We start from the raw sequence: 56,312 nt of genomic DNA, 5'->3' as shown, positions 1-56,312 counted from the left end.
ATCTGGCGGTCAGCAGCAGCGCCTTTGCATAGCACGCTGCTTGGCGATTGAACCGGATGTCATCTTAATGGATGAGCCAACATCTGCCCTTGACCCGATTTCGACGTTAAAGGTAGAAGAGCTTGTGCAGGAACTAAAAGAAGAATTCAGCATCATCATCGTTACACACAATATGCAGCAGGCTGCCCGTATCTCTGACAAGACAGCATTCTTCTTAAACGGTGAAGTGATCGAGTTTGCCGAAACAGACAAGATCTTCTCAACCCCTTCAGACAAACGAACTGAAGATTATATTACAGGACGATTCGGCTAATTTCTTAAGCGTAAAATCATTGAAAATTAATTCATATCGAATAGGATGAAGGGGGATAAAAATGATGGCAGTACGCGAAAGATTTGAATATGATTTACAGGAGCTGCAAAAGAAACTTCTTGAAATTGGGAACTTTGCGGAAGAGGCCCTGCACAAAGCGATTGAAGCACTTGAAACTCAAAATATTGAATTGGCTCTTCAAATAATGGATGACGATTCCCACGCAGATCTGCTGTACGAGGAAATTAATGATTTGGCTATTCTTCTAATTGCTAAACAGCAGCCTGTTGCGATCGACCTCCGCCGCATCATCGTGGCCATTAAAATTGCAACAGATATAGAGAGAATTGCCGATTTTGCAGTTAATATTGCGAAATCTACCATTAGAATTGGTTCTGAACCTCTAATTAAGCCGATTGAGCATATTAAGCAAATGCATCAGATTTCAACAGAAATGCTTCGTTTATCTTTAGAAGCCTTCAATGATGATGATATAGCCAAAGCAAAAAAGGTAGCAGATATGGATGATCAGGTAGATGATTTATATGGTGAAACAATCAAGGAATTGCTGCAGATAAACCTTCAAAAGCCTGAATTTTTGCCGCAGATAACCCAGCTTTCCTTTGTTTGCCGCTATTTGGAAAGAGCTGCTGACCATGTAACAAATATCTCAGAACATATTTTCTATATGGTTAAAGGACGTCAGTATGATTTGAATAACTAATCACTAAAAAAGCTAAAAGGTATTGTCCTTTTAGCTTTTTGTTATTTTTTTGGCGATATCTTTGTAGCTCATCTGATTATTCAATTCAAACGTGCCCAGCTGTACTTTTTTGCTGTATCCGTATTCATCCAGATAATTGCTAAACTCGGCAGCATCATCCACGATGTTTTCCTTTTCAAGCTGTTCCGCTATTTCTCTGGGGGTCATGCCGCTTGCAATTTTAAGATGATAGGCTGTGGGAGATTCTGGCGGATGCTTTTCAGTTTGTTCCTCACTATTGGCCGCGGTTTCCTTGGAATCCTCGTGCAGTGGCTCCAGCAAACTTGCATGCTCCTCTTCTGTTAATACAATATAACCCTCACGTATTAAAAATTCCTTTGCAGATGATTCATCCAATTTTGCATCTGCTGGCAGATCATCCGTATTGAAAAAATAAGCAGAGCCCATAATCAAAACCGAAATCAATACTCCAAAAGCAAATGCCCGGGTGTTCCTCTTATTCATAGCCCTGGCCTCTATACTTCATTTCAGTTTGAATTGCTTTAACTTCTTGAGTGGAAAGTGAGGATTGTCTCGCGATTTGGTCAACGGATAACCCTTGCTGGGTAAGCAGTACTACCTGGTTCTTTATTATTTCATGCACTTCCCTTTTCTCAATGGGCGGAGGAGTGCTATTAACAGAGAATGGCGGCTGGAAACTATCGTCAGCTACCAGCAGCTCCTCCTCCAAAACCTTTAGCTTCTGCTTGATCTGGTACAATTCCTGAATCTGCTGAATGGATATTTGGTCTATTTCTTCCCGTATTTCTTTATAGGGATCTTTTAAAAATATCGAAATAAAGAATAAAGCAATAGATATACCCAACAGTGCCAACATGATGTATTCCAAAAAAGTCACCTCATATTCTTTTGAACAGAAATATTTTACCACCATTGGCGACAAATTTCGATAATCAATCCAAAATCTTGGAAAAATTAAGTTTTTTTGTCGCTGGTTCCCGGAAAAAATGTCGAAACGCAGCCTTAAAAAACTCGTAAAATTTTTTTCCGCTCCGATACTCCTGCTATATAGGCTCTCGCAATAAGCGACAATTTCCGTTCATTGTAGCAAGCCTGTTTCAATGCTAACATTAAGTTAGAAAAAAAGTCATAAAATTTCGCCTTTGTTCATATATTCGTGGTTTTCTAAAATGAATGCTTAATGATATAGAAAATTGAAAACAAGAGGTGCCGGTATGATAGATGAAATTATTAAGCTACGCAGGAGGGGCCTTTCTTTCCGAAAAATTGCCCGAGAGCTTGATACGACGGTGGGCAAGGTGCAATACCAATGGGTGAAGCTGGTTCAAAACAAAGCTAAACGCAGCAGGGAAGAGCCATTTCAAACCAAATCGCCTTATCAGGGTACGGATAAAAAGAATGCTTCTATAATTGAAGATAAGATTAACTTAACTCGCATATCAGATGAAAAGATTAAGGTGGATTGGGAGCTTTCTATTTATAAAGAAAATATGGTTGCACAGTATTTTAATAGGCCCATCTCCTCTTGGAGAAAGGCATTGCGAATCTATGATGTAACAGGAGTTATTTTTGACGGTGGAAATGCCCAGAGCGACCATGAAGTGGTTCTCCCAGACCATCATACGGAATGGATCTTCAAAGGATTAAAACCCAACAGGGTCTACTGTATAGAAATGGGAATGAAGCTTACAGAAAATAACTTCTTCCCTTTGCTCCGTTCAGACGCTTTGTATACAACGGAAACAGGATTTGAAAATATCTCCAGGCCCCAAGAGAAAATCCAGAAGCCAGCCGAATGGTCAGATAGCGTGAGTACATACACATATTATGAAACTGTAAGTGAAGGAGAAGGATAAATCATGAATGAACCAATTACTGCCGAACCTAAAGAATATGTGCAGAATGATGGGATGCCAAAAATCCTTCTCCTTACGTGGGAATATCCGCCTAATGTGGTGGGCGGCTTATCAAGACATGTACACGGACTGGCTGGAGGGTTGAACCAAAAGGGTTACGAAGTCCATGTGCTGACTGCAAATCCAGGAAACCTTCCAAGCTACGAAAATAATGAGAGAATTCAGGTTCATCGTGTCAGCCCGCTTAAAGAAAAGGACCATAACTTTCTGCACTGGATATTGGGTTTGAATCTGGCAATGGAACAAAAAGCCAGAGAGCTGTCATCCTATCATGATTTCGAGCTAATCCATGCCCATGACTGGCTTGTAGGAGCCTGCGGACTATCATTAAGAGAGAGCCTTAAACTGCCTTTAATCACAACCATTCATGCCACAGAGCATGGAAGGAATAATGGAATTTACACAGAGCTTCAAAAATTTATACACGAAAAAGAAGAGCAGCTGGTGAACGGCTCAGATCGAGTGATTGTTTGCAGTGAATATATGAAGGAAGAATTGATTCAGCAATTTAGTATAAGCAGTGAAAAAATGGCAGTTATAGCTAATGGGATTAACAAAGAAGTTCAATTGGAGAATCCTCAAAGCATACTTGCAGGCCTTCCAGTAAGGGATAGCGGCAGGCTGATTTTCTCTATTGGCCGAATGGTAAAAGAAAAAGGCTTTGATACCTTGATTGAGTCTGCAGACAGGATGAAAGAAAGATTTCCGGATGTTTATTTTATCATAGCGGGAAAAGGGCCAATGCTTGAGACATATAGGAAAAGAACCAAAGAATTGCAATTGGAGAATCTCATTCATTTCCCGGGTTTTATAAATGACATGCAGCGTTCGGCTTTATTCCGTAAGTGTTCTCTTGCAGTTTTCCCAAGCTATTATGAGCCTTTTGGGATTGTTGCACTTGAAGCAATGATATCGGGCAGACCTGCAGTAGTCTCCAACACCGGTGGCTTGAAAGGGATTGTGAAGCATGGTTATTCAGGACTGCTCATGACTCCAGGTGATCCATCCAGTTTTGCCGAGCAGGCTGCTCATCTGTTGGAAAATGATGATATAGCCAATACGATTGGGGCCAATGGAAAAAAGGTAGCTGAAAGTCTGTTCAGCTGGGGCCGCATTGCGGAAGAAACCAAAAGAGTATTTGAAGAGACACTAATCAGCCAGAAACTTGAAGATTTGGTATGAATTTTATCAGTTTGCAATACCAGTTTTAATTTAATGCTGCCAAGCCATTTGGATACCTGCTGGACTTCAAAATACGATAGAAAAAGGTGCATGGAGATGAACACATTAAACTGGATCAGATCTGATGTTTATGAAGAAATGGAGCAAGCGGCAAAAGGGAAGCTGAGAATGATTCCAGGATTATGGATAGATGGGAAAACATATTGGATGGAGAATGGGTTTAAAGAATTATTTCCGGAAGAAAATATTTCTGTCCATGTAAAGCGGGATAATATCCATTCCAAAATTTCTTATTTCAAAAGTTATATTACCAATCATGAGGATAAGCCACGTAATGTGAAGCTTTTAATACAGCATAAACATGAATATTCTTCTCGTGAACATTTCTCATTTATTTCTCCTGCAGAAAATGTCATTTTCCATATGGCTGATTCAAAAGTATTTTTGGTTAACGGCCAATTGAGCGGAAAGAAAATGGCAGAATGCTCGATTCAGCCTTATTGGAATTTATATAGTGATCAAATTTGGAAGTGCAGGAACAAAGGAATTCTAGAGTACCACCCCATGGCCAAGGGAAATGCCATAAGCATATTTGTCTTCAACGTTGGGTTTGAAGGCAAAGGAACAGTTGAAGCAGACTCGTGGATCGTGAGCGGTGACAGTAAATCAGAGCTTCTGCGGTATAACCAGTTACTTTTAAAAAAACGTACTAGCATTTCGATTTAAAAAATGATATTATAGAAAAGTCGTATGAACGAACTAGTTTGAACATAGTTTGGAGGGAAATTACATGCGTGTGAACATTACGTTAGCTTGCACAGAATGTGGAGATCGTAACTATATTTCTAAAAAAAATAAACGAAATAATCCAGATCGTCTTGAGCTTAAAAAATATTGCCCAAGAGATAAGCGTTCGACTACACATCGCGAAACAAAATAAGCGGTAGGATGATTCCTACTGCTTTTTTTGTTGATTTTTTTATTGGGTATACTTACCTTTATTGGCTAAATTGTACTGGATGGTTGTCATTTATATCTTTCTGTTGGAGGACTGCAAAATGGAAACAAAAAAGAAGTTTCTTCGAAAAGAAATGCTGGGAAGGCTAAAAGAATTGAATAAGCCGGAGCATGAACAGCGTTCATATGAAATAGCCCGCAAGCTATATCAAAGCCCTCTATGGCTACAGGCTAAGACGATAGGGATTACAGTTTCAAACCCGCCCGAGGCTGATACCTGGCAAATCATAAGAAAAGCTTGGGAGGAAGGGAAGAGGGTGGCTGTCCCTAAGTGCAATCCAAAAACAAAGGAAATGGTATTCCGGGATTTGGACCGCTTCAGTGATCTGGAGTCAGTATACTATGGCTTATGGGAGCCGATTGAAGCAAAAACTGAGGAAGTTTCAGGAGAAAAAATCGATACTTTGATTGTTCCGGGAGTGGCCTATATGAAAAATGGTTATCGCCTTGGATTCGGGGGAGGCTATTATGATCGTTTCCTCGAGAGCTATAAAGGCAATACAATTTCATTGGCATTTGCCTTCCAGGTGATTAAGAGCCTTCCCGTTGAAGAACATGACCGGCCGGTGGAAATGATTATTACCGATGAGCAGATATGGAAGACAAACGATGCTTGAGTATGCTTTTATTTTAACTTTTATATTTGTAACAGCGCTGGCCGGCTTTTATTTTAAATTATTATCTATGTCAGGGAGCTTAGCAGCATTTACCATTGGCATGGCTGTTGGCTGGGGCTTCGGGCTGCGTGGGCTTTTGGTGCTGGGTTTCTTTTTTGCCAGTTCAAGCTTCTGGTCAAAATTTAAAAGCAAACAAAAAATAAAAGTCGAAGACAAGCATGAAAAAGGCTCACGCAGAGATTGGCATCAGGTAGCTGCGAATGGGGGGATTGCTGGCATTGCAAGTATACTTTATCTAGTTTACCCTTCCCCTGTTTGGCTAATAGGCTTTCTGATCAGTATAGCCTCAGCCAATTCGGATACATGGGCATCAGAGATCGGTTCATTAAGTAAAAAACCGCCGTTGGCAATCCGTACCTTGAAGCCTGCCGAAACCGGTACTTCAGGTGCTGTCAGTCTTCTAGGGACATTTGCCGCCATGGCAGGTGCCTCGGCCATTGCATTAATATCATTCTTTTTGTTCGACCTTACGCCTTTTGAAGCTTTGTTTATATTGGCTTTCGGCTTTGCGGGAAATGTAATTGATTCCTTTACGGGGGCTTACTTGCAAGCAATATACAAGTGCAATGTTTGCGGAGCAGAAGTGGAGAAATTGAATCACTGCGGTAAGAAGACGTCCTTAATAGGAGGCAAACGGTTTGCCGATAATGACTTTGTCAATTTTTTTGCAGGTTTAGCTTCAACAGCACTGGGAATGCTTCTATATATATTAATGACATAAGGGAAACAGCAGCTGCATCGGGATAAAAGTTTTCGTATTCATTTAATAACATGATAGGTAAAGGGGCGGTTTTGATGAGGAATCGGGTAAACAGAGTCGTATTAATTGGAACAGGGTTTGTGGGATCCAGTTATGCTTTTGCATTGTTAAATCAGGGTGTTACAGAGGAATTGGTTTTGGTTGATTTAAATAAAGAGAAATCTGAAGGAGATGCAATGGATTTAAACCACGGGATGCCATTCGCTCCATCTCCTACCTCTATATGGTTTGGTGATTATTCTGACTGCAAAGATGCCGATTTGGTTGTGATCACCGCGGGCGCAAATCAAAAGCCTGGTGAGACACGACTTGATCTTGTGGAAAAGAATACAAAGATTTTTAAAAGTATTGTTGGCCAAGTAATGGCAAGCGGCTTTGATGGAATCTTTCTTGTCGCTACCAACCCTGTTGATATTTTGACATATGCTGTTTGGAAGTTCTCAGGGCTTCCCAAGGAGAGGGTCATTGGTTCAGGCACAATATTGGACACTGCCCGTTTCAGATATCTTCTAGGTGAGTATTTTAAAGTGGATACACGGAATGTCCACGCCTATATAATTGGTGAACATGGAGATACGGAGCTGCCGGTTTGGAGCCATGCAGACATTGCCGGAAAAAATATAGATGACTGGATAAGTAAAGAGGCGGCCTATAAGCAGGAGGATCTGGACTCATTATTTTTAAATGTGCGTGATGCAGCTTATCAGATTATTGAACGGAAGGGCGCTACTTATTATGGAATTGCGATGGGATTGGTTCGGCTTACAAAGGCGATCCTGCAAAATGAAAATTCGGTGCTGACTGTTTCAGCTTATTTGGATGGACAATATGGACATAATGATGTTTATATTGGCGTTCCGGCTATTGTTAACAGAAATGGAATACGTGACATCGTAGAGCTTAATTTAAGCAAAGATGAACAGGATAAATTTACCCAATCAGTAAAGGTACTTAAAAAGACAATGGAACCTGTTATTAAGAATTAAGAATATCTATTGAAGCATTCAAGATATTGCATTTGTTATTTTTTGCTTGTGTTGAAATATGGATAAAAGCTTCGTCCTCTTCTCAAAATAATAAAGAGGAGGGATTTCGAATGTCTCGATTATTTTCCATATTCATGATTGGGCTGGGCGGTTATTTTGCCTACCAGAACCGCTATCGATTAATAAATGTCCTTTTTGGCAATGCCTTTCTCCGCAGGTTCCTTGTCAGCTCAGTTATGAGCTTTCCAGGTGTCCGTGACCGGATGATGAGCTCCGTTTTTTCATCGGGAGCTTCGGAAGGACGGCAGTAGATGAGTAAAAAGACCGTAATAGGTCTTTTTATTTTGCTGTTATTCATAAAGTGCTTATTCTTTTACAAAATGAAGCCTTTTTGCCTATAGTTAAATAAAAGCAGTAAGAGAGTGGGGGAAGAATTGGGCTTTCGAGAGGATTATATATTTTGGGCCTTGGCGCATTATTTTATATCTGACCAAGAGTATAGGATGATTCAACTATCAAAAGGCCAGGACGAACTGTGGCTTGAAAAGCTGGAACATAAAGAGGCAAAGGTAATACGGCTGCTAAAATATAATCTTGATTGGAGCAATTGGATGCAGCGGGACATTGAAAACACCGCCCAAAAAGCTGAATCAATCAGAAGGCAGCTTGGCAGAAAGGAACTGCCAATTTTAAATATATATGTTACCGCCTACCCGCCTGTTGATGATTATGAATTCCGTATATTAGCGCCATTTATGGATGAAAAAGGAAAGGCTTCTGTTCAAACGTTGATTATTGATTCCAGTCATCCTGAGAGCATAAACAAGATTGAGGCCATCTTTCATGATCCATTATCCCTGCCTGGCGGGGAGTTTACTGAAACTGACGCCGATGGGGTAAAGCATGCAACCCTTTCAAAAGCTGTAAGTAAAGCGAAAAAAGAAAAGGCGTTATTCAATTTTGGAAAACCTCTTTTTACGTATATCTTCGTTTTTATTCAAATAGCTGTTTTTATGTTATTGGAATGGAAGGGCGGGAGCACAGACACTTCCACATTGATCAAGTATGGAGCTAAATTTAATCCTCTTATTTTGGAAGGGGAATGGTGGCGGTTCTTTACTCCAATTGTTCTGCATATCGGGCTGCTTCATTTATTAATGAACACCCTTGCATTGTATTACCTTGGATCAGCGGTGGAACGGGTATACGGAAATTTAAGGTTCTTGTTCATCTATATCCTTGCGGGGTTTGGCGGGACTTTAGCCAGTTTTATTTTCAGTCCCACCCTTTCAGCGGGTGCGAGTGGAGCAATTTTCGGCTGTTTTGGCGCACTGTTGTATTTCGGGCTCATCTATCCCAAACTCTTTTTTAGAACGATGGGATTCAATATACTTGTTGTGCTGGGAATAAACCTGGCCTTCGGGTTTACGATTCCTGGAATTGACAATGCGGGCCATATAGGCGGGCTAATAGGAGGTTTTCTTGCCACTGGCATCGTTCATTTTCCAAAAAAGAAAAAACCATGGCTGCAGTTTTTATTTTTAGCCGTCACGGCAAGCTTAGTTGCCGGTTTATTAAAATATGGATTCAATGAGCCGGGAAATTTGATGAATGAACAGACAGCCATGGTTATGGCTCAGGAGTATATTAAGACGGAGGAATATGAAAAAGCGCGCTCTTTGCTTGCTAATTTTATTAAAGAAGAAGAGGCTTCTCCTGAAGTCTATTTTCTTTTATCCTATGCAGAAATTAAAGGGGGAGATCTTCAGAAAGCGAAGGAGCATCTCGACCGCGTAATTGATGAAAAAGCGGCTTTCCATGAGGCGCACTATAACCTGGCGCTCATCTATTTAGAAGAAGAAAATACTGCAAAAGCAAAGCAGCATGCCCAAAAAGCAGCTGATTTGAATCCGGGCCAGGAGGAGTATCAGCAGCTCTTAGAGCAAATTGCAGACTGGGAAACATCCGGGCAGCAATAAAGTTTAATTTACTAGAGGGCACAGGCGGCAGTTTTGTTTTCCTCTCTTAATTCCTAGCAATTTTCCGTGCTATTCAGGCATTTTTTTAGAATCATACCATTCACTGGTATGATTTTTTTTTCGCATGTCTATCCTGTTGAATAGTATGCAAGGAAAAGAATGGAATAGATTGCTGAGGTGGGGATGATGGAGCAGGTTAAACGTGAGCCTGTAAAGGTGTCGCTGAAAGAAAATATTGCCTACCTAAGAGAGGCTCTTGGAGTAGAAAAAAGCTTTGATGTTATTCAGCTTGATGTCGAATACGCAGAGAGGGAAATGGCCCTCTATCTTGTAGATGGTTTTGTAAAAGACGATATTTTGCACTACTTGATGAAAATGCTGGCAGGCCTGGACAAAGATCAGCTGGAAGGGGACACCCTCTCAAGGCTGATTAAAACATATATTCCGTATGTTGAGGTTGAAACAAGCGATGATTTAAATAAAGTGGTGGATATGGTGCTGGCTGGCCCAACTGCTCTGGTGGTGGATGGAGTAGATCAGGTCATTCTAATTGATGCACGGACCTATCCTGTAAGAGGCCCTCAAGAACCGGATATTGAAAGAGTTGTCCGCGGATCAAGGGATGGTTTTGTAGAGACACTTGTTTTTAATACAGCTCTTACACGAAGAAGGATCAGGGATCGGACACTACGAATGGAATATATGCAAGTCGGGAGACGTTCCAAAACAGACATTGTAGTCAGCTATATAGAAGACATAGCTGATCCGACAATGGTGGGAAAAATTAAAGAGTCTCTTTCGAAAATTGACACGGATGGGCTTCCCATGGCTGAAAAATCCATCGAAGAATTTATATCGGGACGGCATTGGAACCCATATCCAATGGTCAGGTATACCGAGAGGCCCGATACAGCAGCTACTCATCTTTATGAGGGGCATGTTTGTATTATTGTAGATGGGTCACCAAGTGTTATCATAACGCCAACTACTTTTTGGCACCATCTGCAGCATGCAGAGGAATACAGGAATAAACCCCTTGTTGGTGCTTATTTACGGTTTGTGCGTTTTTTGGCGGTTTGGGCATCCATCTTTCTTTTGCCGTTATGGTATTTATTTGCTGTTGAACCGCAATTGCTGCCTGAGGCTTTATCATATGTTGGTCCAAATGAAACAGGGCAGCTTCCTTTAGTAGTCCAATTTCTCATAATTGAACTGGGACTGGATATGCTGAGGATGGCTGCCATTCATACACCGACCTCACTTGCCACAGCCCTTGGACTGGTGGCGGCCCTGATGATCGGGCAGGTTGCTGTTGAGGTTGGTTTGTTCATTAATGAAGTCATTCTCTATTTGGCGATTGCAGCAATTGGAACTTTTTCAACGCCAAGCTATGAAATGAGCCTGGCAAATCGGTTAATCAGAATAGGATTGCTGATTGCAACAAGCTTATTCCATACATACGGATATGTAATTGGAATTGTGCTGCTGATTATTATGCTTGCAAGATTGAAGTCTTTCGGAGTACCGTACCTATGGCCGTTTATCCCTTTCAACTTAAGGGCATTCAGAGATGTTTTGATCAGGTCGCCAATCCCGTTGAAAAACAGGCGCCCGCGGTTTCTTCATCCGAAGGATCCCGACCGCTAGATTTCTTCATAATCCCTCCCTGGCAGAATCAGGGAGGGATTCTTTTTGGCATGAGCAGCAATAGCTATCATAACGGTGCAGCTTGCTCCTTCCCTCTTGAGGAGGGGGATAATTTAGATTATACTTTAATGTGGCAAAAACTTATTGATAAAGGTCGAGGTAAAGGATGAAAACCATTTATGATATACAGCAATTCTTGAAGAAATATGGGACGATTATATACATAGGAGACAGAGAAGCTGACTTGGAGCTTATGGCATCCGAATTAAAGGATCTTTTTGACTCACAGCTTATTGACGTGAAAGACTATCAAAGTGCAACTTTGCTTATACGGACTGAAATTCAGCGTCTAAGAGAGAAAAAATAGACAGAAAAGGTGATTAATTTGGCAGAGAAGTGGCTAATTGGTGTAGATTTAGGCGGGACAACTACGAAACTTGCTTTTATCAATTACTATGGGGAAATTCTTCACAAATGGGAAATCCCAACTGATAATAGTGGAGAAGGTAAAAATATAACGATTAATATTGCAAAAGCGATAGACCGCAAACTTGAAGAGCTTGATCTGACGAAGGACAAAATAATAGGGCTTGGCATGGGGGCACCTGGACCGGTCAATCTGGCCACTGGTGTCGTTTATAATACGGTTAATCTCGGCTGGAAAGATAATTATCCGCTGAAGGATCTGCTGGAAGTGGAAACGTCTCTTCCAGTCATTATTGATAATGATGCAAACTGCGCTGCCCTTGGCGAAATGTGGAAGGGTGCCGGCAATGGGGCTAAAGATCTTGTTTGCGTCACTCTGGGAACAGGTGTAGGAGGAGGCGTGATTGCCAACGGGGATATCGTTCAGGGTGTGAGCGGTGCCGCAGGCGAGATTGGACACATTACCTCGGTCCCTTTAGGAGGGGCCCAGTGCAATTGCGGCAAGACGGGCTGCCTTGAAACGATCGCGTCTGCTACAGGGATTGTACGGCAGGCTATTGAAAAGCTGCAATTGAGTGAAGCCGGCGAGCTTGCTAAATTGTACAAAGAGAACGGGCATATTACTGCAAAAGATGTTTTCGATACAGCAAGGCTTGGAGATGCAACTTCTCTTTCAGTTGTAAGCGATACAGCCTTACATCTCGGATTGGCTTTGGCCAATATTGCAAATACGCTTAATCCGGAAAAAATCGTACTAGGAGGAGGCGTATCAAAAGCAGGGGATATATTGTTAAAACCTGTTGTCGGAAATTTTGCCAAATTTGCATTCCCGAGAGTCAGGGAATCAACAGAAATCGATATTGCCACTTTGGAGAATGATGCTGGTGTGATCGGAGCAGCCTGGCTGGCAAAAAATAAATAAAACATTAAAAGTACCTGTTTTATGCGGGTACTCTTTTATTGTTTGATCCGATAATTCTGAATTATAAGAATACCGAAACTAAATAAGGTTTCAAACGTCTAATAAATTGGGTAAACACAGTAGCAGCCATTCTATAATTTTACAAGTTGAGTGTAAATTCTGAATTGATTTTGTGTAAAAAAAGTATTAAGATTTGATTTGCCAAAATATAATATTCCTTATCATGCAAAGAGCTTGTTGCTTCCAAAACTTCTAGGAGGTAGAAGAAGATCATGAAAAAAATACAATGGTCAAAGTTCTCGCTGATTGCCCTTGCGACTGTCTTGCTTTGGCTTAAGACATATATAGTCTATAAAACCAGCTTTGAAATTAAGATAGAAAACTGGAAACAGGAGTTCATATTGTTTCTCAATCCATTAAGCTTTCTTCTGTTTGTATTTGGATTCGGGTTATTTATGAAGGAAAAAAAACAAAAACGCTATATTTTGATTTCCAGCTTCGCCATTTCGTCTGTATTATTCGCTAATGTTGTTTTCTACAGGTTTTTTAACGATTTTTTAACAATTCCTGTGCTTTTCCAAACGAGTAATATGAGCGATCTTGGAAGCAGCGTAAATGAACTTTTAAATGTAAGTGACTTGCTGTATTTTACTGACTTTGCAATCCTTGCCCTTATTGTTTCCATGAAACCTGGCCTAGCAGCCTATCGTCCCGCCTCAAAAATGTATCGCAGGGCATATTTTTTGGGTGCGGTTGCTGTTGCATTTTTTAATCTTGCATTGGCGGAAACAGAACGCCCGCAGCTTTTGACCCGTACCTTTGACAGGGAGATGCTTGTTAAAAACATCGGAACCTACAATTATCATATCTATGATATTTTTCTCCAATCTAAATCTTCTGCCCAAAGGGCACTTGCCGATGGAAGTGAACTGGCAGATATAAAAAACTACGTATCAGCGAATTATAAAAAGCCGGATGAAGAGATGTTTGGAATTGCAAAAGAAAAGAACGTTATTCTTATTTCTATGGAATCTACCCAGAATTTTGTAATCAATGAAAAAGTAAATGGACAGGAGATAACGCCATTTCTGAATGATTTTATTAAGGAAAGCTATTATTTTGAAAATTTTTATCATCAGACAGCTCAAGGTAAAACATCAGATTCTGAATTCCTGGTGGATAACTCGCTGTATCCGCTCAGCCGTGGAGCAGTATTCTTCACTCACTCCGGAAACGAGTATAATGCAACTCCAACTATCTTAAAAGATAAAGGATACTTTACAGCAGCCCTGCATGCGAATAACAAAAGCTTTTGGAACAGAGATATCATGTACCAGTCCTTTGGTTATGACCGTTTTTATTCCTTGCCGGATTATCAGGTTAGCAACGAGAATTCAGTCGGCTGGGGTTTAAAGGACATTGATTTCTTTGAGCAATCTGTACAGCATTTAAAAGAAATGCCAAAACCTTTTTATGCAAAATTTATTACACTTACGAATCACTTCCCATTTGATCTCGAGGAAGAAGACCAATTCATCCAGCCCTATAATTCTGCAGATAAAACAGTAAATAATTACTTCCCGACTGTCCGTTATCAGGATGAGGCACTAAAAAATTTCATCCAGCGATTAAAGGAAGAAGGCTTATATGAAGATTCAATCATTATTCTCTACGGTGATCATTATGGAATTTCCGAAAACCACAATGAAGCAATGGGCCAATTCCTTGGAAAAGAAGTTACACCTTTTGTCAGCACACAGCTGCAAAAAGTTCCGTTAATCATTCATATACCGGGACAAGAAGGAAAGACGATTTCCAAGGTTTCCGGTCAGATTGATCTTAAACCAACTATTCTTCATATGCTTGGCATTGATACGAAAGGGTCGATTGAATTTGGTGCTGATTTATTTGCAAAAGATAAAATGGATTTTGCTGTATTGCGGGACGGCAGCTTTGTAACTAAGAAGTATGTATATACCCGGGATATCTGCTATGATAAGGAAACGGAACAGCCAATCGACAAAACCGCTTGCGAGCCATATATGGCTAAAGCAAAAAATGAACTCCAATATTCGGATAAGATCATCTATGGAGACTTGCTGCGTTTCTATGAAGATGCAGACCAAGAATAAATATGAAGGGTAATGAATAGCCTAAAGCCTGCGGTTTCGCAGGCTTTTTTCTGCGGAAAAACAGTCATCTTTTTTCTTTTTCATTCATAAGATTGAAACGATGGAAAGGGGGAGAAAGATGAAAGTTAAAGTCCGGTCCGGAGATTCATTATGGTATTACAGCCAGCTCTTCATGATGCCAATAAATCTTATTATTGATTCAAATCCAAGCGTAAATCCGGCTTCTCTAAAGATTGGACAGGAGATAAACATTCCCGGTTTTACCTTACAAAACTATGCTGTAAAAAAGGGTGATACCTTTTGGAAGTTAGGTACCTCCAGAAATCTGTCCGTAGATGCCCTTCTGTTGATTAATCAAACCCTTAATCCAAATAGCCTGACTGTCGGAGCAGTCATTAAACTGCCTAAACGCGTCATTTCGCCGATTGTGGCAGGCAGGAGACAATATGATTTTAAAGCTTTAACGGCTGATATATCCACATTGGCGGCCATTTATCCATTTATTAAGATAAATACAATTGGAAATAGTATTCTTGGGAAGCCTATTCAGGAGATTCGTCTTGGGAAGGGAAATAAAAAAGTTCAAATAAATGCTTCATTCCATGCGAACGAATGGATTACAACACCGATTTTAATGGCATTACTAAACAATTTCCTTTTATCTTTAACCAATGTTAGGCCTATAAGGGGCTTGTCAACAATGCCTTTATATAATTCCGTGGATCTTTCCATAGTGCCTATGGTTAACCCAGATGGGGTTGATCTTGTTTTAAACGGTCCACCGCCTGAAGTAAGGGAACAAGTTATTGAGATAAACAGAGGTAGTACTGATTTTTCCGGCTGGAAGGCGAATATTAGAGGGGTGGATTTAAATAATCAATTTCCTGCCAAATGGGATTTTGAAAAAGAAAGATCAGAACAAGATGCCCCTGCGCCAAGAGACTACCTTGGGGAAGCGCCTTTAACAGAACCGGAAGCAATAGCCATGGCTGACCTGGCAAGGAACAGCCAATTTGAAAGAATGCTTGCTTTCCATACCCAGGGATCAGAGTTTTATTGGGGATATGAGGGAATGGAGCCTCCGGAGTCACAGGTGATCGCTGCTGAATTTGAACGTGTCAGCGGCTATAGAGCAGTCCAATTTATTGACAGTTTTGCCGGCTATAAGGATTGGTTTATTCAGGAGTTTCGCAAGCCAGGATTCACAATCGAACTTGGAAGTGGAATCAATCCTTTGCCTTTATCGCAGTATGATGAAATATATGAAGAAGTTCTAGGTATTTTCCTCGCATCGCTTTACATGTGAAAAATATATTTTTTACCCAGTCTGTTTCTGTATTGTTTTTTAATTCAGCAGAGATTAAAATAAACTATCATTACTATTATTTCAGCAATCAGCAGCATGAGATTTAGCCGCTTTTCCAATTAAAAGCCGGAAAATCGGCTTTTTCCTATTTTTGAAATTATTTCTACTATAATTGAAACATTTTCACGCCATTTACGTACTCATATATAGGGAGAAAAGGAGGTGCGGATTTTGAATATTAGACAAATTACATATAGATGCAGGTTTCTTTTTTTATTTCTTTTTCTCCTTATTTTCATTATTTTGATGGCGGGCTGTGAACAAGCAGAAAAGACTGAGATTCAGCCGGAATCAAAGCAAGAAGATCAAACTTCTGAAGAGTCCGTATCTCCAGTTGAAGATAAGAAAGATAGCATAGTACCTATCAAACCTATAGCAGGGGAGTTCCAGGGAGCAAATGGCTGGCTCAGCGATGAAATAATAGTTTACACTGTAAATGCAGGAACCAAATCAAATGTGTATGTTTATAACTTATTTACCGGAGAGCAAAACCTTCTTTTCGAAAGTTCGGCGCCTATTGCCACGGTTACGATTAGCCCATCCGGAAAATACGTGCTGATTCGGTCATCTCCAGGCACATATGAAAATATCTTGACGGTTGTAAAAGGAAATGGAGAAGTTCTAATGAATGAAAGTCTTTCATCATTTGATCTTGCTGTTGAATGGAATCCCTATAATGAAGAGTCCCTTTTAGTTTCCTCATTTACAGAGGATTGGGATTTTACTTCCTACCATATGGATATCGAGGCAGGCAGCCTACAAGAAATCAAAATTAGGGAACCCTTTGCCCAATGGGCTAAGAATGGCCAATTATTATTTCTTGGCTGGGACAGTGAAAACCCGTCTCTTTTTGCTCCTTTAATAATGCAATCTATTAATAGGGATAATGAAAAAGAGGTTATGGATAACATTTTTCAATTTGATGCAGCAAAAAACAGGGTTATGACGATTACGGTGCAGTCTGATAAATCGGAACAAGCAGTTTATACATTTATGGATAATAATTTCCGTAAATTGTCGTCATTTACAGTCCCGCATTTAACAAGATTTTCTGACTGGCTGGTGCCTTATTATGACTGGGCAGAAGGGAATTTCATAACCTTCCAGCCTCTCTATAGTGCTGAAAGTGATATGTATGCTGGCGATTTTCAGCTTATTGTCTTTGAAAGTGAAACGGGGATTAAAGAGGTTTTGATGGAAGGAATGGAAAATACGCCAATTAGCTGCTCTCCTAATGGCAAAGCCTGCTTAGCCGGTTTTTATCTTGAAGAGTTAATCATGCTCAATAGCAAGGAAAAGGTTCCGCTCTTGGAAAATAAAGAATTATAAATTAATGCTAAAGGAGTCAGGTTATGGCAATCGCAGATGTTACAGTAATTCCTATTGGAACAGAGACACCAAGTGTCAGCAGTTATGTAGCTGATATACAGCGTGTATTGAAAAAATACGAAGAAAGCGGAAAAATACGTTTTCAATTAACACCCATGAACACCATCATAGAAGGCGAGCTTCCCGTATTGTTCGAGGTAATTCAAGCGATGCATGAAGTCCCTTTCGAAAAAGGGCTAATGAGAGTGGCCACGAACATCCGCATTGATGACAGGCGGGATGTTAAAAGAAAAATGGAAGAAAAGGTCCAAAGAGTAGAAAGCCAATTGGACAGCTAAAATAAAAGGGCCGCCCGTATAGGGCAGCCCTTTTATTTTAGTGAACCGCTGGGTATCCGCTGTTTATTAATGTCATTACAGCAAACCATCCGAAAACGGCAAAGGTTCCGGCAGCAAAAAACAACCCAAGGAAATTCTTGTTTTTAAGTGCGCTAATGGCACCAAAAGCTGCAAGAACTGCAACTAATGCAAAGATAATAGGTAGTCCCATTAAGATAGCCCCCTTTATTTCGTGATCAGCAGGCGAAAGCCATGTTAAAATTCTTTTCAGGTAATATACCCTGTATGTAATGCCTAAGTATACATTCGTAATTTATTTTATATTTTTTTTCTCTATTTGTCGAGGTCTAAAAATGACACTTGTATGTCATATGCTTTAGCAATACCCTTTATTAAATCCTGTAAGTGCAGCTCAGAAAAATAAATCTGGCCAACATTAACATCCTTCGCAGTAAAAACCAAATGTTCCTGAAACTGATATTCAGCCATTCGAATGGCTTCAGCACTGCCTCCTGTTATGAAGAAAGCGCAAAGCAGCTCTGAGTATAAATAATATCCTTTGGCAGATTCTAACCCAAAGTCATCAAAAGTTTCTCCTTTTTCGCCATTAATTATGTAATACAGCAGTGAAGTTCCCTCAAAAAGGTCTGACTCTACCAGCAGGCTTTTTGCAAGTTCTACTTGATCTTTGTTTTTATATAAAAAAATGCCTCTCTGAAAATCAAAGAATTCGGTTTCCTTTTTAATGAAATCCATAAATTCGGGCACTTCTTCAACAATATAGTTCGCTTCAACTCCATAAAGAACTTTCATCTTATTCTCCTTTATCCAAGGTTTATACATTCCATTTAATTATGCAGCTATTATAGTGTAGAATAAAAGGTAACTTATACATCAATCGGAGGTGTCAGCGATGGAATGGAATCAGATTCCGCTTGGCCCATTGCAAACAAACTGTTATGTACTATCGAATGAAAACAAAGCATGTTTAATTTTTGATCCGGGTGAAGAAAGCGCGAAGCTCAGCAGCTTCCTTAAGCAAAAAGGGCTAAAACCTTTAGCCATTGTTCTTACTCATGCCCATTTTGATCATATTGGGGCAGTAGACGATATTAGAGAAGAATTCGGCATTCCTGTATACATACATGAAAAAGAGGCAGAATGGCTTCCTGATCCAGCCTTGAACGGGTCGCACCTTTTCAAAGTTGGCAAGCTTATCAAAGCCAAGCCCGCAGATCATATTATAACGGGTGAAAAAGAATTAAGCATTGGGGAATTTACATTTACAATTTTTGAAACACCAGGTCATTCCCCTGGCAGCATTTCTTTATATTTTAAGGATGCAGAGCTCGTAGTTGCAGGAGATGCTTTATTCAATGGCAGTATTGGCCGCACAGACCTGCCGGGCGGCAATCATCAGCAGCTGCTGGACAGTATCCATGCCAAACTCTTGACCTTGCCTGAAGAAACCGAAGTACTTCCAGGACATGGGCCCGCTACGACGGTTGGACAGGAAATGGATTCAAATCCGTTTTTGAATGGATTCTAAAAAATGGCTCTGTTAAAGCTTATTGTTATTTTTGAGCACCCTGTTGATTGGAGCGGAAGGCACTAATCAAGCGAAAATGCATTCGCATTTCCTTCGTGCGGTGTTATTTCAGGGAAGCTTATTCAAAGTCCTGCGGAAGTGCGGATCAAAGGGAGACCCCGCAGGAGCAAAGCGACGGGGAGCGTCGGACCGCCCGCGGACAAGGAGTGCCTGCAGAGGAAATCAACAGGCAAATTTAACAGAGCCAAAAAAATAGAAAAGCCCTTCTCCAAATGAGAAGGGCTTTTCTGGGGGATGTTTTATTCATATAATGGGAGGGGATATAGTTAAGCTACTACTTTAACAATATAACACAGAAAACACTATGTCAATAGTGAAAATAGATAAATAAAACAATAAAATTGGCTGTTATCAACAACGTTTTTTATACAGATTCCACTAAGAAAAAAGGAGGAAATATGCTGAATTATTTTAAGAATTATATAGAGAATTCCACTTTAAGAATGATTAGCTATGCCGAATATATCCAGCAGGCTCTTTATCATCCTGAATACGGATACTATATGAAAAGTAAACCCAAAATCGGTCCTGAAGGCGATTTTATAACATCCAGCAATATATCTGATATTTATGGAAGGACCGTCGCAAAGTGGTTTTATAATGAGGCCTGTAAAAATCATCTGCCTTTTCATGTTTGTGAAATCGGGGGAGGGAATGGGCGCTTTGCCAAGGCATTTATTGATGAGTGGAAATTGCTTGCAGACGGGCAGCTTCAATACTATATATTGGAAACGAGCCCTTATCACCGCCAGCTGCAGCAGGAGAAAATTTCATTTTCAGATCATATCAGGCAAATAGAAAGCCTGGATGAAATATCGCCATTTAAAGGCCTGATTTTTTCAAATGAATTGTTTGATGCTTTTCCTGTTCATGTTATTGAAAACAATAGTGACGGGCTGTATGAGATGATGGTGATGGTTAAAAAGGGGCAGTTGGCCGAAATTGCTGTTCCATTAAATAATGAAGAAATTCTTTTCTTCCTTGAGGAAAGCGGCTTAAAGTTGAGTAATGGACAAAGGATTGAAATTCCTCTGCAAATGGAACATATGATAAAATACATAGCTGAATCACTGGAGCAGGGAATGGTGTTAACAGTAGATTATGGGTATTCAAATGAAGAGTGGCAGGAGCCTGCCAGAAGAGAGGGAAGCTTGCGGGGATATTATAAACATGCGCAAATAAATAAAATTCTTAAGCATCCTGGTGAAATGGACATCACCAGCCATATCCATTTTGACTCGCTGATCCGGATTGGTGATCAATATGGTTTGAAATTTATTCATAAGCTGAGGCAGGATGAATTTTTGCTATCCACAGGTATTTTGCAGGAGCTGGAAGACCACTATGACCCTAATCCATTTTCAGAGGTCAGCAAAAGAAACCGGGCTATAAGGAGCCTGATTATGCCTTCCGGAATGAGTTCGGCATTTCATGTCATCCTTCAGCATAAAGGGGTAGAAGCCAAATAAAAAAGCGATGAAGATTCATCGCTTTTTTATTAAGTATAAATGCTATTATTGCACGTGGGCTATTAGTGGCCGCCCGCGCCTGGAGTCATCATAAAAGTTGACCAGTAAGTGAAGCCTACGAAGAAAACTGTTAAGTACGCTCCAAAAACATAAATATACATACGTTCGGAAAGCTTTAAGTAGCTTAAAAGCAGGAAAAATCCTGTTTGGCCGAAGAAAATCAGGGACGTTGTATACATGTCGCCCAAGTAAAACATAACGGCGAAAATTCCCGTCCAGAATCCTAATACTCTGTACATACGATCCATATGTATCCCTCCTTTTACCCTTACAAGTCCATCACTACAATATTATAAAGTAAATGCTTATTAAAAGTAAATAATCTTTCTACTTACTTTCCCACAATTGCCTGGTAGGTGCAAGTGTCACAGCCAGTCAGCATGTTTCCTTTTTCCACCAATTGAATGGAATCAAACAAACTTTCAAACATTCCCTTCAAAAATTCAAAGTGCATATTGCAAACAGGCTCTGCATGTTTGGCTGCTACCTCTTTGAAAGGGCAATTGTAAATTTGGAAATATACTTTAGTCTTTTCTTCATTAGTATCAAATTCCGGATGGAATCCTGAAAGATTGGCTGCATGTTTTAAAATATTTAATTTCTGGTCAAAAGTAAGTTCTTCAAAGCTGGAAAATCTTTTAAGCTCCTGATCAATTAACTCTTTGCCAAACCTCTTTCCTGTAGCATATAAGGCTTTTCTGCCTTCTTCGCCTAATTCAAGCATAGTTTCCATTGCAATTTTCGCAAGAAGCTGATAGTCCCTATATGGAAAATGCAGCTGGATTACATCATCAGACAAGCGATATAACCGGCTTGGCCTTCCGCCTCTGCCTGTTTTCTTCGTTTCAGAAACGAGCATATTTACATCTTCCAGCTTCGATAAATGCAATCTTGCTACATTTGGATGGATGCTGAAATTATCTGCAATCTCCTGAACAGTTACATCTTTGTGCCTTTTTGTAATGTATTGATAAATATAATAGCGAGTTGGATCGGATAACACATTTGTAATTTTTAATGTCTGTTCCATTTTATTTTCACCTCAAAAGGGTTATTTTATCGCAGTCTTACTAGCAGTAAGTCCCCATTTTTAGAATTTAGGCAATCCAATGAGGAAAAAATGGGGGCAACTGCTCCTAAAGGCCCGATTAAAGAACTCAGACTAAGACCGCCACCTCCAGTGGCAACGTCTGAGTGACCCACGTCATGTGGACCACAACGAACACTCAGTGAAAACCCTACTGAGTGAAGTTTCACTTTATCCCGTTGTACGGGCAGTTGCTTATCCCGGAGAAAGCCGGGCCATGAAGAAGGCTATTGAGAAAACTGCCCGCTAAAAGCCTGATTTCTAAACTTAGCTGTGTTGCTTTCTCCCATTATAATACAGGCGCTACAGGTTAACACTGTAATCACTATAAGTTTAGAAAATGTTCACAATTAAAATTTATTCGGCCGCATATAACTGTACAGAAGTTATACAAATGATATACAATACCATTAATCAAATAAGAAAAATAAATAATTGTGAGGTGAAGAGGAATGAGCCAACTGACTTTTTTCACGTATCCCAGCTGTACGTCCTGCAGAAAAACAAAGAAATGGCTGACTGCCCATTCAATTGAATTTGTAGAAAGGCATCTCTTCAAGGATACTCCCTCTCCAAGAGAAATATTGAAGATCCTTTCCTTAACAACGAGCGGCCTGGACGAACTGCTTGCAACGAGAAGCCAAACCTTTAAAAACTTAGAACAGAACCTCGATGAACTATCATTATCTGAAGTTGTACAAATCGTTATAAAAGACCCAAAGCTCCTGCGCAGGCCTATTCTGACAAACGGAGAAAAAATCGTAATTGGCTACAACCCGGATGCATTTAAAAATATGGCAAAGTGATTTTGGAAGAAGAATGCGAATAATGGCATTCTTCTATTGAGTTGTGCATAGGGTGCCGATTACTCCTCAGTATTAGCAGACAAAAAAGCGAATAGAAACAAGAAAAAAAGAAGGGAGCAAGATAGCTCCCTTCTGCTAAACAACTGGGCTAGCAGGACTTGATTAATCCCCATGAACGGCTTCTTGAAATACTACGTGTATTCACTCCGCAGACACATTTAATTGAATTTTTCCTTCAGTATAAGCTTCATTGTTAAAATTTAGTTAAATGTGTTGATTCGAACCTACGCATGACGGAGTCAAAGTCCGTTGCCCGTTGAATAAGCTCCAAGAAAAACATCAAAGAAATGTAGTTAAATATGCCGATTACTCCTAAGTATGAGTTAAAAATAAGAAGCGAAAAAGAGAAAAAAAAAGGAAGGAAGCATAATATCTTCCCTCCATAAACAACTGGGCTAGCAGGATTCGAACCTACGCATGACGGAGTCAAAGTCCGTTGCCTTACCGCTTGGCTATAGCCCATTGAATTAAATGCCTTTCGGCTTGTTACGATATTATTTTTAGATATCTCCCATTTTTTTATTCACAAATTCGCCAAAAATTTATGCCGTTTATAAGAGGGAATGCTCGGAATAAGTCGAATACATTTATTATATTAAAAAAGGTGGTGTTAAAATCAATTGAGCACAATCGAAAGAATGGCTGAGCGAATCATTAAAGATGCCATTAGATGCCATGCCTCTGACATTCATATCATTCCCCGCAGAAAAGACACTCTTATCCAGTTAAGGTTTGGCAGCAAACTGGCCCCAAGGCTTTATCTCCCTAAAGAAGAATGCGACAGACTGATTTCACATTTTAAGTTTACTGCTTCAATGGATATTGGTGAAAAGAGGAGGCCGCAAAGCGGAGCTTATTCTCTGGAAATCGATGGACAAATGATTGGACTCCGTTTTTCAACTCTTCCATCCAGCCACAACGAAAGCCTTGTAATCAGAATTCTTCCCCAGCAGGAACAAATTCCTTTCTTTCAAATCAGCCTTTTTCCGAACATGACCAGAAAAATGCTTGCACTGCTTAAGCATGCCCATGGACTTATAATTTTCACCGGTCCAACCGGAAGCGGCAAAACCACGACCTTGTATTCCTTATTAAATGAGACTTCCCATATGTTCCACAGAAATGTCATAACTCTGGAAGACCCCATTGAAAAAGTAAATGACATGGTTCTCCAAGTTCAAGTTAATGAAAAAGCGGGCGTTTCCTATGCTGCGGGTTTAAAGGCCATTCTTCGCCATGACCCAGATATTATTATGGTTGGAGAGATCCGCGATGCAGAAACAGCAAAGATAGCAGTAAGGGCAGCGCTGACAGGTCATTTAGTATTGAGCACAATGCATACAAGGGATGCAAAAGGGGCTGTATATCGGTTAGCCGAGTTTGGTGTAAATATGCTTGAAATTGAACAGACTCTTGTGGCAGTGACGGCGCAGCGGCTTGTGGAACTTACTTGCCCATATTGTGAGGGTGAATGTTCTTCTTATTGTTATGGGTATGGCAGGTGGAAAAGGGCAAGTGTATTTGAACTTCTTGCGGGAAGAGCACTTAATGCTTCCATAAAAGAGGTCAGAGGAGAGGTAAATGATGTTAAATACCGAACGCTAAAGGAGGTAATAACAAAGGGTATTGCCCTTGGCTATATTAAGGAATCGGAATACAGCAGGTGGGTGCATGATAATGAAGCAACATAAATGGACCATTCAGGAACAAGGATATTTTCTAAAAAATACAGGCGATCTACTGTCCAGGGGATATCCATTATCCGAAGCGTTAGAATCACTTATATACCAGCTTCCTAGCAAAAGAAAGCAGGAGATAAGCCATTGCCTCTCTGAGTTGAAAGAAGGATACCCCTTTTATCAGATCCTTTCCAATATGAACTTTAATAAAAGCTTGATTGGATACGTGTTTTTTGCAGAGCAGCATGGAGGACTGGCCGCCGCGTTTCTGGAAGGCAGTGAAATGATTCTAAAAAGGGGGAAGGACGTTGAGAAGCTAAAGAAACTAATTGCATATCCTCTTTTCTTAATTATAATAACCTCTTTTCTCTTTGTTTTCGTAGATAATATATTATTGCCCCGTTTTTCTTCATTGTTTGTTTCCATGAAACTGCAGCCTAATTTCTTCACTAAAGTTGTCTACCTTCTTGGCGACCTCCTCCCTGTCTTAATGGTCCTAAGCCTCTTCAGCATTATGGTTCTACTGGTTTACTATTTTTTCAGATTTCGAAAGCATTCTCCCCTTGATCAGAAGCGGAAAATTGTAAGGATTCCTGTTGCAGGCCCTTTTCTCCGTCTGTACTATACTCACTTTTTTGCCGTGCAGCTTAGTTATCTATTAGCGGGCGGCCTTTCTGTATATGAAGCTCTAAGTTTATTTGAAAGAAATGATAAACAGCCATTTTACAGGGGGATAGGAGAGGCTATGAAAATAAATTTGCGCAATGGAGATAAGCTGGAGGATATTTTAATAAGTTTCTCTTTCTTTGAAAAGGAATTATCAAACATCATCAGGCATGGGCAGAAAAATGGCAGGCTGGATCAGGAATTAATCTTTTTCAGCAGGCACTGCCTAAGCCTTCTTGAGGAAAAAACAGAAAAGCTGCTCAAATTGATTCAGCCGCTTTTGTACTTGTTTATTGGCTTTTTAATTGTATCCATGTACCTGGCGGTATTGCTGCCAATGTTTCATCTATTGGAGGGATTTTAATGAAATTACAAAAAATCAAAAACGACAAGGGATTTACACTGATTGAAATGATGATTGTTTTGCTGGTTATTTCAGTGCTGTTAATCATCACAATACCGAATGTGACTAAACATAATTCAAAAATTAACAGCAAAGGATGTGAAGCATTTATACAACTCATTGATTCCATAAACAGGTATATAGAAAATATATGGATACTCTCAGGCTTTAAATTAAAGCGAAATTAAGGGTCTTATTTAAAATAGAGTAACTTATACCAGAAAGCACTTTAAACTGCTCTAGCGATTGATTAGAAGTGTTAGAAATTAAAAAAGGGAATGCCTTTTATTCAGCATCTCCCTCCTTGATTTCAAATAAGTCTTCTATAGATACTCCCAATGCTTTACTGATCAAAACTAAATGTACTGCCATGTGTTGTTTATTCTTATTAAACCTTGAAATGGATGCTTGAGGAATACCAGTTAATTCGGCTAATTCCAATTGAGTCATATTTCTTTCTTTTAGTATTTGGTTTAATTTTGGTTCAACTATGTACTTCATTTATATTCACTCCTAATTTATGAATGCTCGTTCATTTCTTACTTTTATTATACGATAGACGATAGTCCATATTCAATAACAAAATTAAAAATATTTTCATTTTTTTCCACTTTATGTATTGCATTCCATTATACGATAGTGTATATTGTAATTAACAACAAGACAATCACAACAAGCAATACAAAAATAAAAAGGAAAAAAGGGAGAGATGAGAAGTGAGAACAGTTGAAAAGTTTGAAGTGTTGGCAGAAGTAAAGGTAAATGTGGCTTATAAAGGAAATGAAACAGATCTTCATTTTGGTGAATCATTCGCAGGTGTGAAATTACTGGTATTTAACCATAGAGGAGAAGTTCTAGAGTTAAATGCAATTGATTGGAATATGGAAGATACAGTGTTATTTGAGGAAGATGGATTAATCATTTCTGATTTAAACCTATTCAACATTGTAGACATTGAGGAAACTAATGAGGATAGAGCATTATATTCTGCTCAACTTATGCTTAATGAACTTACAGTGGGATATGTCGTTGTGACTGCAACAAAATGTGATGGCACAGTCACAACATTAAGTGTTAATGACTTCAGTTTCAATGTTGGTAGCATTGAGAATTAAATAGTCATAGAAAATGGTTTATTGATGAGTGGGAGGTTGGTCGCCTAAGTACATTCATCAATGAACCATCTTTAATTTAATTATACTAAATTTCACTGGTGATTAAAAGGGTAAATTTGCACTATTTTTGAAATTTTACAATAGTTTGTGAATGTTACCATTTAGAAATGGCTCTAAGTACTGGTATATCAACAACGTTCCCACGCAAGAATTCACAAACTTCTAAAGAATGCAGTAATAACAATGATTTCAGCCGATATTTCTTAATGGTCTACAAAAAGGGATTTACAGTATGTTAAGAAAATGTTCGATTCTTTAAAAATACTTGTATCCCTTGATAACACTGGATTTATGAACTATAAAAATAATCGCTAAATTTAAGGAATGTTGATAAATCAATGTTTTAATGAAAAATTGGAGAGTGTTTAAGGGGAAAGTATGTAACGCTTTGCTACCTATTTTAAGGTTGAATTATCAGCATTGTATCAATGTAAGAATCATCTAAGAATGATGGAAAGCAGGTTTACCCTTACTCTCCGTTGAGGTTGAAGGTTGTTTTAGATAATGGTCTACAAAGGTAAAAAAAAATGTTTGATATAGAAGCCCGTCAAATCAACGTTGTAACTACACTTTGTGCTAACTTTTAAAAATTAAAGTAGTTCAATCCCTTGTTGCTGTAATAGTTAGGGTAAATTTCAATGGATACTACTACTAAGGAGATTAAATAAAAACTATTATACCCATTAGGGCATATGAGGTGCGTTACCATTTAGAAATGCTCTTAACCATTGGTGTGTCAACATCGTAACCAAATTTTAAAATGGATTTTTGAAAAAGAGTCGGCTGAATCGCTTGATATAACTGACTTTAGGGGTATCCAAAAAAACAAAAAAATGGATGTTCGTTAAAGGAGCATAAATTACTCAGCGTGACCTGAATCGTGTTCCATCATACAGGCGCAATGGATAGAGTGTGTTTTGAGTTAATCCTCTTTAAAGGAACAATACAAAAGTATCAAAAATGAGCAATTATTTTCAGAATGAATCTTCATTATTTCTTGCTATTGCTGGATTATAAGTACCTTTTGAAAGTGTACAAGTGGAAAGGGTTATATATTTTTTTACGCAAGATATTGCAAATAGGAGGTGGATTAAAGTGAAACTGGAAATTGGAGAAATTTATCTTATGAAAAGAAAGCGACTTAAGATTACATTGGATGAGGTTGCAGCTTATCTTGGCTGTAACAAATCATCCATTAGCAGATGGGAAAATGGCAAAATGAAATTTCGATTAGAGAAACAGTACATGAATTACATAGACCAAAAGGAAATAAACAAATAAACAAAAGAAAAGGAATGATTAAGATGAAAAATGAAAATGATTTTGTTGTGTTCAGCCAACGTCTCGCTGGTTATTTAATGATGAATGGCTGCAAGTTACTAAACATGAAAGCAGACAAAAGGGATAGTACAAAGTACGTGTATTTCTTTCCACACACACTATATGTTCTGGAGCATGTAAATAAATACTTATCTGAAAACAATTAATCTAATACATAATCAATCTAATAAAAAATTAGCAAAGGAGATAGGAAAAATGAATATTAACAACCTAATAGCAGGTACTACATATAAAAATTACAAAGCATTATGTGAAGCATTAGAAATGAAAACTCAGACAGGTAATGGAAGAAAGGCACAATTTAAGGAATTAGAAAGACATTGTAAATTGGTTAAATCAGGTCACTCCATTACAGTTATAGAAATATATGAGGAAGCATTAGAAAAGGTTGAGAATCGAGGCAGAAGTAGTGTTTATGGAAATATGATTCAATTCTTAATTACTGATCTACTTGCCAGAACTAAGAAAGGTCATCTATCCATAAGCAGAAATAAATTATTAGAAACTGTAAATATGATAAATGAAAATTACGGTTTCTGCAGCCAAAATGTAAAGAGTTTATCACGATATGCAAATATAGAGGAGCATATTATTTATGACTTTTACAATACAAGTAACAACAATTTCAAGAGTGCTATTGAAACTACACTGAACAATTTACAAGATAAGCGTGTGCTTTGGTACGAGACGATTATTAAGGTTCGTGAATCAGGTATACATAGGGAAGCAACCAGAGATGAAAAAGATATTATATGGGCTTGTGAAAAAGAAATGCTTAATGAATTGAGTTATGAATCTGTATCACAAGTTAGAACATCGAAACACTGGGGCAAGTTTAAAAAGGAAACAGCAAAACTTATCCGTAAACAAATTAACATTGACTTCTATTATCATGCTTATAACATTTCCATCAATGAAAATTACATAAGTAAGGAAAGAGATAAATTAATGGAGTTAATGTTAGAGGATTCAAAGAAAGATGATATTAAAAATGATTTAAATGCAACTGTAATTCAACATTTTATGAAGAATGCAGAGAACAGACACGATAAAGCATTTTCACCTAAGAAGATGGGTAAGCACCGTTTATCAGAAAAATACACAATCAAAATTAAAAAATTAATTGACTTATTGATTGATGATACACAAGTGAGTATTTATGAACCAATAACAAAAAATAATTTAACAATTGCAGAAGAAGAAATAATTAATAAGGAACTAGAGGAGTTATTTAGTTAATAAGAAAATTTGTCCACTCTTGTTACCTATTATATAAAACCTTAAATACTATAGGTAATAAAAGAGGACAAATTTTAAATCTAAAAATATTAAATGTAATGACCGAATGGGAATGTATTTAATATTTTTAAGCAAGCATTTAAGACACGCTTTTCGTCTTAAATGTGCGGTAGGGTTTTGTTCTTTTAAATAGTTAAGTTCAAAACCACCCCTGCGATCTAACTTTTTCCACTACGTTCCAAAAGTGAGTTCGTCCCCTGAGGGGAATTTATAATTTGAATTGTTAATTTTCATATACCGCAAATAAGTACATTAATACATAATCTAAATCAAGATTAAGCTAAAGGAGACATGTTAAAATGACAAACGTAAATAATAAAGGTGTATATATTCCATCAATCGAGGCAGCAGATATTTATTCACATATGATTAGAAACAGTTATGTTAAAGAAGAGTATGTTGGTATGATTCCTTACTCATTGGAATTAATTCAATTGAAGAAGCAAGGGTTAGTACCATTTAGCACAAAGTTTCAACCTAATAAGAATTTGTCTAATGACATTATCAATGTAAAATTTGACCAGAAGGTTAAGAGTGGTAAGCATATCCTAAAATTCTTACCTGAAATTATTACTGAGAAAGAATCAAAGTTAAATGAAGCAACAGATTCAAAGGTAATTGATAAGTTGAAGAAAAGTATTGAGCACTCCACAAAGTTACAACAGGAGATTGATGTTGATTCTGATGAGTGGCAAGAAGTTTCTGCTAAGGATTTAAGAGAGATCCTTTATGTAAATGGATTAGTTATCAATGGACAGAAGTATCATTTCTATAAGCGTTCATCTTCAAAGAGCCGTACTGGTCAATGCTTATTTATCAAAGAGGAATTACATAACTCAATGATTAACTGGTCTAGAATGGATTTACCTTTCAATGAGAATGATAAAGTTGACTTGGCTGGATTATTAGCATATGAAAGCCTAGTTGGTTCAAGTATTGAATCCACAATTGAAATTAATCCTAAAAACATTCTCATTGTTGATGATGTTAAATCCACATTTAAAGAAGTATGTAATGTTATCAGAACAGGTGAAAATGGATTCCTGGACAGTTATGAAGAGATGGTTTCAGTTACTAATGAATTGTTTGATGGTGAGGCACTTTTAGATAGTGGAATGTTTAAGCAAGGACAATCAATGATGCTATTGAGAAATCATATGTTTAAAGCTGCAGCATTTGCTACTAATCTACAACTATTTTTCAATGACTACTTCAAGAGTGATTATGAAGAAAAGTACATTGAGGATATGTTTGGAAACCAAATTAAAGTTACTGATATCCAGATGGTTATTAATCCATCTTGTCTAAAAGCACTAAAATTTAGTAGTGTATTAGGAAGTAAACATGCTATGTGGGAACATTGGAAAATGAAGGTTGAAGAAGATGGATCACTTTTTGGTGTGTGTAAACATGAGAAAGCAACAAAGCGTGGTTATTTCAATGGTAATCCATTACAACAGACTTCTTACCAAATGTTGAATAGTCTTCCTGCAGACAAAGAGGATATTGAAAAGTTAAGTCAATTTGAGCGTGATTACATTATGGAATTGAAAAATAATGATGAAGCTTTTATCCAATATATAAATGACACAAAGAATGAAATCAATTCCAATGAAATGTTTGTTGAACTCTATTCAAGAAATAAGGAAATTGTTAGAACAAAGATATTTAGAGAGTTTAGAAGAAAAGCAATCAGTAACTATGTAAAATATGTGAAAAAAGGTAAAGTCCGTCTAAATGGTGATTATGCTGTACTTCTAGGTAATCCAGTGGAATATCTATATCATTCAGTTGGTGAAGAAATCACTGAATCTTTAACACTAAAAGGAAATCAAGTGTATAGTACAATGTTTAACTTTGGTAGGGAATTAGTCGGTTTCAGAAATCCTCATACTTCTCAGAGCAATGTATTAAAGGTTGAAAATACATACAATAAGATGATTGATAAATATTTTGAATTAACTTCTAACATTGTTGCAGTAAATACAATTGGATTCAATTTACCTAACATTCTAAGTGGCTCAGACTTCGACTCAGACACAATAGTACTATTTGATAATGTACATATGCTTAAGTTAGCAAATGAGTGTTACGGATATTATAAGGTCTGTGTGAACGATGTTAGCAGTCAGTCAAAGAGTTATAAATTAAACCTTAAAGACATTGCTACAATTGATAATAATTTGTCTGATTCTCAAAGGTTTATAGGTGAAGTTGTCAATGTAGGTCAGTTAGCATTATCTCTTTATTGGGATAAGTTAAACAATGGCTTAAAGGCTTCTGATAAGCAAATGCAGGAGTTATCAAAGAAAACGGATGTTATGTGTATTCTTGGTGGGATTTGTATTGATCTTGCTAAAAAGTTTTATGACATTGACATTGCAAAAGAGATTAAGAATGTGAGAAGTCAATTGGATATGAAGGTTAATACGGATGAAGAATCAGCTAAACCTGATTTCTGGAGATATGTTTCTAACAATGAAAACACTAAATTCACTCGCTACAAATGTCCAATGGATTACTTATATGAAGTAATGAGCGAATTAAAGAATGCAAATGGTAAAACTTCAATTGAACTAGTTAAGTTGTTAGATAAGAAAGAAAATAAAAAAGCCAACAGAAGACAGATCCCAAAAGCACAAGAGTTAGCATTTGAGTTACAAGGTCAAATTGCAGCAATTAAAACTGCTGGTGGAAATGAAGAAGAAATGAATATCAAAGTGGAAGAAGTAACAAATGCTTATTCAGAGAAATTTAAAAAGTTAAAGATTAATGACAATACGATGTTTGCAATTTTGAGGATCATCAGTGAAGAAGCAGAAGAAAAAGAGGTAAATGAAAAGAAGAAGAAGAAAAGTTTGGTAAGGTTAATGAATGCTTTGTACAAATCTCAAGGTGAAATATTCATAAATGCATTCACAGTAAAATAAAAATGCACACCCTAAAGAGCCAGAATCCTTATATATCAAGGGTTTTGGCTTGTTTTAAGTGTGACTATATGGTAGAGGGAAAATTGAAACACGAACGCTATAGCATTTTTTCGTGGCACTGAATGCAGTGAGGCAAAGTAGGTGGCTCTTTTCCCTTGCTATATATTGATTTAAAAAAGTGCATAGATATCTCTTGATTATATAATAACATCTACAAATCAATAATGCAAGTATTTATTTCATTTTTTATTAATTATTTTTACAAATAAATATCCATTAATATCATACCAAACAAATTAAGGATTTGCAAGAAATATCTTTAGATTCATTAATGTTGACCTCTCCCCAGTGTTAATAAGGTCTAGAGGTGTTTCTTGGAGATCCTGAATCTCTGCCATATACCGAATGGCTCATAGTAGAAACCAGTAGAGAAAAGTACCCTTTTCATCTTGAATGAATTGGCTTAAAGGTTAAAAGTTTTGCCTCCTTAAGACAGTTGAGATGACATAAGAAGGGGATTACCACATTTGAAGGTAGTCCCTTTGCTTGTGCACAAAAAACTAAAAGGAGTGTTTAGGAATGAGAAAAAATAAAGTTGAACCAAATGTTTTTGTAATTTCAGAAGATGAAGGATTAGTATATATCCATTTATCCGGTAAGCATGGAATAGGTAAAGTGAGTGTTGTTGATTTATCAGATTTTAATAAGTACAAGTTAGATAAATATAAGTGGTGCTGCACAAAAGATAATTATGCTTATACAGTTATAGGTGGTAAAGTTGTATATTTACATAGAATGGTTATGGAAGTATTTGATTCAAGCATAATGATTGACCATAAGGATGGATCAGAAGGTGAGAAGTCTCTTGTTAACAGAAGAGAAAATTTGAGGGAATGCACAAACATGGAGAATCAACTAAATTCTAAAATTCGTATAGATAATAAAATAGGCTATAAGAATGTATCGGAGAATGGTGGAAAGTATCGTTGCTTAATAAGAGTAAATAAAAATAAAGAATCATTTGGTACAAGATATGATAAACCTGAAATGGCAGCATTGGCTTATAACATAGCTATTAAGGAACTTACTGATGTGTATCAATTAAATGAGATTCCAGAAGGATCATTGAGTCAGGAAGAGATTGATTATGTACATAGTGTAGTGGATAAGCGATTAAAGAAGATTAATAGTAAATATGCTATCTCGGTTAATCCAGATTTCAATAAGTGGACTGATAAGGTTAAGAAGGGAATACACACTACATAAAAAAGAGGATGGCATTAGCTCATCCCGAAAATTTACTAAACTTACTTATCGATTTTTCTTAATAAATCCTCATCTAATAGGTTCTTCAAAGAATATACATCAGAATTTTCACAGTATGCTGCAAGTGCATAATACTTAGCAAAAAGTTCCTCTAAACGTTCAGGATCTCTTACGAATCCCATATGTCTTTCAGTTAATTCCATTGCTACATCAAATCTATTTCTTTGCATTGGTGTTGGTTTAACTTTAACTGTTTCAGCCACAAGAAAACCTCCTCAAGAATAGTGTGAACCCTGCGAACTTTGGAGAGTTTGAAGGCTCAGGAGGATTAATTTGGAGTAGAACGACGATGGCCAGGAACCTTAACAGTTTTATCTCCTACTTTTTTAGTATGAGGTTTAACAGTTACGATCTTCTTGCCTCTTTGCGTTTTAGCCATATTATCACCTCCCTACTTCATCTGCAGGGTTCTAGTCTATTGTACCATATATTTCTATTAAATATAGCAAAATATTACATAAATTGAAGGTTTTATCTCCTTTTGTGTCGAAGTTTAGTAGGCAGAAAGGAGGGAATCTAGATGGATGATACTTATGAAAAATCAGAACTTAAAATTGGTTATGATTTAAAGACAGGACATATTAATGAGATTATAGAAAAAATGGCAGAATCTAAAAATAAGTTTGCTAAACTTATTGAAGATGCAAAATTAGAAGGGAATAACCCTAACAAAGTATTATATTTTGAAGGTATATATGATGGCATTTCTTTAATGCTTGAACCTTTAAAAAAATATAATGAGAACAAATAAGAGCATTTTTAGCATCCATTAATTTGGGTGCTTTTCCTTATAGAAAATTATTAATTGCATAATCCTTCCAAGGAACAAATGTTTGTAGTAGAATAGGTTTGGGGAGAGTGATGTTAAATGGAGAAATACAAAGTTGTTTTAGAATTTGTTAATGGAAATAAGAAAGCTATAGATATCGATCATGATTCATACTTAGAATTTGACAAGTCTGTTCGTGAAAATGTGGCATGGTTTAAATATGGTGGAGTCAATATCAATTTAAAAAATGTTTGTTATTATTCTTTTTGTTTAAATGATGATAAAGAACCATCAATTGATGAACAAATAAATAATGAGGCTCAAGCCTTAATGGACTGGAATTAAGAAAGTGAGACTCGTAGAAAAAGAAACCTTCTATCACATTACCAGAGAGAATAGATGGAACACCAATCCTCGCTTTGAAAAAGGCAAGACTTATAAAATTGGAGAAAAGTTCAATCCTTTCAGGCAATACTTTGATAACATTGATTTTCAAGTTGCTGGAGAATTTATAGATCATCATTATTTGAGATATATTGAGGATTCTCACAAGATGAGAAGAGAGTTAGTATTTGAAGAAGTAAGAAGAGAATTATATCCAGATTATCCTTCGAGGTATACTTGTTTATGGTTACTACCACATAATTATGAGGCTATTGAAGATTGGTGGAGAATGTTTGGTAATAAAGGTCAAATACTTAAATTAAATGTAACTGGCAAAATCCATGAAACAAGTGAAGCACATTTAAAACTCGGTTACTTTAATCTTAAAGAAGAGCGTGAACGTGCGATTAAATATTGGGACGGTAAACCTGAAGGTAAATATAAGTATGATGAGTTTTTATTTGAAGGTTCAATAACTGTAGAAGAAGTTTATACGATTGAACAATTGAGAGCACTTTTATAAAGTGTTCTTTTTATTTTGTATAAATTTAGATAGGAGAGATGTAAAGATGATAGTAGTAATTAGTGGAATTGTAATTGGTATTGTAATTGTATTTGCTACTGATGTATTACCATTGGCTAAGAAGTATAACAATTTAGTTGATGAGAATAAGGAACTAAGAGAAGAGAACAGAAAGTTGAAATGGGAAAAGATTAATCTTGAAAATGAAGTAAGAACGGCTAATATTAAAACACTTCAAGAAGGTAATAAGGTACTTAGTTTAATGAGTAAGAGAATTGATGAGAAACTACATACTACTAGGATTGATAAGTAATGAAGGAGATTAATCCATTTTATCGTTCAATTAAATGGAAGAGTAAGCGTGAGAAGATACTAAGACGAGATGAGTATCTATGTCGTGAGTGTAAGCGATATGGTAAGAGTACTACTGCGACAGTTATTCACCACGTATTTCCTTTAGAACATTTTCCTCAGTACAGTATGAAGAGTTCCAATTTATATAGTTGCTGTAACACTTGTCACAATTCATTTCATGATAGGGATTCACATGAGTTAACGGAAAAAGGAAAACAGTTATTAGAAAGATTAAAGAGTGAGATTGTAGAATAAATTTTATTTTTATTTTATTTTTTTAACCCCCGCACCCCTAAATTTAAATCTCAAAAATCACAGGGACCGGAGGGGGGAACTTTTTCCCTCTCCACCATGTTTTAAAAAACTTTTTTGAAAGGAGCGAATGGTTATGGCAAAACCGACAACAAGTAAGGCTGCACTAAAGAAAAATACAATTCGAGATATGAAAAATCTTGGTGTATACAAGTCAGAATATGATCCATTAATTGATGTGTATGCAGATTTATTATCTCAGTATATTCGGGCGAATAAAGAATTTGAACAAAGTGGATTCCAATATGAAACAGAAACTGCTGCTGGTGGTACTAAAAAATCAGCAATTGTGGCAACTCTAGAATCATTAAGAAAAGATATACTTGCATACTCCGACAGGCTGTGTTTGAACCCAAAAGCCATTCAATCGGTGACAACTGATACTCCTAAACAATCAAAGTTGGCTCAGATACTAAGTGGTAGTTAAAAAGTTTATTAACGAAACTGTTGTTATGGAGTATGCACAGTCTATCGTTAGTGGAAATAAAGTTGCAGGTAAAGAAATTGTTCAAATGTGTAAACGATTTTTAGATGATTTGAATAATCCAGAGTACGAATTCTTACCAAAAGATGCTGAATTTGTAATTGGAGTAATTGAAAATACTTTTGTTCATGACAAGGGCGAGAGATTAGATGGTTCACCTTTAAGGGGTGAGCCTTTTATTTTGGAACCGTGGCAAAAGTTTATTATTTATAACATTCTAGGTTTCTATTTAAAGGATAGTAAAGGTGAATCTACACGGATTAGACGCTTCAAAGAGGCGTTTATTTTCCTTCCACGTAAAAATGGAAAAAGCCGTTTTGTCGCAGCTCTCTCTTGGGGATTAGCACTGTTGGAAAGAAAGAGTGGATCCAGCATTTACATTGTAGGTGCAGCACTTGAGCAATCCATGCAGTCATTTAACTTTATTAATTATAATTTGCAACAGATGGGTGAAGAGAAAAATTTCCGTGTTCGTGACAATAATCAGGAACATTCAATCAGTGGTGACTTGGGTGATGGTTCTATTTACATTAAAGCATTGGCTGCTAATCCTGATGCTCAAGATTCATTGTTGTGCAACATTGGTATTGCTGATGAATTACATGCCTACAAAACACCGAAGCAGTACAACATCATTAAAGAGGCTATGAAGGCATACACCAACAAACTGATGATTGGGATCACCACAGCAGGGGATAACATGAATAGTTTTTGTTATAACCGTTTGAAGTATTGTCAGAAGATATTAGATAAAACAGTATCAGATGAAAAGTATTTTATATTCATTGCAAAGGCAGATGAGAATGAATTAGGTGAAGTAGATTATACAAACCCCATTCAACATGAGAAAGCTAATCCTAACTATGGGGTAACGATTCGTCCAGACGATATATTAAACGATGCTTTACAAGCACAGAATGATCCGCAGCAACGTAAAGACTTTTTTAGTAAGTCGCTGAATGTATATACATCTGCAATGAGAGCTTACTTCAATATTGATGAGTTCCAGCATTCGAACGCTCAATATAATTGGACATTAGAAGAACTAGCTAAATTACCTATCACGTGGTATGGGGGAGCGGATCTTAGTAAGCTCCACGATCTCACGGCAACTGCATTGTATGGTCGATACACAATGAAAGATGGCAAAGAAGTAGACATTGTTATCAGTCACGCGTTTTTCCCTATCGTCAGAGCGACACAGAAAGCAGAAGAAGACGGTATTCCACTATTTGGTTGGCAAGATGATGGAGTACTCACTATGAGTAATACAGTTACCGTTCACTATGATGATATTGTTAACTGGTTTATTGGAATGAAGAAAAAGGGATTCAAAATTAAAATGGTCGGATTTGATAAAAAATTCGGACGTGAATTCTTCTTAAAGATGAAACAATCAGGATTTAAAATTGTTGATCAACCACAATACTTCTACCGTAAATCAGAAGGTTTTAGACGTATTGAAGTAAAAGTGAAGAACCAAGACTTTTATTATTTAGGCAACCAAGCATTTGAATATTGTGTTCAAAATGTAAGAGCCATTGAGAAGACAGACGATATGATTCAATATGAGAAGATTATAGACTCTCAGCGTATTGACTTATTTGATGCAACCGTCTTTGCATGTTGTCAGATGTTTGAAGATATGGCTACTAGCGCAAGTGTTAGCAAATGGTTAAATAGTTGAACTGGAAGGGGGGTGTGATAAGTGAAATTCTTTGGAAAGAAAAAGGAACAACGATCAATTGATTCAGCAGTTAAAGCTTTGGCAAGTGTGGATTTTTATGACATGGTGGCTAGTGGTTATGTAAAACTTTCTGATAATCCAGAAGTTAAAATTGCTGTTGATAAAATTGCAGACTTGGTTTCAAATATGACTATTCACCTTATGGAGAATACAGACAAGGGTGATAAGCGAGTAAGGGGTGAACTATCTCGAAAACTTGATGTAAACCCTTGTAAATATATGACTCGTAAATCGTGGCTTTATAAAATAGTTTCAGATTTACTTTTGCATGGAGATGGTAACTCAGTTGTTCACATTGGTATTGACAAAGAGACTGCATTCATTGGAGATTTAACACCTTTTCAAATGGCTGAGGTTAACTTTAAAGATGGTAAAGATGGATATCATATCGAATACAACAAGAAAATATACAAACCAGATGAAGTTATACATTTTGTAATTAATCCTGATCCGAATTATCCGTACAAAGGTACAGGTTATCGAATTGCATTGAAGGAAATAACCAAGAACTTACAACAAGCCACAAAGACAAAAAACAGTTTCATGAGTGGCAAGTATATGCCAAACATTATTGTCAAAGTAGATGCAATGAATGAAGAACTTGCTTCTGTTGAAGGTAGGGAATCTGTAAGGAATAAATACTTGAAATCAACAAATGCAGGAGAACCTTGGATTATTCCAGCAGATCTATTGGAAGTACAACAAGTTAAACCACTTTCTCTCACCGATATTGCTATTAATGAATCAGTTGAATTAGATAAGAAAACAGTGGCTGGACTCTTAGGAGTACCTGCTTTTTTTATGGGTGTTGGAACATTTAATAAGGATGAATATAACAATTTCATCAATATACGAATTATGTCTATTGCACAGATAATCGCACAAACATTGACTAGAGATTTATTAGTCAGTCCGAAAATGTATTTCAAATTAAATCCAAGAAGTCTGTACTCTTATAACCTAACTGAATTAGTTGGAGCTGGTGGTTCAATGGTTCAAATGAACGCAATGAGAAGAAATGAATTAAGGGATTGGGTTGGATTAGACCCAGACGATGAAATGGAAGAATTAATTGTTTTGGAAAACTACGTTCCTGCTAGTCAATTAGGGGATCAAGAGAAATTGAAGCAAACAGAAGAATAGTGGGCTTTTTATTTTGATTCGAAAGGTGGTGATAACTAATGGAAAAGAGAACATCGTTTCTAACGAGCCAATTCAGAGCAGAAGAACAAGATGAAAAGTTATTCCTTGAAGGCTATTTCATTCGATATAACGAAGAAACAGAACTTTACGATGGTGTGTTTGAAGAAGTAGCACCGGAAGCAGTTATTAAAAGCTTAGAGAAAAATGATATTCGTTGCTTGTTCAATCATGATTCTGGTGTCGTTCTTGGTAGAGTTGGAAACAAAACTCTTGAATTGAAATCTGATGAAAAAGGACTATACGGAAAAGTGGAAATCAATCGTAATGATCCAGAAGCAATGGCAATATATGCACGTATTCAACGTGGAGACATTAACGCATGTAGTTTCGGATTCTATCCTGTTAAGGAAGATTATGAAATACGTACTGATGGTTCAACAAAATTTATCATCCGTGAAGCAGATTTATATGAGGTGTCGGCAGTAACTTTCCCTGCATACCCACAGACGGAAATTTCAGCAAGACAGCAAGATATTGAAGCAATCAAGAAAGAAAAACTAAATATCAGGAAACAGAAACTAAAGGAGATGTTAAGTACATGAGTAATCCAGTAATTGTGGCTGCTAAGTTGAAACTTAAACGTAGTGCCTTAGAAACAAAACTATCTGAAATTAAAGAAGCGCAAGAACGCTCAGATACTCTTATCAGAGCGATTGACGATAATACTACTGAGGAAGAGGTAGCAACAGTAGAAAAGTCAGTTGAAGAAATCCAAACGGAATTAGCAGCAAAAGAAGCAGAAAAAACAAATTTAGAAAAAGAAATCGAAGAACTTGAAGCAGCCCTTGAAGAATCAAACGAAAAAACACCAAAACAAAATGAAAATCCTGAAGGAGGACAACGTAAAATGAAAAAAGGTAATGAAGAAATCAGAGAAGGTATCAAAGCTTATATTCGCTCAAAAGGACAAGAACGTGCAGGATTCACTTCTGTTGAAGGTGGGGCATTAATCCCTGAAGAACTATTAGCACCACAAGAAGCACCAGCAGATGTGCTTAATTTAAGTAAATACGTAAACGTAGTTCCAGTATCAAGTGGAGCAGGTAAATATCCAGTAATTAAAAAGTCAGGCAGTAAAATGGTTTCTCAAGCTGAATTAGCAGCTAACCCAGAACTAGCTAAACCAGTAATTACAGAAGTACCTTTTGACATTGAAACATTCCGTGGTTTTATTCCAGTTTCTCAAGAAGTTATTGAAGATGCTGATTATGATGTAGCAGGAATGATTGCTTCTGAAATCCAAGACCAAGAACTTAACACTAAAAACTTTGCTATTGCAAATGCTATGAAATCTGCACCTGCTAAAGCCGTTACTGGTTTAGATGGAATTAAGGCTGTATTCAATAAAGACATTAAGAAAGTTTACAATGTAAAGGCATTCCTTTCTGCCTCTTTATTCAACGCTTTAGATACACTTAAAGATGCAGATGGACGTTACCTATTACAAACAGACGTTACTGTTGAATCAGGTAAGAAATTATTTGGTAAGGAAGTAGTTGTATTAGATGATACCATGATTGGTACTCTTGATGGTGACTTGAAAGGTTTCATTGGTGATGCAAAAGCGGCTGTAACCTTGTTTGACCGTAAACGTGCATCAGTTAAATGGGTTGATAACGATGTATATGGTGAATTGCTTGCTGGTTTTGTTCGTTTCGATGTTGAGAAAACAGATTCTGAAGCAGGATTCTACATTACATACACAGCAGCAATTTAATAGTTACATAGTTGAATAGTTTTGGAGGTTAAGTAAATGAAGGTAAGAGTACTTAAAAACTTTGTTGATCTAGTAGAAAGTAAAATCCAAAACAAAGAGGTATTTAGAGCGGTGGACGATGTGTTCACCGTTTCTAAAGATCGCTTTGATGAGATCAAAAAGGCAGGAGATTTTATTGAAGAAATTAAAACAAAGGCAAAATCGGGAACCAAAAAGTAGGTGTTTTAGATGGATGTATTACAGTTAGTTAAGTCTCGTTTAGGTATCTCATCAACTGTAAGAGATGCTTATCTGTTAGCTATAATTGACGGTGTAATGCTGGAATTATCGGATGAAAAAGGGTTAGTACTTGACGCTAATAACTCATACCATCAACTTTTTATATCGGATTATGTCACATGGAGATACCAAAACAGAGATAGTGAAGGTTCAATGCCAAGACATCTACAATTCAGATTGCATAATTTAATTATTCATGTTGGTGCTGGTAATCTTCGTGTTGATACAGTTGCAAATGTAGATGTATTACCTCTGAATCCTAACCAATATACGGTTTATATTCTTAGCACAGATGGAAGCTATCAGATGTATATTAATAGTCAATGGACTGTAGTTGAAATGGTTAGTGGCGTATGGAGAGTGGTTACATTATGACATTTGATTATGAACTAACATTAATTAAACTAACATATTCCGAAAATGATATGGGTGACTCAATTAGCACAGAAGAACGCTTAAATATTCTATGTGATGTTTTATCGGTTACACGTTCGGAACATTATGCAGCGGCTAGTCATGGAATGAAACCCGAAATTGTATTCATTGTGAATCAGTATGATTATAGTAAACAAACTATGGTTGAATTTGAAGGTAATAAATACAATGTTATCCGTTCTTTTAAACCAAAGAAATCTAAAGGTATTGATGATTTTGAAACCATTGAACTGATTTGTGAAGGGGTTGTCAATCATGCCAATGCCTAGAAGTGTTACCAGAGTACGCAGGAATGGTGTTGAATTTACTTCCAATGTGGATAGAGTAAAATACACTATTCAAGAATTAGCAAGGGCTGCACTAAAGGACGTAGCCAAGCTAATAAGGCGAAGGATTCTAGATAAAGCTAGGAAAATGCCCGGAATGAGAAAAGGGAAACGTATTCCAAATGCATTTCAATATTGGGTTAGAAAGCGTGAATCTGATTTACAAATAGGTGTTAAACATGATACTTGGTATGGAGTTGATCAAGAGTTAGGAACTAACGGACAACCAGCAAGACATATTATCAGAGATACAGTTTATGAAAACATTGATCAAATTAGAATTATCCAAGGTAAATATCTCAGTTCGATAGAGTCAGAGAATAGGGCTAGAGGACTAATTGATGAAGAGGAGGAGATAGGTAATGAAGACAATTAGACAAGCAATTAATTCTCAACTTAAATCCATTCATCCTCGTGTTCATTTCCTCAAACCCTCTGATACTGCTCAATTTCCATATTTAGTTTACACAATTGAAATTACAGACCTTGGCGATGGTTTACGCATGGTCACATTAGATGTAGATGGTTGGGACAATAAAGACGATACCACAGAACTTGAGGATTTAATGACAAGTGTTAAAAATGCTTTAAATAGGAATTTAATTATTAATGATAATTTGTTTATGTCAATTTATTTAGATAGACAATTAGCGTTAACTGATGACAACCCACAACTTAACCGAAGGACAAATATATTTTTAGGAAGATTATACGAAAGGTAGGTAGATATAAATGGCAGTACAAACTAATGGATTAACAGCAAATTCCCCACTTCATTATTTGATGGATGCGGGGGCTATTTATAAGAATTTAACTTATGATGCACTAACAGGTGATTTCACAGGAACTTTATTAGGAGCAACTAGTGGAGGAAATGAATTCGCTCTTACACAAGAAACAAGGGTAATTGAAGTAGATGGTGCAAAAGGTCAACGTAAAGGACACGTAGTGATTGATTCTGAAGTTCCTTCTCTTACGATTAATTTAAAAGAACTTACAGCTTCTAACATTGCATTAGCAATTGCAGGTTCAGAGATTGACACAACAGATACAAACTATGACATTATAACATCAAAAGGTAAAATTGAGTTGACAGATTATCTTCAAAATATTGGTTTTGTAGCTCGTTTAAGCGGATCAAGCAAGCCAGTTGTTATTGTAATTGATAATGCTATCTCTTTAGAGGGATTAACTATTGCAACTACTGATAAAAATGAGGCAGTTGTTCCTGTAGTATTCACTGGGCATGAAGATGAAACAGGCGTAGCACCTTACAAAATTTATTTTCCAAAAATGGTATAAGGGAGAGAATAATTAATGCGTGATTTAAAATTTACAGATGTTTTTGCCGTTGTTCGAATCATTAAAAAAGCAGGTATCAGTGAACAGGCTCGTTCTATTTTTGCTGGTATCAATAAGGACACAACAGAAAAAGAGATTGGTGCAAAGTTTTTGTTTTCCTGTATCGAAAATTTAGGCGAAGCACAAGCGGAAATTACTGAATTTCTTGCTAGTTTAAAGGAAGTACAAGTTTCTGAGATTGAGAAGTTAAAACTTGAAGATACAATGGAATTAATGACTGAATTTATGAATCATAAAGGCTTGAAAAGTTTTTTATCCAGTGTCTCCCACTTGATGAAATAGACATGTACGATACGCTTTTACAGCGATATGGTGACATGTCTTTTATTTTGTCTTTACCAGCTACTGTAGGTATTAATCTATACATAAAGGCTGTAGAGAAAAATTCAGAGCGTCAAGCATGGGAACAGTGGTTAGTTGCTTATCAAAGTATGACAAAAGAAAACTTTATTTCATTTAACGATTATTTAAAACAATTAAAGCAACCGCAACAACCAAGAGACAATCGTACAGATGATGAAATAATACAAGATGCAGAAAATATTTTAAAAAGTATGAAGCGTTCTGAAAACTAGAGCGCTTTTTTTATTTCCTTTTTGAAAGGGGTGATTACAATCGAAATATTTAAATTGTTTGGTTCCATATTTGTTGAAAATTCTGAAGCAAATAATGCTCTTGATGATACAAATAAAAAAGCTGATGATACAGGTGGGAAATTCAGTAAATTAGGTGGTATTGCTAAAACTGCAGGTGGAGTTATTGCTGCTGGTGTTGGTATTGCTGCAGGTGCAATGGGTGGATTACTTGCTAAGACATTGGAAACGACAAGTGAGATTAGTAAATTTGCACAAGTAAATGGAATGAGTACCGATGAATTTCAAAAATGGGATAGCGTAATGAAGACTTTCGGCTACTCTGCAGAACAAGCAAGCGGAGACATAGCGGCATTAGCAGAACGTGCAATGGATGCTGCTTCAGGTGCTGGTGAAAATGCGGAGATGTTTAAAGAATTAGGTGTTTCTGTAATGGATTCCAACGGAAAGTTAAAGTCCCAGGAACAGTTATTTAATGAAACAATTGCAGGTTTACAAGGAATGGAAGATGTTACAAAACGTAATGCTATTGCCACAGCTATGTTATCGACCACTGGTGAAGAATTAGCCCCTGTCTTGAATATGAGCAATGAAGAGCTTCAGAAAATGAAGAATAATGCTCATGTGATCAGTGAAGATGATTTAAAGAAAGCAGAAGATTTTAAGCTAAAATGGGAAAATGCTAAAAATGTAATGTCAGGACTTGTAACTGAAGTTGGTATTAAGTTAATGCCCATATTTCAGAAAATGCTTGATTGGGTTGTGGTAAATATGCCTCAAATTCGATCAACAATGGATACGGTTTTTAACGCATTGTCTACAGTTGTGAATTTAGCGGTAGGGATATTCAGAGATTATTTTCTTCCAATACTTTCACAGGTATGGTCATTCATTCAAACAAATTTACAACCTGTATTTATGGCTTTATTTAGCTACATGCAAGGTAACCTTCCAATAGTCAAAGAAGTATTTAAAAGTGTATTTTCAGCTATTTGGGAAGTAGCAAAAACAGTTTGGTCAATCTTTAAAGACAATGTTCTTCCAATTCTTGTTAGTTTATTTTCATGGGTACTAAGTAATATGCCAACTATTCGTGAAAAGTTTATGACAGTATTCAATAAGATTAAAGAAGTTGCAATGATGGTGTGGGCATTTTTTAAAGATAATATCCTACCAATCCTATCAAGATTTGCGGAATTTATCCAATCAAAAATGCCACAGATTCAAAGTATTGTTGAGCGTGTGTTCGGTATTATAGAAGACGTTGTAAAAACAGTATGGGATATATTTGAAAATTTTCTATTGCCAGTACTAAAGAAACTTTGGGAGTGGATAAGTCCCCATATTCCGAAAGTACAAAGCAAAATAGAATCTGCCTTCAGTGCCATTTTTGATGCAGTAGATAAAGTACTTGGTGTTTTCCAAGATGTTACAGGTGCTATCCAAAAAGCTATTGATTGGCTAAGGAAGTGGAATAGCAAACCTGCTAAGAAGAAAACCATTGAAGTGGAAGAAAGACGATACACTTCAAGGGGAGGAAGTATTGCTGGAGGAATTCCAAGAAACGCAACGGGAACTAACTATTTCGGAGGCGGAGAAACTTTGGTTGGGGAAATGGGACCCGAATTGGTAACACTTCCGAGAGGTTCTAAAATTGATCCAGCTAATGAGACTAGAAATAAGTTGAGCAATAATGGTGAACAAACAATAAATATTCAACCAGCACCAGTAATGTTAGATAGTAAAATGATTGGTCAAGTTGTGTTTGAGGTTATTCAAGAACTAACAAAAGACCAAGAGAACAGACAAAGAAGATTTGGAGGTGATCCACTTGCGGTCATTTAGTTATAAAGGAATAAGTAAAGAAAATGTATTTATTTTGAAGGATAAGGATTTACCAGTAATTGCACCAGTAAAGCATGAATTATTAACTATTCCTAAACGTGCAGGGGCATTACACACTAGCACATCGACTAACGTTCGTGTTATCACTCTCCCTATCGGATTTACACTTAATGAAAATCAAACATTCTCACAGATGAAAGAAGAATTGGCGCAATGGTTAGTTTCAGACGAACCTGCGCCTTTAATTTTGGATGAAGAACCTAACAGAACATATTTTGCTTTGTTAGATGAGATTGACAGTGTAGAAGAAATAGGTGGAGAAGTTGGATTAACAAGTGTTCGTTTTGTATGTCCAGATCCTTACAAATACTCAGACGAAAAGACAATTTCCCTCCCATCAAATATCAATCCTTACAATATTGAAAATTTAGGTAGTGTTGAAACTTATCCAATTACAAGGTTAGAAGTGCGAAAGAAATTAAATTTCTTTACATTGCTTTCTGATAATGATTTTCTGCAAGTTGGGCAAGAAGGGGAAGTTGATACAACTGTTGTTGAACCAGAGACAATTATTTTACATGATACGATGGCTACAACTACAGGTTGGGGGCAAGGAACATATGTAGATAATGGATATATCTCAGGGGAAATTGTAAGTGATGGAACTTCATTTTATCAATCAGTCTATGGGACTGTTATTGAGCCACCTAATTGGCAAGGTGGAGCATTAAAAACATCTTTGAGTAAAGCCTTAACTAACTTTAAAGCAGAAGCATTAGTTGAGATGCAAAATACTGGTGGTAAAACTGGTATGATTGAAATTTATTTCTTAGACAGTGCAAACCGTACAGTTGCAAAGATTGGTATTGAAGACCGTTATTCTGCTACTGAACTTATAAAAGCAAAAGCACGAATAGGTGAAGTAGATACAGGAAAATGGATAGCCAATGAAGAGCCAAATAAAGCTGAATATTGGAATGACTTTAAAGGTGTATTAAGAATAGAACGCAATCAAAACCTTTGGCAGGTCTATTTTAGCACGATTGATGAAAATGGTAATCATACCTTCCCAAAAGGTACAAATGGGATCTTAAGTTATTATGACAGTCAAGGAACATATGGTTCTCCTATTACCCAAGTACAGGTTTCTTTCCGTATTTATCCTAATACCAATAGAGCAACAATGAAAATAAATGACCTGAAAGTTTGGGAGTTAAATTCAGTCCCAGTTGAATCAGTACAATATATTGCTGATATCGGAGATGTATTGGAGTTTGACCACTATAAAAATATCATAAAGAAAAACGGTGAAATTGTGCTTGGAATGAAGAATTTCACAAGTAACTTTTTCCCACTAAAACCAAACAATAACTCAATTTCAGTTTTACCGAGTGATGCGGGAAATGTTACGTTGTCTTTTAGGGAGAGATATTTATGATTTATGTCTTAAATAGTCAAGGGTACATATCAGACATCTTAGATCCACAAAAGGAAAGAGCATATTGGAATGATTTACATGTTATTGATATTAAAGAGGGGATAGAAACTTTTGATTTTGACACTGATGTAGATATACCTGTTAATTCAACAATTGTACTTAGATCACCCAATAATGAATTTATCCCTTTCATTGTACAACGTGTTAATAAGGTTTCAAATTATCGTCTTACAAACTCTTATCAATGTGATGCAGAGTTTTTAAATATTCGATACAGTAAAATATTTGATCCACAAATTCTTGAAGGACAAACACCAGAAACAGCATTAGCATTTGGATTACAAGGAACACGTTGGGAAGTTGGATTTATAGAAGATACTAAAATTCGCACAATTAACATTGACGAACATATGAATGGATTAAAGTTTTTACGTATGATTGCTTCTGATTATGAAATGGAATTACGATTCCGTGTAGTTATTGGGGGTAATCGGATTGCAAAACGATATGTTGACTTTGTTAAACGAAATGGTTTAAATGCAGGAAAAGAAATTATCTTTGGGAAAGATTTGCAAAATATTGAGCGTTTAGAAGATGCAAGCATGGTAGTTACTGCCTTATATGGAATAGGTGCTGCTGATGAAAATGGAAATTATCTAACCATTGAATCAGTAAACAATGGTAAAAAGTATGTTGAGGATTTAGATGCACTTCAAAGGTGGGGAAAAGATGGGGAACATAGATATGATATTTATTCACCAACTGTTGACTCTGGAAAACTAACTCCTCAAATGCTTTTAGATCTAACTGAAGAAGAATTTAAGAAACGTATTAACGCTTCTGTTAAATACATAGTTGATGCAGATGACCTTTATGAATTATTAGGATTAGGACACGAAAGAGCGCAAGCAGGGGATACAGTTAGGATTAAGGATGAATATTTCAATCCAGCACTTTATTTAGAGGCAAGAATATTAAAAACTGAGCGAAGTTACACAGGTTCATCTAAAAATAAATTTACTCTGGGTGATTATTTAGAATTAAACATTAATGCTTATAAGTATCTTCGTGACGTTAAAAAACTTTTAAACAAAAGTAAAGAGAGTTGGGATTTTGCAAAGACTACTGCAGAATCAGCACAATCAACTGCCGATACAGCACAAAGTACGGCAACTTCTGCTCAATCAACTGCAGAGACAGCACAAGCAACTGCTGCTGGTGTAAAGACATTAACAGACGGATGGAAAGTTGAAGGAAAAACAACTATTGATGGTGCAAATATTGAGACAGGTACAGTTACTTGGGAAAAGGCAAGAGGTGGAACATTAGCATTAGGTGGATACAACAATGAGAATGGAGTATTCCAAGTATATAATTCTGAAGGTGAAGTAATTGCTGATCTAGATGGAAGTAGAGGGGGATTCTCTGAACTTTATGTGTCTAATTTAAAAGCACCTAATGTTGTTACAAAGACACTGGCAGATACAACTATTTATGTATCCACTTGGACAGTTAACACAGGCTATCCTCCAAGTGACAGTAATGGTGGTACTTCTTGGAGTGATGCACTATTTTCTCTTGGTGAAGCAATAAGAAGGATTCCAAAATTTATAGACCATAATGTAAAAATTATTGTTACTTATAACTCTGATCTTTATGAAACTATTGAGTTAAATGGTTTTTCAGGTGGAGGAAAGATAACAATTGAATCTTCTACAACTGCAACACCTGTTTATGTTCATGGTAACTTAATTGCAACAAGTAACTCATGTCAGATTGAAATAAAAGCACACAGATTCACTTCTACAGCAGATAAAATCATTGACATTAATGCTTGTAACTATGTTTACTTGTACAACTGTATTTTTAGAGGTGGTGGAGACATTACAACGTATGCAATTCATGCTGGTAATGGTAGCCATGTAGTTTCTGAAAACAACTCATTTTATGATTGTAAAGTTGCAGGACAGTCTTTTTATGGTTCTCACTTACACTTGATGAACAGTAAGGGGTCTACATCTGTATACTTCGCAAGAGCTTGGGGTGGAGTTATAACTGGTGTAGGGACAATAGCAAGTGCAGGTAGCACAGCTTTAAAGACAGAACAAGGTGGAACAATCACAGGTTTATCAAGTCCAACATCAGATTCAGGCACAACACAAGAGCCTATAGTACAAGAAACAACTACAACTTGGACATCAACAGGTGGATCTAACTGGTCAAGTGCTTATGGTTTCCAAAGTGGAGTTAGACAAGGTAACTATGGCTATGGAAGAAGAACAGGATTTTGGTTCTTTGGCTCAACAACTTCTTCAACACTTACAGGTAAAACAATCAAGGATATGAAAGTATACATAAAAAGATCTAGCAGTGGTGGTAATAGTGGAGATGTAAATATTTATTTGAGGTGGCATTCACATACATCACAACCTTCAACACCTTCTGATACTAACCTGTCAGATGCTTATACAACAGTTAAATTAAGTTGGGGCGAAGGTGCTTGGGTACAAGTCCCATCAACTTTCTATTCTTACTTCCAAAATGGAACTGCAAAAGGTATTGGTGTTTATGTAGCAAGCGATTCATCCAGTGGTTATGCAGTTTTAGATTCAACGGCAAAAATTAAGGTAACATATTAAGGAGGGACATCAAGTGGAAAAGTTAGTAATATATAATGAAAACTTTGAAGTTGTAGACACCATTATGTGTGTCTCTTCTTCTATATGTGAGATTAACAAGGTATCAGTAAAGGCAGATGAAGACACGGTAACTTATGAAGGTTTTCGAGGAAGTTATATTGTAGTTGATGAAGCACAAGATGAGATTTATAAAGAAGAGGTTATAGACTTTATTAAGCAACTTAAGTTAAAGGAACTGTCAGAAGAATGTAATACATACATCATAAAAGGCTTTGAGCATAATGGAGATCATTTTGAATTTGATTACAAAGATCAAACTAACTTCAATCAACAATTAAGTTTATTCTTGCTTAATCCTTCAATTACATCAGTAATTTGGAAAACATCTAATAACGGTGTTAAAAACTTCACTAAAGATGAGTTTATTGCAATATGTATGTCTGGTGAAAATCATAAGAGAAGTAGCATAGGTAGGTATTGGAGTCTTAAAGAAACCATATTAACAACATCATACCAATCAATAGATGAGTTGAAATCCATTCGGTTCAACTAAGAGAGAATGTGTAAAATATGCAGACAGGAGATATTGTATTTTTTAGAGGACAGTCATGGAACAGTAAAATTATTAACAGATTAACAAAGTCACCGTATACTCATGTTGGAATAGCAATGTCAGAGAATATGATATTAGAAGCAGATAGATTCATTAAGACCAGAATTAGACCAGTAACAAATGATGATATATACATAATCATGAGATGTGATTTAACTTGGCAGCAAAAAGAATTAATATATACAAATGGTAAAAAATTTATAGGTGTTAGTTATGACTACTTGGAGATTGCCGAGTGGTTTTTTAAATTGTTGGCTAATTATGATGGGGTAGGATTTGTAAACAATGTGAATAGGGTTTATTGCTCTGAATTAGTTGACTTAGTGTTTAAGTCTGCAGGAGTGGATTTATTACCTGAAAGGGTAGATGGAGATGTTTTACCTTCACATTTAATGGACTCTCCATTATTAACAAAAGTATAAAACGGAATAAAAAAAGACTACCCATCATTTGACCGAGAGTAGTCTTTTTTGTGGTTGTACCCACTTCTTAAACAATATCAGGGGTGGTGGAATCATGCAACAGGCAAAGGAGATGTTTTTAATGCCAATTAGTATTTATGATTTTGTCGGCAATATATGGTATGTAGCTTTAGCTTTTATTATTTTTGATATTGTAACGGGTTTATTAGCTGCTGGAGTAGAAAGAAAACTTAACAGTTCGATTAATTACATAGGAATGATTAGAAAAGTTGGTGAGTTTGTAGCACTGGCTTTTTTAGTTTTCTGTGATGCTTATTTTGGAGTAAATGGATTACTTGTCAAATTAGGTGTAGGAATGATTGTAGCTTATGAAGGTATGAGCATTATTGAAAATTTTAGTCGCATTGGAATTGACATTAAGTTTCTAACCAAATTCTTTGATAAGAATAAAGTTGGTAAAAGGGGTAGTAAGTAATGAAAATTATTCACATGTTTATTCCGGAAAACAAGAAACCGAAATACACGGTTAATGGGAAGAAAGTAACTTTTAAAATGAACCCTGAATACATAACTATTCATGAAACAGCAAATACAGCAAAAGGAGCAAATGATCTTGCGCATGCGAAATTGCAAGCTAATGGAAATAGCCGACAAGCTTCTTGGCATTTACAGGTAGATGAGGACTCATGTTATCAATCTCTGCCTTTTGATGAAGCTGGAATGCATGCTGGAGATGGTACTTTTGGAGATGGTAATCGAAAATCAATAGGAATTGAAATATGTGTAAATTCTGATGGGAACTTTGAAAAATCCGTTCAAAATGCTGCTATTATTACTGCTCAATTAATGAAGCAGTTTAATATTCCAATTCAAAAAGTTGTTCCTCATAAACATTGGAGCGGTAAAAACTGTCCTACAAACCTCTTGAAAAGGTGGCAGGGTTTTATTAATTCATGTGCTGAGGAAAGGATTAAATTAGATAAAGTAAATGCAGCAGTTGTAGAGGAGAAAAAGGAGGCAAATAGAATGTATAAACCTTCAAATACAGAAATGATCAATGCTACTTCTCGTGTGTTGAATCGCCTTGCTAATAAAGCCGTACATGGAGATGAAGCAATTTCATCTGAACATAGAGCAAGTTTATTAAAAGGTGAGTTACCACTTGATGATGCAATTGGTTTGATTTATACAGCTTTAGACCGTGTATTAATTATAGGTGATAAAAAATAAAGAAAATCAGCCCTTCCTTAATTGGAGGGGCACCCTTTATTTGAAGAGTTTATTATGACTCTTTTTTTCTTTCAATCAATTTCCAGAATACATATATCAAAATAAACACAGCAACTATTATCAAGAAGCCATTTGATTCACTGTTTTCCCCCATTTGATGTGTTGTCCAAACGTTATAATCAAGGAATAAGTAAGAAAGTATGATGCAGATTACCAATCCAAGTAATAATGAGATCCAAACTTTCATAAAATCATCCCCTTTTACTTACACTCTATGCCATTTGATTTTTCTTATGCCTTCCTGTGCTTTGGCTAAATTAGAAATTAAAAAACCCTTCTCTATAGAGGGGGCATAGGGCATACTTAGAAAATTATTTATCACAAATTTACCAAGTTATTTGCATATTATTTAATGAAAAAAAATAAACGTCCAATTTCAAAAAGCCCCTCACTTAATTGTGAGGGGCTTTATCCATATTAGTATGTGACTTCAAATTCAAAAGGTTTAAACTCTAGTTCATAGTTTTCGGATGAACCTTCGAATAGTACTTTTACAGTTCCTGAGTCTGGAATCGCTGGGAAAACTACGATCCCTTCACTTTCAACACCTGGTAAAATATCAGATTGGACTTCAGGATAGCCAGCTTCATAATTATCTTGGATTTCGAATTGTTGGTTTCCTGATACTACCTTAGCATTAAAGCTGTAAAAGGAGATATTGGTATCAGTATTATTTGTGATTTTAACATATAACCTTGTTTCTGACTCTGCTACTTCAATCTTATTCAGTTTCACAATATAACCATGTTGATCAATTTCTTTATTAACATCAACAGTTTTTAGAGCTGGTGCAAAAGCTGTTGCGTAATCCGACTTTTCTATTGATTCAGCTTTAATTGCAGGAGCTGTAATTGTCCCACCTAATGCATTTTCTCCTTCGAACACATCTTCTACAGTACCTTTAACCAGAATAACATCATCTATTTTAACATCTAGATCCGGGTCACCAATACCAACGATTGTATTTCTCTCGCCATTATTATTTGCATAAACTTGTAGGTATGTGCCATCATCATCTTTTTCTGGTTCAACAAAAACCTTAGCGTAAAATTCCACTTTTGACCCTTTGTATTTTTTTGGATCAGTATACATTTTTTCAAACTCTTCTTTAGTCAATAGCTTTCCTGATGACTTATCTTCATCTTTAGTATTTGTCTTTTCCTCATTTGAGCCACTTGTACTCTCTGACCCGCATGCAGCTAAGGAGAAGAGAAGAATAAAAATAAGAAACCCTTTAACTAAATTTTTCAAAATAATCCCCCCAATAGTTTTACATTGAAAATAATACCACTTTATAGGAAATATGACCATGTATTTTTCCTATAACTGTTAAAATTGTAACATGGAGGGTGATTAAATTTTTGGTAAGGTTCTTTTTACAAATTAAAAACCAACCATCGGGAAACTGGTTGGTCTTAATAAGGAGAAGCACAAATGATGGGAAGTCATATACCACAATAACCATCCACCCTAGTGTGTACTGGCGGTATCACACTATCTGAATTTTACCTTTTTATGGTATGAGTTGTCTGTGTCTAATTTGTGAATAAAATGGCTTATAAAATCTCTATTTTTATTTCTTTATCCTCGAACTTTTTGTAAAAGGAAATTAGCTGTTCTTTATTTAAAGCATTATCCTTTTTATCTTTTGTAAAATTATCTGCGGTAGGATTAGCATCAACTTTTATGTGAGTAACCCCTTCCTCTTTTGCGTACTGCACAAGTCTATTCATATAATAAGTGGCAATTCCTTTTTTTCGTAAGCTATTTTTATGAACATATAGAAGCTCTAATTTAATGTATTGTCCATCATTACGTAAGCCTTGGAGTCTTTGATTAGGTTTAAAAAAGTCCATGGAAAAGATAGGCTCACCTTTATTTAACAGACAAAATTTATAGCTGTTATCAATACAAAAATAATCTTCTTCGCTAGTTCCTGCTATCTTTTTTGCATTTGTTTCTAGTATTAAATCCTTCTCATTCATACCTACAATTTTAGGGATTCCAAATTTAATTAATATTAGCTTTTCTGCTTCTGATTTCATGAAAATATTCCTTTTCTTAAGTAATATTATCGTGTTCAAAAAGGCAAATCATCCTTGATAACGGGGCTGATCTGTTTTACATCTTCAGTAATATCATGCTCTTCATTCCAAGTAACCTTTTCAATAATTGTTTCCCTGCAGCCGGACTCTCTAATTTGTTGCTGGATCCATTCATAGGCAATCACAGCAACAGCAAAGTTTGGTTCCTTTTTAAAATCGCTGTCCCGAACAAAAAATTCTCCACTTCGGTAGCCTCTGTTTCCTTCAATGTTGAGTATTGTTTGAATTACAACTTTCATAATTACTCCTGTTCTGTGCGGTCATATAGATCATCAACTTTTACATTTAATAAATCAGCAAGTTTAAAGGCTTTTTCCATTGTAGGATGAGATTTACCACTGATCCAGTTAGACAATTGGTTAGGTGTTATTTCTAATTGTTTTGCTATGTATTTCTTCATGTATCCTCTTTCCTCAATTAATTCTCCAATATTACTCTTCATAAGAACACCTCTGAAAAGGTATTCTATTCCATTTGTACAAATTCCTTTCAAATTTAATTTTAATTAAAATCCAAAAAAAATTATGAGTACAAGATAACTTTTGGGTCATTTACCCATACACTCTACTATACGCATTAACAAACACTGAAAAACTTAACAAAGCGAATAGTTAATATCTAGTACCACAAGTTGTTAAATCTACCTTTTTCGCCTACCTATTCGTATTCGTTTATCTTGGGACTATATCTATAGATATACCGAAAGGAGCGTGGTGGAGTGCTGTTTGAAATATTGACTACTGGAAGTATGTTAGGAGTCATGGGTGCAAGTTATTATTATAAAACAATTTCCAATAATGATGGTGATAAGATCTTAAAGATTGCAGAGAATTGTGGTTTGTACACAAAAGAAGAAAAAATTCGCTTATATCGCAGAAGTTACAATAAAAAATCCAAATATACAGAGTATGTCTACAAAATTCCATTAGGACTTGAATTACATGATTTCACAGACAAATACGGAAAGTTTAAAGATGGATTAAATAATAGCAGCGTTAGGGAAATTGAACTAAAGGACTTTAAAAATTTAAAACTAAATCAAAATATCTTGAAACAGATAAAGGACATTATTAATAATCGTGTTCAGTTAAATAAAGAAATTGAATTTGAGTATGATGGAATGTTGAAAATTAGGGTTTATGATGAAGGTTTGCAGACTCAATACAAATTTACAGAAGATATGTTCAAGAATCTTAATAAATGGGAAGTCCCTTTAGGGGTTAGTTTACAAAATGTTGTAAAGATTGATTTTGATGTTGCATCACACGTCCTAATTGGTGGGGCTACGGATATGGGGAAATCAAATGTCCTTAATTTAATTGCAACTGTTTTACTTCATAACAATCCAGAAAACGTAAAGTTTACTCTGATTGATTTAAAAGGTGGTTTAGAGTTTAGTAACTTTGAACATTTGAAACAAGTAAAGAACTTTGCAACGGATGTTGAGGAAGCATTAGAAGCCCTTGAGAATGTTAAAGAAGAGATGACCTGTATTTGGCAAGCAAAAAATGCATGAAACGGCAGTTAATAATGTAGCCACCTGCCAACAGTATATCTAGTTCTGTAATATAGACTCTTTATAACGATGACTATCGCCGTTGAAGACTACCAGATGAGAATGATGGATCAGTCGGTCAATGACTGCTTCCGTCAAGATTGGGTCGCCAAAGACATGGTTCCACTGACCGAACTGAAGATTAGTGGTAATAATAATGCTTTTTGCCTCATAACACATTGAAATAACCTGGAATAATAATTCTCCACCTTGTTTATGTAGAGGAATGTAACCCAGCTCATCGAGAATTAATAAATCCAGCTTTTCAAGTT

The 56,312-nt window shown here is 36.5% G+C and carries 69 protein-coding genes, 1 tRNA gene and 1 pseudogene (1 of these 71 running past the window's edge); 56 read left to right on the top strand and 15 right to left on the bottom strand.

Features of this window, described 5'->3' with window-relative positions; translation table 11 throughout:
• Together pstB and phoU are read left to right on the top strand one after the other, a co-directional pair.
• Positions 1-313: the end of a phosphate ABC transporter ATP-binding protein PstB gene (gene pstB, locus IQ19_RS21635; RefSeq protein ID WP_394137635.1), read on the top strand. 506 nt of this gene lie to the left of the window's left edge; 313 of the gene's 819 nt are visible here — the last part of the coding sequence; its start codon lies off the left edge, out of view; its stop codon occupies positions 311-313.
• Between the two features lie 64 nt (positions 314-377).
• Entirely contained in the window at positions 378-1,037 is a 660-nt protein-coding gene (gene phoU, locus IQ19_RS21630; protein ID WP_199749524.1) for a phosphate signaling complex protein PhoU, read from the top strand.
• A 30-nt stretch (positions 1,038-1,067) separates the two neighbouring features.
• Here phoU and IQ19_RS21625 read toward each other — a convergent pair whose 3' ends face one another.
• A complete protein-coding gene (locus IQ19_RS21625) occupies positions 1,068-1,541 on the bottom strand; it encodes an endolytic transglycosylase MltG (protein ID WP_144544991.1) in 474 nt (157 codons plus the stop codon).
• Positions 1,534-1,935, bottom strand: coding sequence for a hypothetical protein (locus IQ19_RS21620; RefSeq protein ID WP_338422696.1), 402 nt, complete (start codon positions 1,933-1,935; stop codon positions 1,534-1,536). Before IQ19_RS21620 ends, IQ19_RS21625 begins: the two co-directional genes overlap by 8 nt.
• A 337-nt stretch (positions 1,936-2,272) precedes the next feature.
• Between IQ19_RS21620 and IQ19_RS21615 the strand changes: the two genes are divergently transcribed.
• The 16 genes from IQ19_RS21615 (at position 2,273) to IQ19_RS21540 (ending at position 17,735) form a co-directional block, all read left to right on the top strand.
• On the top strand, positions 2,273-2,914 hold the full coding sequence (locus tag IQ19_RS21615; protein ID WP_144544989.1) for a DUF4912 domain-containing protein: 642 nt from the start codon (positions 2,273-2,275) through the stop codon (positions 2,912-2,914).
• Between the two features lie 3 nt (positions 2,915-2,917).
• Positions 2,918-4,156 (top strand): glycosyltransferase family 4 protein, encoded by a 1,239-nt coding sequence (locus IQ19_RS21610; protein WP_144544987.1) that lies wholly within the window; start codon positions 2,918-2,920, stop codon positions 4,154-4,156.
• A 96-nt stretch (positions 4,157-4,252) separates the two neighbouring features.
• Complete coding sequence (locus tag IQ19_RS21605) at positions 4,253-4,882, top strand: hypothetical protein (RefSeq protein WP_144544986.1); 630 nt, start codon at positions 4,253-4,255, stop codon at positions 4,880-4,882.
• Positions 4,883-4,946: 64 nt separating this feature from the next.
• Positions 4,947-5,096, top strand: a complete 150-nt coding sequence (gene rpmG, locus IQ19_RS21600; protein WP_009332954.1) for a 50S ribosomal protein L33 — start codon at positions 4,947-4,949, stop codon at positions 5,094-5,096.
• 118 nt (positions 5,097-5,214) lie between these two features.
• Positions 5,215-5,790, top strand: a complete 576-nt coding sequence (locus IQ19_RS21595) for a 5-formyltetrahydrofolate cyclo-ligase (protein WP_144544984.1) — start codon at positions 5,215-5,217, stop codon at positions 5,788-5,790.
• A complete protein-coding gene (locus IQ19_RS21590; protein WP_144544982.1) occupies positions 5,783-6,571 on the top strand; it encodes a DUF92 domain-containing protein in 789 nt (262 codons plus the stop codon). The genes IQ19_RS21595 and IQ19_RS21590 overlap by 8 nt, the downstream gene beginning before the upstream one ends.
• Before the next feature lie 74 nt (positions 6,572-6,645).
• Positions 6,646-7,596 carry an L-lactate dehydrogenase gene (locus IQ19_RS21585; RefSeq protein ID WP_144544980.1) on the top strand — a complete coding sequence of 317 codons (951 nt, stop codon included), beginning with the start codon at positions 6,646-6,648 and terminating at the stop codon, positions 7,594-7,596.
• A gap of 110 nt (positions 7,597-7,706) precedes the next feature.
• On the top strand, positions 7,707-7,907 hold the full coding sequence (locus tag IQ19_RS21580; RefSeq protein ID WP_144544978.1) for a hypothetical protein: 201 nt from the start codon (positions 7,707-7,709) through the stop codon (positions 7,905-7,907).
• Between the two features lie 123 nt (positions 7,908-8,030).
• Positions 8,031-9,575, top strand: coding sequence for a rhomboid family protein (locus tag IQ19_RS21575; protein ID WP_144544976.1), 1,545 nt, complete (start codon positions 8,031-8,033; stop codon positions 9,573-9,575).
• 186 nt (positions 9,576-9,761) lie between these two features.
• Complete coding sequence (locus tag IQ19_RS21570) at positions 9,762-11,222, top strand: spore germination protein (RefSeq protein WP_144545089.1); 1,461 nt, start codon at positions 9,762-9,764, stop codon at positions 11,220-11,222.
• Between the two features lie 166 nt (positions 11,223-11,388).
• On the top strand, positions 11,389-11,589 hold the full coding sequence (locus tag IQ19_RS21565; RefSeq protein ID WP_144544974.1) for a YqgQ family protein: 201 nt from the start codon (positions 11,389-11,391) through the stop codon (positions 11,587-11,589).
• Between the two features lie 18 nt (positions 11,590-11,607).
• The gene (locus IQ19_RS21560) at positions 11,608-12,570 is read left to right on the top strand and encodes an ROK family glucokinase (RefSeq protein WP_144544972.1); all 963 of its coding nucleotides are present in this window, start codon (positions 11,608-11,610) and stop codon (positions 12,568-12,570) included.
• 272 nt (positions 12,571-12,842) lie between these two features.
• Positions 12,843-14,702, top strand: a complete 1,860-nt coding sequence (locus tag IQ19_RS21555; protein ID WP_144544970.1) for an LTA synthase family protein — start codon at positions 12,843-12,845, stop codon at positions 14,700-14,702.
• Between the two features lie 118 nt (positions 14,703-14,820).
• A complete protein-coding gene (locus IQ19_RS21550) occupies positions 14,821-16,008 on the top strand; it encodes a M14 family metallopeptidase (RefSeq protein ID WP_144544968.1) in 1,188 nt (395 codons plus the stop codon).
• A gap of 231 nt (positions 16,009-16,239) precedes the next feature.
• Positions 16,240-17,397, top strand: coding sequence for a YqgU-like beta propeller domain-containing protein (locus IQ19_RS21545; protein WP_144544967.1), 1,158 nt, complete (start codon positions 16,240-16,242; stop codon positions 17,395-17,397).
• A gap of 23 nt (positions 17,398-17,420) precedes the next feature.
• The gene (locus tag IQ19_RS21540) at positions 17,421-17,735 is read left to right on the top strand and encodes an MTH1187 family thiamine-binding protein (RefSeq protein ID WP_144544964.1); all 315 of its coding nucleotides are present in this window, start codon (positions 17,421-17,423) and stop codon (positions 17,733-17,735) included.
• A 37-nt stretch (positions 17,736-17,772) separates the two neighbouring features.
• On the opposite strand, the gene IQ19_RS21535 is transcribed toward IQ19_RS21540, so the two are convergent.
• Both IQ19_RS21535 and IQ19_RS21530 read right to left on the bottom strand, forming a co-directional pair.
• Positions 17,773-17,946 carry a DUF2759 domain-containing protein gene (locus tag IQ19_RS21535; protein ID WP_110066177.1) on the bottom strand — a complete coding sequence of 58 codons (174 nt, stop codon included), beginning with the start codon at positions 17,944-17,946 and terminating at the stop codon, positions 17,773-17,775.
• Positions 17,947-18,068: 122 nt separating this feature from the next.
• Complete coding sequence (locus tag IQ19_RS21530; RefSeq protein WP_144544962.1) at positions 18,069-18,548, bottom strand: hypothetical protein; 480 nt, start codon at positions 18,546-18,548, stop codon at positions 18,069-18,071.
• Between the two features lie 100 nt (positions 18,549-18,648).
• On the opposite strand from IQ19_RS21530, the gene IQ19_RS21525 reads away from it, so the two are divergent.
• Positions 18,649-19,284, top strand: a complete 636-nt coding sequence (locus IQ19_RS21525) for an MBL fold metallo-hydrolase (protein WP_144544960.1) — start codon at positions 18,649-18,651, stop codon at positions 19,282-19,284.
• 458 nt (positions 19,285-19,742) lie between these two features.
• Positions 19,743-20,813 carry a class I SAM-dependent methyltransferase gene (locus tag IQ19_RS21520; protein WP_144544959.1) on the top strand — a complete coding sequence of 357 codons (1,071 nt, stop codon included), beginning with the start codon at positions 19,743-19,745 and terminating at the stop codon, positions 20,811-20,813.
• A gap of 62 nt (positions 20,814-20,875) precedes the next feature.
• Here IQ19_RS21520 and IQ19_RS21515 read toward each other — a convergent pair whose 3' ends face one another.
• On the bottom strand, positions 20,876-21,121 hold the full coding sequence (locus tag IQ19_RS21515; RefSeq protein ID WP_009332938.1) for a DUF2626 domain-containing protein: 246 nt from the start codon (positions 21,119-21,121) through the stop codon (positions 20,876-20,878).
• Between the two features lie 83 nt (positions 21,122-21,204).
• A complete protein-coding gene (locus tag IQ19_RS21510) occupies positions 21,205-21,903 on the bottom strand; it encodes a helix-turn-helix transcriptional regulator (protein WP_144544957.1) in 699 nt (232 codons plus the stop codon).
• A 509-nt stretch (positions 21,904-22,412) separates the two neighbouring features.
• Between IQ19_RS21510 and IQ19_RS21500 the strand changes: the two genes are divergently transcribed.
• Complete coding sequence (locus IQ19_RS21500) at positions 22,413-22,766, top strand: Spx/MgsR family RNA polymerase-binding regulatory protein (RefSeq protein WP_144544953.1); 354 nt, start codon at positions 22,413-22,415, stop codon at positions 22,764-22,766.
• 450 nt (positions 22,767-23,216) lie between these two features.
• On the opposite strand, the gene IQ19_RS21495 is transcribed toward IQ19_RS21500, so the two are convergent.
• A tRNA-Gln gene (locus tag IQ19_RS21495) sits at positions 23,217-23,288 on the bottom strand.
• Between the two features lie 158 nt (positions 23,289-23,446).
• Here IQ19_RS21495 and comGA point away from each other — a divergent pair.
• The 3 genes and pseudogenes from comGA to comGC form a co-directional block, all read left to right on the top strand.
• On the top strand, positions 23,447-24,517 hold the full coding sequence (comGA, locus tag IQ19_RS21490; RefSeq protein WP_144544951.1) for a competence type IV pilus ATPase ComGA: 1,071 nt from the start codon (positions 23,447-23,449) through the stop codon (positions 24,515-24,517).
• Complete coding sequence (gene comGB, locus IQ19_RS21485; protein ID WP_144544949.1) at positions 24,504-25,535, top strand: competence type IV pilus assembly protein ComGB; 1,032 nt, start codon at positions 24,504-24,506, stop codon at positions 25,533-25,535. Before comGA ends, comGB begins: the two co-directional genes overlap by 14 nt.
• Positions 25,535-25,702, top strand: a pseudogene (gene comGC / locus IQ19_RS28690) (competence type IV pilus major pilin ComGC); the annotation flags it as partial. The gene comGB and the pseudogene comGC, both read left to right, overlap by 1 nt.
• Before the next feature lie 157 nt (positions 25,703-25,859).
• Here comGC and IQ19_RS21475 read toward each other — a convergent pair.
• Positions 25,860-26,075: a helix-turn-helix transcriptional regulator gene (locus IQ19_RS21475; protein ID WP_144544945.1), complete on the bottom strand. Its 216-nt coding sequence runs from the start codon at positions 26,073-26,075 to the stop codon at positions 25,860-25,862.
• 215 nt (positions 26,076-26,290) lie between these two features.
• Here IQ19_RS21475 and IQ19_RS21470 point away from each other — a divergent pair, with 215 nt between their 5' ends.
• The 6 genes from IQ19_RS21470 to IQ19_RS21450 all read left to right on the top strand — a co-directional run bounded on the left by IQ19_RS21470 (position 26,291) and on the right by IQ19_RS21450 (position 33,585).
• Positions 26,291-26,689 carry a hypothetical protein gene (locus IQ19_RS21470; RefSeq protein ID WP_144544943.1) on the top strand — a complete coding sequence of 133 codons (399 nt, stop codon included), beginning with the start codon at positions 26,291-26,293 and terminating at the stop codon, positions 26,687-26,689.
• A gap of 1,155 nt (positions 26,690-27,844) precedes the next feature.
• Complete coding sequence (locus IQ19_RS21465; RefSeq protein ID WP_144544941.1) at positions 27,845-28,030, top strand: helix-turn-helix domain-containing protein; 186 nt, start codon at positions 27,845-27,847, stop codon at positions 28,028-28,030.
• Positions 27,952-28,236: a DUF5659 domain-containing protein gene (locus IQ19_RS29325; protein WP_422386970.1), complete on the top strand. Its 285-nt coding sequence runs from the start codon at positions 27,952-27,954 to the stop codon at positions 28,234-28,236. The genes IQ19_RS21465 and IQ19_RS29325 overlap by 79 nt, the downstream gene beginning before the upstream one ends.
• A 49-nt stretch (positions 28,237-28,285) precedes the next feature.
• Positions 28,286-29,329: a hypothetical protein gene (locus IQ19_RS21460; RefSeq protein ID WP_144544939.1), complete on the top strand. Its 1,044-nt coding sequence runs from the start codon at positions 28,286-28,288 to the stop codon at positions 29,327-29,329.
• A 359-nt stretch (positions 29,330-29,688) separates the two neighbouring features.
• A complete protein-coding gene (locus IQ19_RS21455; protein WP_144544937.1) occupies positions 29,689-32,319 on the top strand; it encodes a hypothetical protein in 2,631 nt (876 codons plus the stop codon).
• Positions 32,320-32,898: 579 nt separating this feature from the next.
• Entirely contained in the window at positions 32,899-33,585 is a 687-nt protein-coding gene (locus IQ19_RS21450; protein ID WP_144544935.1) for a hypothetical protein, read from the top strand.
• A gap of 41 nt (positions 33,586-33,626) precedes the next feature.
• On the opposite strand, the gene IQ19_RS21445 is transcribed toward IQ19_RS21450, so the two are convergent.
• Positions 33,627-33,848: a hypothetical protein gene (locus IQ19_RS21445; RefSeq protein ID WP_144544933.1), complete on the bottom strand. Its 222-nt coding sequence runs from the start codon at positions 33,846-33,848 to the stop codon at positions 33,627-33,629.
• Positions 33,849-34,165: 317 nt separating this feature from the next.
• On the opposite strand from IQ19_RS21445, the gene IQ19_RS21440 reads away from it, so the two are divergent.
• The 25 genes from IQ19_RS21440 (at position 34,166) to IQ19_RS21320 (ending at position 52,320) form a co-directional block, all read left to right on the top strand.
• Positions 34,166-34,396, top strand: a complete 231-nt coding sequence (locus tag IQ19_RS21440; protein WP_144544931.1) for a hypothetical protein — start codon at positions 34,166-34,168, stop codon at positions 34,394-34,396.
• Between the two features lie 117 nt (positions 34,397-34,513).
• The gene (locus IQ19_RS21435; protein ID WP_144544929.1) at positions 34,514-34,759 is read left to right on the top strand and encodes a hypothetical protein; all 246 of its coding nucleotides are present in this window, start codon (positions 34,514-34,516) and stop codon (positions 34,757-34,759) included.
• Positions 34,760-34,763: 4 nt separating this feature from the next.
• Positions 34,764-35,321 (top strand): DUF2441 domain-containing protein, encoded by a 558-nt coding sequence (locus tag IQ19_RS21430; RefSeq protein WP_144544927.1) that lies wholly within the window; start codon positions 34,764-34,766, stop codon positions 35,319-35,321.
• Between the two features lie 46 nt (positions 35,322-35,367).
• Complete coding sequence (locus tag IQ19_RS21425; protein WP_144544925.1) at positions 35,368-35,634, top strand: DUF2681 domain-containing protein; 267 nt, start codon at positions 35,368-35,370, stop codon at positions 35,632-35,634.
• On the top strand, positions 35,634-35,930 hold the full coding sequence (locus tag IQ19_RS21420) for an HNH endonuclease (protein WP_144544923.1): 297 nt from the start codon (positions 35,634-35,636) through the stop codon (positions 35,928-35,930). The genes IQ19_RS21425 and IQ19_RS21420 overlap by 1 nt, the downstream gene beginning before the upstream one ends.
• Positions 35,931-36,063: 133 nt before the next feature.
• Entirely contained in the window at positions 36,064-36,414 is a 351-nt protein-coding gene (locus tag IQ19_RS21415; RefSeq protein ID WP_144544921.1) for a P27 family phage terminase small subunit, read from the top strand.
• Between the two features lie 25 nt (positions 36,415-36,439).
• Positions 36,440-38,158, top strand: coding sequence for a terminase large subunit (locus IQ19_RS21410; RefSeq protein WP_144544919.1), 1,719 nt, complete (start codon positions 36,440-36,442; stop codon positions 38,156-38,158).
• A gap of 21 nt (positions 38,159-38,179) precedes the next feature.
• Positions 38,180-39,361 carry a phage portal protein gene (locus tag IQ19_RS21405; protein ID WP_242021085.1) on the top strand — a complete coding sequence of 394 codons (1,182 nt, stop codon included), beginning with the start codon at positions 38,180-38,182 and terminating at the stop codon, positions 39,359-39,361.
• A gap of 38 nt (positions 39,362-39,399) precedes the next feature.
• Complete coding sequence (locus tag IQ19_RS21400) at positions 39,400-39,963, top strand: HK97 family phage prohead protease (protein ID WP_144544917.1); 564 nt, start codon at positions 39,400-39,402, stop codon at positions 39,961-39,963.
• Positions 39,960-41,138 (top strand): phage major capsid protein, encoded by a 1,179-nt coding sequence (locus tag IQ19_RS21395; RefSeq protein ID WP_144544915.1) that lies wholly within the window; start codon positions 39,960-39,962, stop codon positions 41,136-41,138. The genes IQ19_RS21400 and IQ19_RS21395 overlap by 4 nt, the downstream gene beginning before the upstream one ends.
• A gap of 36 nt (positions 41,139-41,174) precedes the next feature.
• Complete coding sequence (locus IQ19_RS21390; RefSeq protein ID WP_144544913.1) at positions 41,175-41,357, top strand: hypothetical protein; 183 nt, start codon at positions 41,175-41,177, stop codon at positions 41,355-41,357.
• Between the two features lie 9 nt (positions 41,358-41,366).
• The gene (locus IQ19_RS28685) at positions 41,367-41,792 is read left to right on the top strand and encodes a head-tail connector protein (protein WP_242021084.1); all 426 of its coding nucleotides are present in this window, start codon (positions 41,367-41,369) and stop codon (positions 41,790-41,792) included.
• Entirely contained in the window at positions 41,789-42,121 is a 333-nt protein-coding gene (locus IQ19_RS21380) for a phage head closure protein (RefSeq protein WP_144544911.1), read from the top strand. The genes IQ19_RS28685 and IQ19_RS21380 overlap by 4 nt, the downstream gene beginning before the upstream one ends.
• A complete protein-coding gene (locus tag IQ19_RS21375) occupies positions 42,108-42,554 on the top strand; it encodes an HK97-gp10 family putative phage morphogenesis protein (RefSeq protein ID WP_144544909.1) in 447 nt (148 codons plus the stop codon). Before IQ19_RS21380 ends, IQ19_RS21375 begins: the two co-directional genes overlap by 14 nt.
• The gene (locus tag IQ19_RS21370; protein ID WP_144544907.1) at positions 42,541-42,900 is read left to right on the top strand and encodes a DUF3168 domain-containing protein; all 360 of its coding nucleotides are present in this window, start codon (positions 42,541-42,543) and stop codon (positions 42,898-42,900) included. The genes IQ19_RS21375 and IQ19_RS21370 overlap by 14 nt, the downstream gene beginning before the upstream one ends.
• Positions 42,901-42,910: 10 nt before the next feature.
• Positions 42,911-43,480, top strand: coding sequence for a hypothetical protein (locus IQ19_RS21365; RefSeq protein WP_144544905.1), 570 nt, complete (start codon positions 42,911-42,913; stop codon positions 43,478-43,480).
• 15 nt (positions 43,481-43,495) lie between these two features.
• Positions 43,496-43,822, top strand: coding sequence for a hypothetical protein (locus IQ19_RS21360; RefSeq protein WP_144544903.1), 327 nt, complete (start codon positions 43,496-43,498; stop codon positions 43,820-43,822).
• A gap of 2 nt (positions 43,823-43,824) precedes the next feature.
• Positions 43,825-44,115, top strand: coding sequence for a hypothetical protein (locus tag IQ19_RS21355; RefSeq protein ID WP_144544901.1), 291 nt, complete (start codon positions 43,825-43,827; stop codon positions 44,113-44,115).
• A 30-nt stretch (positions 44,116-44,145) separates the two neighbouring features.
• Entirely contained in the window at positions 44,146-45,978 is a 1,833-nt protein-coding gene (locus IQ19_RS21350; protein ID WP_144544899.1) for a phage tail tape measure protein, read from the top strand.
• Positions 45,965-47,416 carry a distal tail protein Dit gene (locus IQ19_RS21345; RefSeq protein WP_158638878.1) on the top strand — a complete coding sequence of 484 codons (1,452 nt, stop codon included), beginning with the start codon at positions 45,965-45,967 and terminating at the stop codon, positions 47,414-47,416. Before IQ19_RS21350 ends, IQ19_RS21345 begins: the two co-directional genes overlap by 14 nt.
• Positions 47,413-50,055 (top strand): phage tail spike protein, encoded by a 2,643-nt coding sequence (locus IQ19_RS21340; protein ID WP_144544895.1) that lies wholly within the window; start codon positions 47,413-47,415, stop codon positions 50,053-50,055. Before IQ19_RS21345 ends, IQ19_RS21340 begins: the two co-directional genes overlap by 4 nt.
• 13 nt (positions 50,056-50,068) lie before the next feature.
• Positions 50,069-50,608, top strand: coding sequence for a DUF4376 domain-containing protein (locus IQ19_RS21335; RefSeq protein ID WP_144544893.1), 540 nt, complete (start codon positions 50,069-50,071; stop codon positions 50,606-50,608).
• A 17-nt stretch (positions 50,609-50,625) separates the two neighbouring features.
• Positions 50,626-51,090: a YiiX/YebB-like N1pC/P60 family cysteine hydrolase gene (locus IQ19_RS21330; RefSeq protein WP_144544891.1), complete on the top strand. Its 465-nt coding sequence runs from the start codon at positions 50,626-50,628 to the stop codon at positions 51,088-51,090.
• Positions 51,091-51,184: 94 nt separating this feature from the next.
• Complete coding sequence (locus IQ19_RS21325) at positions 51,185-51,565, top strand: phage holin family protein (RefSeq protein ID WP_242021083.1); 381 nt, start codon at positions 51,185-51,187, stop codon at positions 51,563-51,565.
• On the top strand, positions 51,565-52,320 hold the full coding sequence (locus tag IQ19_RS21320; RefSeq protein ID WP_199749519.1) for a peptidoglycan recognition protein family protein: 756 nt from the start codon (positions 51,565-51,567) through the stop codon (positions 52,318-52,320). Before IQ19_RS21325 ends, IQ19_RS21320 begins: the two co-directional genes overlap by 1 nt.
• 52 nt (positions 52,321-52,372) lie before the next feature.
• Here the strand turns inward: IQ19_RS21320 and IQ19_RS21315 are convergent, their stop codons facing one another.
• From IQ19_RS21315 to IQ19_RS21295, 5 genes are all read right to left on the bottom strand, one after another.
• Positions 52,373-52,567: a DUF389 domain-containing protein gene (locus IQ19_RS21315; protein ID WP_144544889.1), complete on the bottom strand. Its 195-nt coding sequence runs from the start codon at positions 52,565-52,567 to the stop codon at positions 52,373-52,375.
• 230 nt (positions 52,568-52,797) lie between these two features.
• Positions 52,798-53,631, bottom strand: coding sequence for a DUF4352 domain-containing protein (locus tag IQ19_RS21310; RefSeq protein WP_199749518.1), 834 nt, complete (start codon positions 53,629-53,631; stop codon positions 52,798-52,800).
• A gap of 305 nt (positions 53,632-53,936) precedes the next feature.
• Positions 53,937-54,425: a GNAT family N-acetyltransferase gene (locus IQ19_RS21305; RefSeq protein WP_144544887.1), complete on the bottom strand. Its 489-nt coding sequence runs from the start codon at positions 54,423-54,425 to the stop codon at positions 53,937-53,939.
• A gap of 35 nt (positions 54,426-54,460) precedes the next feature.
• Positions 54,461-54,724: a hypothetical protein gene (locus IQ19_RS21300; RefSeq protein WP_144544885.1), complete on the bottom strand. Its 264-nt coding sequence runs from the start codon at positions 54,722-54,724 to the stop codon at positions 54,461-54,463.
• 2 nt (positions 54,725-54,726) lie between these two features.
• On the bottom strand, positions 54,727-54,927 hold the full coding sequence (locus IQ19_RS21295) for a helix-turn-helix transcriptional regulator (RefSeq protein WP_144544883.1): 201 nt from the start codon (positions 54,925-54,927) through the stop codon (positions 54,727-54,729).
• Positions 54,928-55,203: 276 nt separating this feature from the next.
• Here IQ19_RS21295 and IQ19_RS21290 point away from each other — a divergent pair, with 276 nt between their 5' ends.
• Positions 55,204-56,001, top strand: coding sequence for an FtsK/SpoIIIE domain-containing protein (locus IQ19_RS21290; protein WP_144544881.1), 798 nt, complete (start codon positions 55,204-55,206; stop codon positions 55,999-56,001).
• 39 nt (positions 56,002-56,040) lie between these two features.
• On the opposite strand, the gene IQ19_RS21285 is transcribed toward IQ19_RS21290, so the two are convergent.
• A partial coding sequence (locus tag IQ19_RS21285; RefSeq protein WP_144544878.1) for an ATP-binding protein occupies positions 56,041-56,312 on the bottom strand: 272 nt, incomplete at its 5' end.

Source organism: Cytobacillus oceanisediminis (assembly GCF_007830235.1).
Taxonomy (GTDB): Bacteria; Bacillota; Bacilli; order Bacillales; family Cytobacillaceae; genus Cytobacillus; species Cytobacillus oceanisediminis.
The sequence above is the reverse complement of the archived record's forward strand: the minus strand, read 5'-3'. Positions and strand labels throughout refer to the sequence as shown.

Excerpts from the sequence above, each read along its gene's own strand:
- IQ19_RS21365 (WP_144544905.1), top strand. The coding sequence starts at position 42,911 with ATGGCAGTACAAACTAATGGATTAACAGCAAATTCCCCACTTCATTAT.
- IQ19_RS21525 (WP_144544960.1), top strand. The coding sequence starts at position 18,649 with ATGGAATGGAATCAGATTCCGCTTGGCCCATTGCAAACAAACTGTTAT.
- IQ19_RS21455 (WP_144544937.1), top strand. The coding sequence starts at position 29,689 with ATGACAAACGTAAATAATAAAGGTGTATATATTCCATCAATCGAGGCA.
- IQ19_RS21535 (WP_110066177.1), bottom strand. The coding sequence starts at position 17,946 with ATGGGACTACCTATTATCTTTGCATTAGTTGCAGTTCTTGCAGCTTTT.
- IQ19_RS21590 (WP_144544982.1), top strand. The coding sequence starts at position 5,783 with ATGCTTGAGTATGCTTTTATTTTAACTTTTATATTTGTAACAGCGCTG.
- IQ19_RS21440 (WP_144544931.1), top strand. The coding sequence starts at position 34,166 with ATGGATGATACTTATGAAAAATCAGAACTTAAAATTGGTTATGATTTA.
- phoU (WP_199749524.1), top strand. The coding sequence starts at position 378 with ATGGCAGTACGCGAAAGATTTGAATATGATTTACAGGAGCTGCAAAAG.
- IQ19_RS21510 (WP_144544957.1), bottom strand. The coding sequence starts at position 21,903 with ATGGAACAGACATTAAAAATTACAAATGTGTTATCCGATCCAACTCGC.
- IQ19_RS21410 (WP_144544919.1), top strand. The coding sequence starts at position 36,440 with ATGGAGTATGCACAGTCTATCGTTAGTGGAAATAAAGTTGCAGGTAAA.
- IQ19_RS21375 (WP_144544909.1), top strand. The coding sequence starts at position 42,108 with ATGCCAATGCCTAGAAGTGTTACCAGAGTACGCAGGAATGGTGTTGAA.
- comGB (WP_144544949.1), top strand. The coding sequence starts at position 24,504 with ATGAAGCAACATAAATGGACCATTCAGGAACAAGGATATTTTCTAAAA.
- IQ19_RS21565 (WP_144544974.1), top strand. The coding sequence starts at position 11,389 with ATGAAAACCATTTATGATATACAGCAATTCTTGAAGAAATATGGGACG.
- IQ19_RS21325 (WP_242021083.1), top strand. The coding sequence starts at position 51,185 with ATGCAACAGGCAAAGGAGATGTTTTTAATGCCAATTAGTATTTATGAT.
- IQ19_RS21400 (WP_144544917.1), top strand. The coding sequence starts at position 39,400 with ATGGAAAAGAGAACATCGTTTCTAACGAGCCAATTCAGAGCAGAAGAA.
- IQ19_RS21305 (WP_144544887.1), bottom strand. The coding sequence starts at position 54,425 with ATGAAATCAGAAGCAGAAAAGCTAATATTAATTAAATTTGGAATCCCT.
- IQ19_RS21415 (WP_144544921.1), top strand. The coding sequence starts at position 36,064 with ATGGCAAAACCGACAACAAGTAAGGCTGCACTAAAGAAAAATACAATT.
- IQ19_RS21390 (WP_144544913.1), top strand. The coding sequence starts at position 41,175 with ATGAAGGTAAGAGTACTTAAAAACTTTGTTGATCTAGTAGAAAGTAAA.
- IQ19_RS21595 (WP_144544984.1), top strand. The coding sequence starts at position 5,215 with ATGGAAACAAAAAAGAAGTTTCTTCGAAAAGAAATGCTGGGAAGGCTA.
- IQ19_RS21380 (WP_144544911.1), top strand. The coding sequence starts at position 41,789 with ATGACATTTGATTATGAACTAACATTAATTAAACTAACATATTCCGAA.
- IQ19_RS21555 (WP_144544970.1), top strand. The coding sequence starts at position 12,843 with ATGAAAAAAATACAATGGTCAAAGTTCTCGCTGATTGCCCTTGCGACT.
- rpmG (WP_009332954.1), top strand. The coding sequence starts at position 4,947 with ATGCGTGTGAACATTACGTTAGCTTGCACAGAATGTGGAGATCGTAAC.
- IQ19_RS21585 (WP_144544980.1), top strand. The coding sequence starts at position 6,646 with ATGAGGAATCGGGTAAACAGAGTCGTATTAATTGGAACAGGGTTTGTG.
- IQ19_RS21520 (WP_144544959.1), top strand. The coding sequence starts at position 19,743 with ATGCTGAATTATTTTAAGAATTATATAGAGAATTCCACTTTAAGAATG.
- IQ19_RS28685 (WP_242021084.1), top strand. The coding sequence starts at position 41,367 with ATGGATGTATTACAGTTAGTTAAGTCTCGTTTAGGTATCTCATCAACT.
- IQ19_RS21580 (WP_144544978.1), top strand. The coding sequence starts at position 7,707 with ATGTCTCGATTATTTTCCATATTCATGATTGGGCTGGGCGGTTATTTT.
- IQ19_RS29325 (WP_422386970.1), top strand. The coding sequence starts at position 27,952 with ATGGGAAAATGGCAAAATGAAATTTCGATTAGAGAAACAGTACATGAA.
- IQ19_RS21355 (WP_144544901.1), top strand. The coding sequence starts at position 43,825 with ATGTACGATACGCTTTTACAGCGATATGGTGACATGTCTTTTATTTTG.
- IQ19_RS21605 (WP_144544986.1), top strand. The coding sequence starts at position 4,253 with ATGAACACATTAAACTGGATCAGATCTGATGTTTATGAAGAAATGGAG.
- IQ19_RS21425 (WP_144544925.1), top strand. The coding sequence starts at position 35,368 with ATGATAGTAGTAATTAGTGGAATTGTAATTGGTATTGTAATTGTATTT.
- IQ19_RS21530 (WP_144544962.1), bottom strand. The coding sequence starts at position 18,548 with ATGAAAGTTCTTTATGGAGTTGAAGCGAACTATATTGTTGAAGAAGTG.
- IQ19_RS21300 (WP_144544885.1), bottom strand. The coding sequence starts at position 54,724 with ATGAAAGTTGTAATTCAAACAATACTCAACATTGAAGGAAACAGAGGC.
- IQ19_RS21370 (WP_144544907.1), top strand. The coding sequence starts at position 42,541 with ATGAAGACAATTAGACAAGCAATTAATTCTCAACTTAAATCCATTCAT.
- IQ19_RS21570 (WP_144545089.1), top strand. The coding sequence starts at position 9,762 with ATGGAGCAGGTTAAACGTGAGCCTGTAAAGGTGTCGCTGAAAGAAAAT.
- IQ19_RS21330 (WP_144544891.1), top strand. The coding sequence starts at position 50,626 with ATGCAGACAGGAGATATTGTATTTTTTAGAGGACAGTCATGGAACAGT.
- IQ19_RS21320 (WP_199749519.1), top strand. The coding sequence starts at position 51,565 with ATGAAAATTATTCACATGTTTATTCCGGAAAACAAGAAACCGAAATAC.
- IQ19_RS21610 (WP_144544987.1), top strand. The coding sequence starts at position 2,918 with ATGAATGAACCAATTACTGCCGAACCTAAAGAATATGTGCAGAATGAT.
- IQ19_RS21460 (WP_144544939.1), top strand. The coding sequence starts at position 28,286 with ATGAATATTAACAACCTAATAGCAGGTACTACATATAAAAATTACAAA.
- IQ19_RS21625 (WP_144544991.1), bottom strand. The coding sequence starts at position 1,541 with ATGAATAAGAGGAACACCCGGGCATTTGCTTTTGGAGTATTGATTTCG.
- IQ19_RS21360 (WP_144544903.1), top strand. The coding sequence starts at position 43,496 with ATGCGTGATTTAAAATTTACAGATGTTTTTGCCGTTGTTCGAATCATT.
- IQ19_RS21435 (WP_144544929.1), top strand. The coding sequence starts at position 34,514 with ATGGAGAAATACAAAGTTGTTTTAGAATTTGTTAATGGAAATAAGAAA.
- IQ19_RS21395 (WP_144544915.1), top strand. The coding sequence starts at position 39,960 with ATGAGTAATCCAGTAATTGTGGCTGCTAAGTTGAAACTTAAACGTAGT.
- IQ19_RS21295 (WP_144544883.1), bottom strand. The coding sequence starts at position 54,927 with ATGAAGAGTAATATTGGAGAATTAATTGAGGAAAGAGGATACATGAAG.
- IQ19_RS21615 (WP_144544989.1), top strand. The coding sequence starts at position 2,273 with ATGATAGATGAAATTATTAAGCTACGCAGGAGGGGCCTTTCTTTCCGA.
- IQ19_RS21540 (WP_144544964.1), top strand. The coding sequence starts at position 17,421 with ATGGCAATCGCAGATGTTACAGTAATTCCTATTGGAACAGAGACACCA.
- IQ19_RS21515 (WP_009332938.1), bottom strand. The coding sequence starts at position 21,121 with ATGGATCGTATGTACAGAGTATTAGGATTCTGGACGGGAATTTTCGCC.
- IQ19_RS21475 (WP_144544945.1), bottom strand. The coding sequence starts at position 26,075 with ATGAAGTACATAGTTGAACCAAAATTAAACCAAATACTAAAAGAAAGA.
- IQ19_RS21315 (WP_144544889.1), bottom strand. The coding sequence starts at position 52,567 with ATGAAAGTTTGGATCTCATTATTACTTGGATTGGTAATCTGCATCATA.
- IQ19_RS21550 (WP_144544968.1), top strand. The coding sequence starts at position 14,821 with ATGAAAGTTAAAGTCCGGTCCGGAGATTCATTATGGTATTACAGCCAG.
- IQ19_RS21420 (WP_144544923.1), top strand. The coding sequence starts at position 35,634 with ATGAAGGAGATTAATCCATTTTATCGTTCAATTAAATGGAAGAGTAAG.
- IQ19_RS21340 (WP_144544895.1), top strand. The coding sequence starts at position 47,413 with ATGATTTATGTCTTAAATAGTCAAGGGTACATATCAGACATCTTAGAT.
- IQ19_RS21500 (WP_144544953.1), top strand. The coding sequence starts at position 22,413 with ATGAGCCAACTGACTTTTTTCACGTATCCCAGCTGTACGTCCTGCAGA.
- IQ19_RS21450 (WP_144544935.1), top strand. The coding sequence starts at position 32,899 with ATGAGAAAAAATAAAGTTGAACCAAATGTTTTTGTAATTTCAGAAGAT.